Source organism: Crossiella sp. CA198 (genome assembly GCF_052078295.1).
Lineage (GTDB): Bacteria > Actinomycetota > Actinomycetes > Mycobacteriales > Pseudonocardiaceae > Crossiella.
In genome coordinates, this window is the sequence record NZ_JBQJIM010000020.1 from 113,993 (window position 1) to 171,122 (window position 57,130).

The window sequence follows — 57,130 nt, forward strand, 5'->3', positions numbered from 1 at the left end:
GCGTGGAACGGGCCAGTGCTGAGATTGCTGATGGTCACCGGGCCGCACAGCCCGGTGGCCAGCGCGTGCCAGTAGTCGAAGCGGTCCGCCGCGGGCAGGTCGGCGGTCCGGTACCAGGTCTCGATCATCGTTACACCCCCGGTGGTGGTCAGGTCAGGATCCGCTACGGCAGCCGGGCCAGCTTCCGGTACTCACCTGGCGGCAGGCCGAAGGCGGTGCGGAAGACGCGGTTGAAGTGCGCGCTGTCGGTGAAGCCCCAGCGCCGGGCCACCGCGTGCGCCGGCCGTTCGCGCAGCGCCGGATTGGCCAGGTCGCGGCGGCACTGCTCCAGCCGCTGGTCCCGGATCCAGCCTGCCACGGTCTGGCCCTCCTGCTGGAACAACCGCTGCAGGTAGCGCACGGAGATGTGGTGCGCGGCGGCGATCATCGCCCGGTCCAGCGCCGGATCGGCCAGGTGCTGCCGGATGAAGGCACGCACCTGGCCCAGCAGCACCGCCGGGGTGGTGTTGGCCGGGCGCAGCGTGCCCAGTTCCCGGTGGCAGAGCGCGGCGAGCAGGTCCAGGGTGATCGGGGCCAGCAGGGCCGCCTCCTCGTCGCGGTCGGAGTCCAGCCAGGCCAGCTCGCGCAGGCTGCCCGCGACCAGCGCGCCCAGACCGTCGCGGCCGGACAGCGCGGTCATCACCAACGCCTCAGCGCTGGTGGGCAGCAGGGCGCGGGGGAACCAGAAACCGAGACTGGCCGCCGGATTCGAGGCGCCGGCCAGCGGCGCTGAGGTGTGATAGAAGAACAGGTCACCCGGGATGAAGCTGGTCTGTCGCTCGCCTTGGGCGAAGTCGAAATCGCCGCGTTCGAGCAGGGTCAGCACCGCGACCTCGGGATCGTGGCGGCGGACATGGGTGCTGGTACGCCGCATCGAGAAGCCGGGCAGATCGTTCGCGCTCACCGACATACCGCCGAGTTCCAGGGTGCGCGAGACCGCGTGGATGTCCCCAGCGGTCGAGGTGTCGAGGTCCGCCGCACCCCAGAGTCCGGCGGCCGCCTCATGCCAGTAGTCGGACTGGTCCGCGTCGTCCACGTCCGAGGAACGGAACCAGTATTCGATCATGCTTTCCCCACCCAAGCTTGTTCGACTGGATCCCCGAGGTAATCATGCCGGGGCCGCACCGGGGAGTGAATGGCCTTCTCCTGCCGGTTAATCCGTTCGTCAGGGCGCTCGCGGCCAGGCACGATGCGCTGGTGACCGATCACGAGGTACAGGTGCTCGACGAGGCCGAGGTGCGCGCCGCGCACACCCTCTTCCGCGCCGCCATGCACCACCCGCCCGCGGGCGACGAGCAGTGGGAACACTCCCGGCGCGCCTACGTGCCGGGCCGCACGCTCGGGGTGCGCAGCGGCGGGTTGCTGGTGGGCACCACGACCTCGTTCCCGGCGCCGCTGACCGTGCCCGGCCGGGCCGCGGTGCCGCACACCGGGGTCACCAGGGTCGGCGTGCGCGCCGATCACACCCGGCGCGGCGTGGTCACCGAACTCATGCGCGCCCAGCTGCGGGACCTGGCCGAGCGCGGCGAGGTGCTGGCCAGTCTGCGTGCCAGCGAGGCCGCCATCTACGGGCGCTTCGGCTACGGCGTGGCCAGCCGCGGCAAGCAGGTCACCGTCGACCGGGCGCGGGCCCGGCTGCACCCCGGCGCTCCGGTGACCGGTGAGGTGCGATTGCTCGCGCCCGAGGAGCTGGACACGGTGGTGCCGGAGATCTACGCCCGGCTCGACCCGTCCCGCCCCGGCTGGCAGGAACGCTCGGCGCACTACTGGGCCCTGGCCCTGGCCCGGCACCACGGCGGGGACGAACACCTGGTGGCCGCCGTGCACACCGGACCGGCCGGACCGGACGGGTACGTGCTCTACACCTTCGTCCGGGAGGAACACGGCCGCGCGCTGGAGATCCGCGACCTGCACGTGGCCAACCCGGGCGCGCAGGCCGGGCTGTGGCGCTTCCTGCTCGGCGTGGACCTGGTCAGCCGCGTCACCACCGACGACCCGCTGCCCCTGGACCTGCCACTGGAACTGCTGCTGACCGACCGGGACGCGGTGCGCACCACCGCCGTGCAGGACGAGATCTGGCTCCGGCTGGTCGATGTGCCGCAGGCCCTGGCGGCGCGGAGTTACGGCGCGGCCGAGCCGGTGGTGCTGTCCGTGCGGGACCGGTTCCTGCCAGCCAACACCGGCCACTACCTGATCGGCCCGGACGGCGCGCGCCGCACCGAGGCCGCGGCGGACCTGGAACTCGACGTCGACACGCTCGCCGCGCTGTACCTGGGCGGCACCCGGCCGGGCGAACTGGCCGAGGCCGGCCGGCTGACCGTGCTCTCGTCCCCGGCCCTGGCCGAGGCGGACCGGTTGTTCGCCACCGGCAGGCCGCCGTGGTCGGGCACGTTCTTCTGAGGTGCCTCGCTGGGGCAGGCGTGATCGGGATACTGTGGCCTAATGGGGTTGTTCGGTTGGGGGAAGAGGTCGGCCGCCCGTAAGGAAGCGGCCCTGCCGAAGCCGGTGATGATCCAGCACCGCACCTACGACGACCCGGTGCTCGACGCCGCGGTGGCCGAGGTGAGCGAGGGCAGTCTGCAAGCGGGCCTGACCGTGCTGGCCGAATGCCGTGAGGACCCCGAGACCCGCACCCTGCGAGCGGCCGTGCTGGGCAAGACCGCGATCGGCCACAGCGACGAACTGACCACCATCGCCGAACAAGCCGAGGACCCCGACCTGTGGCTGCTGGTCGGCGAGGCCAGGATCCAGGAGGCGTGGGCGATCCGCGGTTCCGGCAGCGGCGCCAGCGTCGGCGCGGACCGCGCCAAACTGTTCCACAGCACCCTGCGCCGCGCGGTGGAACCCTTGCACCGCAGCGCCAAACTCCTGCCCAAGGACGCCGCGCCGTGGGTCAGCCTGATGCCGGTGGCCCGCGGCCTCAACGTCGACCGCGAACAACACGACGACCTCTGGCGCAAGATCATCGACCGCGCCCCGATGCTGTATCCCGCGCACTGGCAGCGATTGCAGTACCTGGCCGCGAAATGGGGCGGCTCCGAGGAGGAGATGCTCGCCTTCGCGCACGGCTGCGTGGACAAGTCCCCACCCGGCAACCCCCTGGTCGCGATGCTGCCCCTGGCCCACTTCGAGACCTACCTGCCGCGCTTCCGCAAACTCCTGGAAGAGCGCAGCCCGCTCAAGATCGCCACGTTGCAGGTCCGGCACTTCGCGAAGGTGGCCGAGGACCTGGCCGAGGCGGCGGACCGGTGGCAGACCGGACCCCAGCCCCACGTGCGCGACCACGAGGCGCACAACCTGTTCGCGGCGGCCTTCTGCATGGCGATGGACAAGGACCGGGCGAAGATCCACCTGGACGGGATGGGGGATCGGTTGCACGGGATCCCGTGGGCTTATCTGGGGGCGGATGTGCTGGACGAGTACCACCAGCGCTCGGCCAAGTACCGCTGAGGCGGCGAGTTGGCCCAACTGGTACGCCGGGTTGGCACAAGTGGGCGTGCGAGTTGGCCCAAGTGGGACCGGGGCGCGGATCACGCCGCTGAGGCGCTCTTGTCGGCCTCGCGTGCTCTCATGGAGCCGTGACTGCTCTGGATCTTGTGCGGGAGTTGCCCGACATCGAGGTGCTGCGGGCCCGGTGCCGGGCCATGGCCGCCCTGGAGATCGTGCTCAACGACGAGCCCGCCGCCCGCTACTTCGGCTATGACCCCGCCTGGACCCCGGAACGGGAACTCGCCTGGATGGCCAACGGTTCCGGCGATGAGTACTCGATCGTGTTCCAGGAAGCCGGGGTGTTCGTCCGGGGGTTCGACCACGAGTCCGCGATGAGCCCCTGTATCAACGACGACGGCGAACTCTGGCCCGGCCTGGTCGACGATCTGCCTACCGACTTCCACGACCTGGTCGAGGAACCCGCCTTCAGCGTGGACGATGTGCTGGCCGCGACCGTGGTGGTGTGGCGGCGGTGGAACGGGACCCGCTGGCAGACCGGGGAGCTGGTGTTCCCGGCCGGGGACGATCCGGATGGGGCGCGCTGGCTGTTCCAGGTTGTCGTGACCGACGGGCCCAACGGGTACCACGAGTTCGCGCAGGACTACTACCAGCGGAAACTGGACTATCGCGCGGTGCGTGAGGTGTGGCTGGGCGCGCCGGTCAGCGAGGCGCTGGCCCGGCGGCTGGCGCCCGAGGCGGACTGGGCGCGGGTGCGGGAGGAGGTGGCGGGCCTGGGTTACCCGCTCGGGTGAGGCCGAGCGGGCACCGGGTCAGGCCGCGTTGTGGTCAGGCCGCGTTGGCCTTGAGGGCCTTGAGCAGGCGGTCCAGGGAGCGGTCGATGCCCCAGCGGCGGCCCAGCGCGGCGAAGCGGGCCGGGTCGGCGGGGGTGGCGGGCAGCGCGTCCTCGCGGTACATCCGGACCGGGGCGTCCACCGCCACGTTGACCACCTTGGGCGCCACCGCCAGGTAGTCGGCGGCGGCGGTCAGGCTGGTGCGGGCGCGGGCGGTCAGCACCCGGTCCATCGGGTCGCCCACCGCCGCGATCAGCGCGTCCAGGGAACCGAACTGGGTGATCAGTTTGGCCGCGGTCTTCTCGCCGATGCCCGCCACGCCGGGCAGGCCGTCGCTGGGGTCGCCGCGCAGCACCGCCATGGCCGCGTAGGCCGCACCCGCCTCCTTCTCCGGCAGCGCGTACTTGGCGGCCAGTTCCAGGGGGCCGAAGGTCTCCGCCTTGGCGATGCCCTTGCCCACGTAGACCACCCGCACCGGCACCGGCTCGTCGCGCACCAGCTGGAACAGGTCGCGGTCGCCGGTGACCACCTCGACCGGGTCCTTGGACTCGGCGAAGGCCAGCGCGCCGATCACGTCGTCGGCCTCGTAGCCGTCGGCCTCCGCGGTGGCGATGCCGGCCGCGTCCAGCACGTCCAGGATCACCGGGACCTGCGGGGACAGCGTGTCCGGCACTTCTTCCTCGCTGCCGTCGGAGCCTTCGGCGACCCGGTGCGCCTTGTAGGAGGGCAGGGCCGCCACCCGGAAGGCCGGGCGCCAGTCCGCGTCCAGGCAGGCCACCAGACGGCCGGGCCGACGGTCGCCGATCAGCCGCGCGACCATGTCGGTGAAGCCGCGCACGGCGTTGACCGGGGTGCCGTCGGGGGCGGTCATCGACTCCGGCACGGCGTAGAAGGCCCGGAACCACAGGCTGGCCGCGTCGATCAGCACGAGGGGAGCGTTCACCCCGCACAGCCTGCCACGACCCACCGACAGAAATCGCCAAGAACCCTTTGCAAAGGATCCTTGGCGATTGTACGGTCGGCGGGTGAGCGAGGACGAACGCCCCCTGGAACGGGCCATCGAGCTGAACGCGCGCACCCTGCGCGGCCTGGCGCATCCGCTGCGCCTGGAGATCCTGGGCCTGCTGCGCGCCGACGGCCCGGCCACCGCTTCCGGACTGGCCGGGCGGCTCGGCGAGAGTTCCGGCACCACCAGCTGGCACCTGCGCCAGCTCGCCGAGTACGGCTTCATCGAGGAGGACCCGGACCGCGGCAACCGGCGGGATCGCTGGTGGCGGGCCCGGCACCAGTACACCGACTTCGAGTTCGGCGACTTCCTCAGCGATCCGGCCCACCGCGGCGCGATGGGCGCCTTCCTGCAGGAGATCGTCGACATCTACCACCGCAAGGCCACCGAGTTCGTGACGGGCGCGGCGAGCTGGCCGCGGGAGTGGATCGACGCGGCCGGGTTGTCCGACCGGCTGATGTGGCTGACCGCGGCGGAACTGACCGCGCTCAACGGCGAACTGGAACAGGTACTGGACCGCTACGAGCGACCACGCCGCGCGGGCGACACCTCCGTGGTCACCCAGTGGCAGTCCTTCCCGCGCAAGGGCCGGGAACCCAAGGGGGACAAGACATGAGCGTCCAGGAACTGACACCCGTGCGCCGCCGCCTGCCACTGGTGGCGTTGTTCGCGGCCAACGGGATCTCGGTGTGCGGCACCATGATGACCTTCCTGGCCATCCCGTGGTTCGTGCTGGAGACCACCGGCAGCTCGGCCCAGACCGGCCTGGTCGCCGCGGTCGAACTGATCGCGGTGGTGGCCTCCTCGGCGCTCGGCGGGCCCCTGATCGCCCGGTTCGGGATGCGCGGGGCCAGCGTGCTCTCCGACCTGCTCGCCGCCCTGGCCGTGCTGGCCATCCCGGTGCTGCACCTCACCGTCGGACTGGCGCTGTGGCAACTGGTGCTGCTGGTCGCGGTGCTCGGACTCAGCCGCGCGCCGGGGGAGACCGCGCGCGCCTCGGCAGTGCCCGACCTCGCCGAACTCGGCGGCACCCCTCTGGAACGCGCGGCCAGTGCCGCCGACGGGGCGTCCAGGGCGGCCAAGATGGTCGGGCCACTGCTCGCCGGGGTGCTGATCGCGGTCACCGGCGCGGCCGAGGTGCTCTTCGTGGACGCGGCCACCTTCGGCGTCTCCGCGCTGCTGATCGGCCTGTTCGTGCCCGGCGACCGCACCGGCGACACCCCGCGGACCCGGGGCGCGCGGGCCTACCTGGCCGATCTGCGCACCGGCATCGGCTACCTGCGCCGGGACCGGCTGATCGGCGCGATCACGCTGATGCTGATGGTCACCAACATGATGGACGCCGCCGTCTACTCGGTGCTCCTGCCCCGCTACGCCAAGGACGTGCTGGACAGCAGCGTCGCCCTCGGCGTGATCACCGGCGTGTTCGGCGGGGCCGCGCTGCTGGGCACCCTGCTCTACGGCTGGCTCGGACCGCGGCTGCCACGCTGGCCGATCTACACCCTGGCGTTCCTGGCCGTCGGCGCGCCCAAACAACTCCTGCTGCTGACCGAACCGGGGCTGCCCGCGCTGGTCGCGGGCATGGCGCTGATCGGCCTGCTCTGCGGGGCGATCAACCCGATCCTGTCCGTGGTCGAGTACGAACGGATCCCGGAGGAACAGCGGCCAGTCGTCTTCGGCGTGACCGCGGCCGGCTGCGCGGCAGGCATGCCGGTGGGCACCGTGCTCGCCGGAGTCTCCGTGGACGGCCTCGGACTGACCACCACCATGTGGCTGGCCGGTGGGCTGTACCTGGGCGCGACGCTGTGCCCGCTGGTATTCCGGGTGTGGCGGCAGATGGACCGCATAAAGTGAGCCCCATGTCGACGACGACCGGAGAGATTGACGTGCAGGCGCACACCGGCAGGCTGGCCAGGGCGGCGACCGCCGCGACCGCCGCCGGGGTGGACGCGCTGCTCGTCGCTGGGGGCTCGGACCTGCGGTACCTGCTCGGCGCGGGCGGGGACTCCTTCGAACGGCTCACCTGCCTGGTGCTGCCCGCCGAGGACGGCGCGCCGCCCGCGCTGGTGCTGCCCAAACTGGAAGCCCCCGGCTACGACGCGCTGCCGCTGGCACAGCTGGGCGTGGAACTGGTCACCTGGGTCGACGGCGAGGACCCGTACCGCCTGGTCGCCGACCTGCTCCAGTGCACCGGCCACGCGCCGAAGCGGGTCGCGGTGGCCGACGCGATGACCGCCCGGCACGTGCTGCCGCTGCGGGCCGCGCTGCCCGGCGCCGAGCAGGTCCTGGCCGGACCGGTGCTGCGCGAACTGCGGATGCGCAAGGACGCCAGTGAGATCGCCGGACTGCGCAAGGCCGGCGCGGCCATCGACCGGGTGCACGCGCGGATGGCCGAATGGCTCCAGGTCGGGCGCACCGAGGCCGAGGTGGGCGCGGACATCGCGGCCGCGATCGAGGCCGAAGGGCACACCCACGCCGAGTTCGTCATCGTCGGCTCCGGCCCCAACGGCGCCAGCCCGCACCACTCGCTGTCCGACCGGGTCATCCAGGCCGGGGACGTGGTGGTGGTCGACATCGGCGGCCCGGTCGCCGAGGGCTACAACTCCGACTGCACCCGCACCTACGTGCTGGGCACGCCCGCGCACGCCGACGTGGCCACCGGCTACGCCGCCCTGCTCGCCGCCCAGGAAGCCTCCGTGCAGGCCGTCCGCCCCGGTGTCACCGCGGAATCGGTGGACGCCGCGGGCCGCCAGGTGCTGGAACGGGCCGGGCTCGCCGAATACTTCGTGCACCGCACCGGCCACGGCATCGGCCTGGAGGTGCACGAGGAGCCCTACATCGTCGCGGGCAACGACCTGGTGCTGGAGCCGGGCATGGCCTTCAGCGTCGAACCGGGGGTGTACCTGCCGGGCCGGTGGGGCGCGCGGATCGAGGACATCGTGGTCGTTACGGAAACCGGTGTCGAGCGACTGAACAACCAGCCCCACGACCTGGTATCACTACCCGCGTGACGAATCTTGAGCCGATCGACCGCGCGATCCTGCGGGTGCTGTCCGAGGACGGCCGCTGCAGTTTCACCGATCTCGCGGAGAAGGTGGGGCTGAGCGTCTCGGCCGTGCACCAACGGGTGCGCAGGCTGGAGCAACGCGGGGTGCTCCGCGGCTACTCGGCAAGGCTCGACCACGAACAGGTCGGGCTGCCGCTGACCGCGTTCATCTCGCTCACCCCGATCGACCCGTCGGCTCCGGATGACTACCCGCAACGGCTGGCCGCCCTGCCCGAGGTGCAGTCCTGCTACTCGGTCGCCGGCGACGAGTCCTACATCCTGCTGGTCCGGGTGGCCAAGGCGACGGCCCTGGAGGATCTGCTGCGGCGGATCCGCGAGGTCGCCAACGTCTCCACCCGGACCACGGTGGTCCTCTCCACGCCATACGAGGACCGGCCACCAGCTGTCTAGGTAAGCGTGGTGCCTACACTCCGCTCACATGGGGAGTGACGAGCTGATCGCGGGCCGTTACCAGTTGCTGGCGAAATTGGGCAGTGGCGGCCAGGGCGAGGTCTGGCGGGCCCGCGACGTCGAGCTGAACCGCGTGGTGGCGATGAAGCGCTCCCGGGCGGACGACCGGGAGCAGGGCCAGCGGCAGACCCGCAGGGAAGCGGTCCAGGGCGCGGCGCTCACCCATCCGAACGTGATCATGGTGCTCACCTCGTTCACCGAGGGCCAGGACCACTGGGTGGTCACCGAGCACCTGGAATCCCGCGACCTGGCCAAGATCATCGACCAGGACGGAACGCTCTCCGCGGAGCGCGCGGCCCGGATCGGCGAGCAGGTGGCCGCCGCGCTGGCGGCCATCCACCGGGCCGGGATCGTGCACCTGGACGTCAAACCGGCCAATGTCCTGGTCACCGCGACCGGCCAGGCCAAGCTGACCGATCTGGGCATCGCCCGCTGGGCCGAGGAGACCGACCTGTCCGGCGACTCCCTGGACTTCACCCCCGGCTACGTCGCCCCCGAGGTCGCAGGCAACGCCGCCGCGACCAGCGCCGCCGACATCTTCGCCCTGGGCGCCACCGTCTACGCCGCGGTGGAGGGCCAGTCGCCGTGGGGCGGGGCTGGCGTGCGGCCGCAGGGCAAACTGGCCAGGGCCGCCGCCTGCCGGATGGACCCGCACCACCAGGACGGCCCACTGGGCAAGGTGCTGGATGTGTTGCTGCACAAGGATCCCTGGCGTCGGCCCACGGCCGAGGACGCGCGGGCCATGCTCGCCGAGGTAGCCGACGGGGCCGAGCTGACCCTGCGCGTCCCGTCGCCGCCGCCGCGCCGCCGCTGGCCGGTCTACACCGCGCTGGGCGCCGTGCTGGCGGTGGCGGCCGCCGCCGCGGTGTTCTGGCCGTGGGCCGACTCGCTGCCCGAGGACCGGCTGCGCCTGCTCGGCGACCCGCGCACCGTCGACCCGTGCGCGCTGACCGAGGTCGGCGCGCTGAGCCGGTTCGGCCAGGCCGTGCTGGACCAGGACTACGGCAACTTCAACCGCTGCCGGGTGCTGGTGCGGATGAAACCGGACGACCCGGCCGACGAGGTCAGCGTCCAGGTGCAGTTGCAGGGCTTCCCCGGCACCAGCACCCCCACGCCGACCGCCACCGTGATCGCCCCGATCCACCGTCCCGCGCAACGGGGCGATGAATGCGAACGCACCGTGCACCTGCCGGACGGCTACCGCATCCGCGTCCGGGCCGAGCACCTCCGCGACCGGCCCGCCCCGCTGTGCGATATGGCCGAGACCCTGACCACCGGCGTGCTCCAGGTGCTCACCCAGGGGCAGGTCAAGCGCCGCCCCACCGAGGCCCCGGAGAACTCCCTGGTCCGCCTGGACGCCTGCGCGCTGCTCACCCGCGCGGAGCTGTCCCCGGTCATCGGCGCGGCCGAGGCCGATCCCGGCTTCGCCGACTGGGACTGCGAGTGGGTGCGGGGCAGCCGCGAGATCCAGATCGAGTTCGACCGCAGGCCGCCGCTGGCCCAGCGCAAAGGCGGCCGGAGCGTCGATCTCGGCGCGGGTGTGGCGGGCCTGGTGAAGCCGGACAACGACGGTTGTGAGGTCGACATCCCGCACCGGCCGCTATCGGATGCCCTCGGCCGCCCCATGATCGAGGTGGTCCGGCTGCACCTGCGCGACAACACCGCGCCGGGGGAGCAGCTCTGCCGATCGCTGACCGAGCTGGCCAGGGCGGTGGCCGGGCGGTTGCCGCGGATCAGCTGAGGCCGGTGGCCTCGCGCAGGTCGGCGCCGGTGAGGTTGGCGCCGGTCAGCTGAGCCGAGGTGAGTTCCGCGCCCGCGAGGTCGGCGCCGGAGAGATCGGCCGAGGTGAGGTTCGCGCCGGTCAGGTTGGCCTGACGCAGCCGGGTGGTCCAGGCGGCGCCGGAGTTGTCCTCGCGGCGCAGGTCGGCGCCGGTGAAGTCGGTCTGCACCAGCACGCCGTCGCTCAGGTCGGCCGAGCGCAGGGTGGCGCGGGCCAGGTTGGCCCGGCTCAGGTCGGTGCCGGAGAGGTCGGCGCGATCCAGCTGGGCCTGGTGCAGGTCGGCCCCGGCCAGGCAGGCGCGGGTGAGGTTGAGCCGATCGCCCGCGGGGCTGCCGCGGCGGCCGATCACGGTGATCGCGGCCTGCACGTCCTCGGCCGGGCGTTGCAGGGCCTGGGCGGTGGCGCCGTCGCCGCAGTTCTCGATCGGGGCCCTGGTGCGCACGAACGCGGTCAGCACCTCGACCCCGCGCGGCGCGTCCTTGGCGGAGTCCCGGATCAGCCCGTCCAGGCCGTAGATCGCACCCAGCCGGACATCGAGCTTGTCCGAGCCGAGCTGGCCGACGGCCTCGGTGAACCGTTGCGCCACCTGGGTTCGCGTGCTCAGCGCGAGCTGCGCCTCGGTGGCGGCCAGCGAGCGCGAGGTGAACCACAGCGATCCCATCGCGGCCACCCCGACCACCAGCGCCGCCACCGGCAACACCCAGCCGCGCCGTCGTCCCGGCGGGGCCACGGGCGGTGCGCTCGGCGAGAAGTTGGGCGGGGCCAGGGGAACCGGCGCGGGCGGCGCGGCCGGGCGGACCCGGTTACGGCGGATGCGGCTGGCGGCGGTCAGCCGGGGACGTCGTCGGCGGGGACTGGACGGCATGCCACGGAATCTTGGCCGATCCGTCCAGCCCCGCCAACACCGGTAGGTAGGAGATTCAGGCTGGTTCCACCGGCACCCAGCCGTCCGGGTTGACCCCGCCGGGGATCGGCGCGGCCGGATCGTAGGGGGTGCGGGTGAAGATGAAGGTGTTGAGGTCCAGGTGGGTGGCGGTGCCGTCGGCGGCGCGCCCGATCCGCAGCAGCTCCCCGGCGTAGTAGCCGTCCAGGCCGGTCCAGGTGCCGTCCTCGTTGGCGCGGAAGCGGGAGGCGCGGCCCCGGCCGTTCCACGGGTTCAGGTCGAGCAGGCCGTCGGGCAGCAGCCGCAGCGCGTACGGGCTCGGTCCCCAGTACCACTGGCCGGTCAGCGCGAGCAGCGCCGGATCGGCGGCGGGCTGCGGCGTCCACTCGGCCGGGATGTGCGGCTCCAGCTCGTGCAGCAGGTCCAGCAGATCGGTGGCGACCGGGCCGGAGGGGCCGACGGTGCTGTTGGTCAGGTACAGCACCGCGGTGTCTTCCTTCGGGTCCACCCACACCGTGGAGACGAACCCCGGCATCGACCCGGTGTGCCCGGCCAGCCGCCTGCCCTTGTGCCGCACCAGTTGCAGCCCGAGGCCGTACCCGGCGCGCCACTCGTCGCCGTCGTCAACGGTGGCCGGTTCGCGCATCTCGGCCACGGTGTCCGGGTGCAGCACCTCGGCGGTGTCCCCGAGCAGGAACCGGGCCAGCCGGGACAGGTCGGGGATGGTGGACCAGAGCTGTCCGGCCGGGGCCATCGACCCGGCGTCGTGCGCGGGTTCGGCCAGCAGCACATCGGCCCACGGGTGCACCGCCCAGCCGTGCGCGTGCGGCGGCTTGGGCATGGTGGTGGTGCGCTGCATGCCCAGCGGCTCCAGGAGTTCGGCGCGCAGCGCGTCCTCCCAGGAGTGCCCGCGCAGCCGGGCGACGAGTTCGCCGAGCAGGCCGTAGCCGACGTTGGAGTAGTGGAACCGGCGGCCCGCCCGGTGCCGGACGTCCTCACCACGCAGGCCCTCGATCAGCTCGCTGGCCGGGTAGCCGGGGGCGCGCTCCCACCAGGGCCCGGGGGATTCGGCGGTGACGCCGGAGGTGTGCGAGAGCAGCTGGGCGATGCTCCGGTCACCCAGCGGGGTGCCGCTCAGGTGCTGGTCGAGCTGGTCGGACAGGTCGAGCTTGCCCGCGTCGCGCAGGCGCATGACCAGCAGTGCGATGAAGGTCTTGGTGATCGACCCGATGCGGTACTGGGTGTCGAGGGTGACCGGGGCCCCGTCGACCTGGCCGCGGGAGCCGCTCCAGATCAGCTCGCCGTCGCGGACCAGCCCCGCGGTGAGCGAGGGGAGCCGGCTGCCGGCCTGTTCAACGGCCACCCGCCGCACCAGCGCTCGTCGCGTGCCGGGCAGCAGCTCACTGGACGACATGGAAGGCTCTCCCTCGAACTGGCCGGACACTGGTGGTTTTCTTCCCGGCGGACGCTACCGCACTCGGTTGTGGCGGTACGCGGGAGGAAATACCGTGGTCGCCCGACCAGCGGCTGGGGGATGGGCATGAGCGTGCAGTGGCAGGCATGGCGGGACCGCCGCGGCGACCGGACCAGGGTGCTGTCCCGGCAACGGGCCCGGATCACCGAACTCATCGCCTACGCGCGCGAGCGCTCGCCCTACTTTCGATCCCACTACGCTGGCCTGACCAGGGATTTCCGCCTCACCGACCTGCCGCCGACCACCAAACCGGAGCTGATGGCCCGCTTCGACGAGTGGGTCACCGACCCCGAGGTCCGGCTGGCTGAGCTGAACGTGCACCTGGCTGACCCGGACCGCGTCGGCACTCTGTTCCGGGACCGGTACCTGGTGTCCACGAGTTCGGGCAGCAGCGGCGACCGCGCGGTGATCCTGCAGGACGAACCCATGCGCGCGGTCGCCAACACCCTGGGCGCCCTGCGCGCGATGCCCGCGCTGGGTGTGGGCCTGGTCCGCGAGATCGCCGCCGCGGGCGGCCGGATGGCCAGCCTGGTGGCCACTGACGGCCATTTCGGCGGCGTGGCCGCGGCCGAGTTCCAGCGCGCCCAGCGCAAGTCCAGGGCGCAGCGGCTGCGGGTGTTCTCGGTGCACGCGCCGATGGAGGAGACGGTGGCCGCGCTGAATGAGTACCAGCCGGCCATGCTCGGCGGCTACGCCACCGCCCAGGTCGGCCTGGCGCACGAACAGCTGGCCGGCCGCCTGCGCATCGCCCCGGTCCTGATCACCACCGGCGGCGAGGCCATTCCCGCCACCGACCGCGCACTGCTGGCCCAGGCCTTCGGTTCCGAGGTGCGCAACCAGTACGGCTGCTCGGAGTTCATGCTGCTGACCTTCGCCTGCGCCCTGGACCGCCTGCACATCAACGACGACTGGGCCATCCTGGAACCGGTGGACGACCGGGGACACCCGGTCAGCCCCGGCATCCCGTCCACCTCGGTTCTGCTGACCAACCTGGCCAACCGGGTCCAGCCCATCATCCGCTACAACCTGGGCGACTCCATCACCATCGACCCGGACATCTGCGGCTGCGGCCGCCAGTTCCCCACCGTGCGCGTCCAAGGCCGCACCAACGATCTCCTGGAACTACAAGCCCCCGACGGCAGCACAGTACGTCTGCTGCCCCTGGCCGTGACCACGGTCGTGGACGGCCTGCCCGGAGTCCGCCGCTTTCAGATAGTCCAAACCGCCCCGGCTCACCTGCACATCCGCCTGGACGCCACAAACAACGACGCCTGGCCCCACCTCCGCGACAAACTCGGCACCTACCTCGCCAGACAAGGCTTAGGCACCGTAGAAGTCACCCTGGACCACACCCCACCGCAACGCGATCCGGGCACCGGAAAATTCAAACTGGTCATAGTGCAGAAGTACTGACCGATTCCCCAGCGGACCCCCGCAACAACACCGAAGCCACCAATTCCGGGTCATCACTCATCGGCACATGCCCGCACCCAGGCAGTTCCACCAACCGGGCCTGCGGAGCCAGTTCCCGGGCCCGCAACCCCTGCCGCCGGGACAAGACCCGATCCCGGTCCCCCCAGGCAACGGTCACCGGCACGTCAGCCGGCACCACCCCGGAAAACCGAAACTCCCGCCCCACCCGCAATGCCACGTCAAACCCGGTGGCCTCCCGCAAAGCCCGCACCTCAGCCACCACAGCCGAAGCGGACCGAGCAGCAGGCCGCCCATAAATCATCCCCGTCAACAAAGTCCGGGCCACCCCAGACTCAGCCAACCGGGCCACCACCCCCGGCGGCGTAACCCGGGCCGCCCCCCGGCAAGTCCGCAAAACCCGAAAAGCCCAAGCCCGCTCCCGATCAGTCCACAACCCCGCGGGAGACAACGCGGTCACACTGCTGACCACTCCCCGCTGCCCCAGCAACAAGGCAACCAGTCCACCCATGGAATTCCCCGCGACATGCGGCCGCACCAACCCCAGCTCAGCGCAAAACTCCTGCACGACATCGGCGAGCAACCCCGGATGAACCCGAATCCCCTCCGCGAACATCGGCGAGGCCCCAAACCCGGGAAAGTCCAGCGCGAAAACATCCCGCTGCTCCGCCACCAGATCCAGCACGGGTTCCCAAGCCTGCCAGTGATGCCCAACCCCATGCAGCAACACCAACGGCGCCCCCGCACCGGCTCCGCGACGCTCGTAGACCAGCTCCATGGACCCACCATAGATCGAGAACCACCCAGTCCCGTATCCCCGGAAAGTGGGACCCCCAGCCCGCGCCCGCCGTCGACTTGGCCCAAGTGGTACGCCCAGTTTGGCCAACTATGCGTACGACTTGGGCCAACTCGACGTTCTCGCAGCCCTCACAGCATCCCCCGCCCGATCCCGGATATGTTGGCCCCATGGGGGAACGGCGATCCTGGGCCCGGTTAGGTGGCTTCATCCTGGTCGGCTGCCTGGCCACCATCTTCGGCTGCCTCCTACTCCTCCTCCTGACCGGCCACTTCAGCGTGCACTACACCGCCGACCACGACGGCACCCTCCCCCTCTGGCTGCTCACCGTCCCCGCCCTGCTGGCCATCGTCGTCACCCGCTTCATCCCACCGACCATCAAGTGGGAGAACCCCTTCCGCCTCGACCCACCCCGCACCCGCCTCGAAGCAGCCTGGCTCACCGCCCTCGCCGCCCTCTTCGCGATCATCATGGTCTTACCGGGCGCCCCACTCTGGTTCCTGATCGTCAAGCCAGTCCTGCTGATCGCGATCCCGCTCACCCTGTTCTGGTACCTGCGCCGCAACGGCGGCAAGCGCGAACGCTGGCGCCCCATGACCCCCACCCGCTGGATCGCGCCGCTCGCACCCGCCGCCGTTTTCCTCGGCCTCACCTATCTCCTGGGCGCCTACCCCGAATCCCGCCTCATCCCGGACGTCCAGACCATCCTCATCGTCTTCCTCTTCAACGCCGTCATCGAGGAACTGTTCTTCCGGCGCTGGCTGCAAACCCGCCTGGAGGCCGTGCTGGGACTGTGGCCCGGGATCGTGCTGGCCGCCGTGCTCTGGGCGGTGTGGCACATCGGGATCCAGTCCCACCACGGCGTCGGCCTCGGTGTGCTCACCGTGCTGGCGGGGCACGGTGTGCGCGGGATGTTCCTCGGCTATCTGTGGGCGCGGTACCGCAACTTCCCCGTCCTCCTGCTGGTGCACGGGATCATCAACGCGCCCTTCCTGCTCACCGGCCTGCGCTGACTCACCGGCCCACGCTGACCGCTCACACCACCGCCCCGGACTCCACCCGTCGCCGGGTCTGCGGCCGTGGCTTGGCCCGCCGACGCCCGGCCCCCGGTGACTTCCGGTCCAGCAGCACCGCCAGCGGCGAGGCCGTGGTCACCGTGGAGATCGTGCCCGCGACCACACCCACCAGCACCGCCAGCGCGAAGTCGGCCAGCGACCCGTCGCCCAGGAACAGCAGGCACAGCAACACCGCGAGCACACCGACACCCGTGTTCACCGTGCGCGGCAGGGTCTGCAGCACCGCGGTGCCCGCGATCTGGTGAAAATGTTCCTTGGGGCGCAACCCGCGTAGCTCGCGGACCCGGTCGAAGACCACCACCGAGTCGTTCACCGAGTAGCCGATCACCGTCAACAAGGCCGCCAGGAACACCGCGTCCATGGTGATCCCCAGCCAGGAGAACAAGCCCAGCAGGATCACGACGTCGGTGAGCAGCGCCGCCACCGTGGCCACACCCAGCCGCCAGTCGAACCGGATCGCCAGGTACGCCAGCTGCGCCGCGACCGCGATCGCCAGGGCCAGCAACGCCTTCGTGCGCAACTCCTCACCCAGGCTCGGCCCGATCAGCTCGCTGCGCACCTGTTCCGCGCCGCCGCCGAGCCCCGCCACGACCTGTTTCGCCTTGGCCGCCTGGGTTTCGTCCAGTGGCGCGGTCTTGATCGTCAGTTCCTTCTCGCCACTCGTGGACACCGTGGCCCGGTCGAAACCGGCCGCCTGCAACGCATCCCGGGCCGCGTCCGGGTTGACCTGCTGCTGGGTGGTGTACTCGATCAGCCTGCCGCCGGTGAACTCCACGCCCAGCTCCGGCCCCCGGATCACCAGCCCCAGCGCGATCAGCAGCGTGATCGCCCCGGTGGCCAGCAGCCAGCGCTTCGGGTTGGCGAACAAACCGCTGAACCGCCCGGTCAGCCAGGTCCGCACCCGGCCAAGGCTGCCCAGTCCGGTCAGCCACGGCCGTTTCGCCACGAACTCGTTGTCGCACACCGCGATCACCAGCACCCTGGTCAGCACCAGCGCGCTGAACAGCGAGGCCAGCACACCCACCGACAGGGTCACACCGAACCCGCGCACCGGCCCGGTGGCCAGGAAGAACAGCAATCCGGCTGCCAGCAGCGTGGTGACGTTGGAGTCCGCGATCGCCGACACCGCGCCCTTGAACCCGCCCTCCATGGCCCGGCTCAACCGCTGCCGTGGCGGCAGCCCGGATCTGCTGGCGAAGTCCTCCCTGGCCCGCTCGAACACCAGCACGTTCGCGTCCACCGCCATGCCCACCGCGAGCACCAGGCCCGCCAGCCCCGGCAAGGTCAGCGTCGCCCCGATCGCCAGCAGTGAGGAGTAGGACAGCGCCGCGTATCCGGCCAAGGCCAGCACCGCGAGGAAACCGACCAACCGGTAGACGAAGGTGAGGAACAACCCGGTGATGCCGATGCCGATCAGCGCGGCCCACGCGCTCGCCTCGATCGCCTGCGCGCCCAGGGTCGGGCCCACGGTCCGCTGTTCCAGGACCTCCACCGGCACCGGCAGCGCGCCGCCGCTGATCAACAGCGACAGCTCGTTCGCCTCGGCCTGGGTGAACTTGCCGGTGATCCGGGTGGTGCCGCCGCCCATCCCGGCCTGACAGCCCACCGACGGGTCCACCTGCGGCGAGGAGATCACCTTGTCGTCCAGCACGATCGCCACCCGGCGCTTCGGGTCACCCGGCGAGGAGCACGCCGCCTGACCGGTCAGCTTCCGCCAGCTCTCCCCGCCGGCCCCGGAGAAGTCGATCCCCACCTGCCAGCCGACCCCCTGCGGCACCGGCCCTGAACTCGCCCCGGACACGTTCTCGCCGGTCAGCGCGGCCGCGGCCAGCCGCAACGGCGCGCCGGACTCATCCGGCAGCACCTTCTCGCCCGGCCCCGGCGGCGTGCCCGGCGGCACCACGCCGAGCACCGGGTGCATGGTCAGCTGGGCGGTCCGGCCGAGCACCGCGACCGCTTCCTTCGGGTCCTGCACGCCGGGCAGTTCGACGATGATCCGGTTCTCCCCGGAGCGGACCAGCCCCGGTTCGGCCACGCCCAGGCTGTCCACCCGGCGGCGGATCACCTCCAGGGCGCGGTCGGTGGCATTGGCATCGGCGGTGACGGTCGGGGTGGACTTGGCCTCAAGCACGATCTGGGTGCCGCCGCGCAGGTCAAGGCCGAGGCGCGGGGCGGTGCTGAGCACGAGATAGGTGGCGGTGACGAGCACGGCGAGGGACAGCAGCCCGCGCACGAGAAGTCCCCGCCACGCCGAAGGGCGTGACATGGGTGAGGTTCCTCCAGGAGTGAGGTCCGTCCACAAAGGACGGTGTGAGGGTCAGCTTCCTGGAGTGGACGGCGGCCCTCTGGTGGGCGCCTGCCGCGGCCCGACACCGGCCGCGGCGTCGAGGGCGTTCTGATCGGTCGCGAAGTCGACGCTGGGCCGGGGGAACGCGGGCGCGGCCACCGGCAGTCCGGCGGGCAGCTCGGCGAAGTGCTGGTGCGCGTGCGGGTTGGCGATGGCCACCCGGTCGGCGTGGTTGAGCCGGGTGTCCCGATGGTCCGAAGAGGACCCACCGAGGTGGGTGGACACCGCGACCTCGTTGTCCGCCAACGTGATCGGCGCGGCCGTGGCCACCGGCGCGGCCACCAGCACCAGCAGCGCGGTGAGTAGCACGGCCTGGATCAGCCGGAGCAGCACAGCGTGCGGCGGGACCCGGTGCTCGCGCACGGTCCACCTCCTCAGCTCGGCTCCGACCCGGCCAGTCTAGAGGGTCAGTCCGGGATCAGCACCGTCATGGACTCGTCGGTATGCCGGAAGCCCGCCTTTTCGTACACCCGCCGCGCCGGATTCCCGTCCGTGACCGCCAGTCCGATCGCGGGCAGCCCGGCCCGCGCGCCCAGGGCAAGGGCCCGCCGCAGCAGCACCATGCCCAGCCCGCGGTAGCGCGGATCGGGGTCCCGGTAGACCTGCGAGATCCATGGCCCGAACATCGGCGGCTCGCCCTCGCGGTCGTTGACCACGATGACCCCGACCACCGCCTCGCCGTCCCACACCAGGCTGCTGCACGGCAGCACCGGCCCGAGCACCTCCCCGGCCAGCAGCCGGGCGAAATCCCGCCGCTCGGTCTCGGCGTCCAGCACATGGTCGACGTGGCCCGGTGGGAAGGCCAGCTGATAGGCGGGGTAGATCTCGTCCAGGGTCGCGGTGAACTCGCTGAACCGCAGTCCCGCGGGCAACGGTCCGGCCGTCCAGCCCGGGTCGACCGGCTGGGTGCGCAGGTCATAGCTGTAGCCGTGCCCGTGCCGGACGATCGTGCCGCCCTCGGCCTTGGCCGCGTGGCAGAGGTCCGGGGTGGAGCTGAACACCCAGCCCGCGCGCTCGGCGAAGAGCAGCTTGACCAGCGCCGCGGGCTCGATGCCCACCGGCTCCAGTTCGGCGGCGTAGGGCCGCTCCATCCGGGTGCGGCGGTCGTAGACGGCCACCACCCGGCCGCCGCCGTCGAGCAGTTCCTCACGCACTCGCCACTCCGTTCCCCCGCAGTGCGGGCGGCCACACCGAGATGTCCAGCACTCCGGTCGCATATGCCCTGGCCACCAGCGCGGTGCGGTTGGCCGCCTCGAACCGCTGGCAGAGCCGGGTGACGTGGTAGGTCACCCCGTCCGGGGTCAGGCCGAGCGCCGCCGCGATGGCCGCGGTGGTGTCCCCGGCGGCGACCCTAGTGATGATCTCCGCTTCCCGGGAACTGATTTCCGGCGGCGGGTCCGCGGGCGGCGGCTGCTCCGGATCGGCGGCCAGGGTCAGCAGCAACCCGGTCTCCACGTCCTTGACCAGCTGGATGGTCAGCTCCCCGGTGCGCTCGGTGCTCGCGCGACGCGGTTTCCAGCGCACCGCCAGCCGGCGCCGACCGCGCGCCCCGGAGGCGAACTCCCGCATCAGCCGATCGTGTTTCTCCTGGTCCCTGGCCTGCATCAGGGTGGTCAGCACGGTGCCGTGCAACCGGCCAGGGCTGCTGCCCAGCAGGGCGGCGAACTCCGGGTTGAGCATGCTCAGCGTGCCGTCGGGCAGGCAGATCGCGGCGGGCACCGAGATCCGGTCCAGCAGCGCCAGGAACCGGTTGCGCCACAACGCCGCGTCCCGCTGTGCGGTGCGGAACTCGGTGACGTCGAACAGGATCGTGCCCACGTGCGGCGGGCCCTGCGGCTGCGGCAACGGGAACCGGTACCCGGACCACTCGATCTCCCGCCCGTCCTGCTCGGTGCGCAGCCGCACCTGCCGGGCCGCCCCGGACAGCAGCACCGCCGCGTTCTGCTCCACCGACTGCTCGGCCAGATCCGGCGGCAGCACCTCCGGCACGGTCCGCCCGACCACCTCGCCGACCGGCCGGTCGAGCAGCCGGTGGCCGGCGTCGCCGAACCAGACATAGCGGTGCTGGGCGTCGGTGATCATGGCCAGCACCGGCACGTGCGCGACGAACTGGGCCAGCCGCTGCTCGGCCGCGGCCAGCGCCGCCCGGTCGGCCAGCCAGTCCCCGACGTCCACCGCGACCATGCCCAGCAACGGTTCCCCGTCCGCCGGGTGCAGCAGCAGCTTGTGCCCGGCCAGCCACACCTGCCTGCCCGAGCGCCCCGGCAGCGCGGTCGGCACCGGATCGCTCGGCCGCCAGCGCACCGGCTGTCCGGTCCGCCACACCCGCGCGTCCTCGGCGTCCACCGGCGCGGCCAGTTCCGGCCCCAGCCAGTCGGCCAGGGTGCTGCCCGCGATCTCGGCCGCACCTGCCCCGATCAGCTCGCGGTAGCTCGGCGAGGCCCAGGTGAACCGGCCGGTCCGGTCCCGCAGCGAGGCCAGCGCGCCCGAGGCGGCCAGCAGTTCGGCCAGACCGATCCGGGACAGCGATTCGCGCACAAGGAGGAAACCTAGCCGAGGACTACAAGATTGTGTAGTGCGATGGTCGGAGACGCCGGATCGGCGCTGGCACTGTTGATCTCGACAGGACAAGCGCGCACAGCGAAATCGGGGATTCGAGATGGGCATCGCACACACAACCGACCGGGCCGGACTGCCGCACCCGGCCAACCGTCTGCCGGTGATCGGCGATGTGCTCGGCGCGCCGTCGGACCGCCTGGTGCAGAGCGCGATGGACGACGCCAGGGCGCTGGGCCCGATCTTCACCCGCAAGTTCTTCGGCACCGAGGTCGTCTTCGTCTCCGGCGCCGACCTGGTCGCCGAACTCGCCGACGAGGACCGTTTCGCCAAGCACGTGGGCAACTCCCTGGTCACCATCCGCGGCCTCACCGGCGACGGCCTGTTCACCGCCTTCAACGACGAGCCCAACTGGGCCAAGGCGCACGACATCCTGCTGCCCGCCTTCGCCATGTCCTCGATGCGCACCTACCACCCGACCATGCTCGACGTCGCCCGCAAGCTCATCGGCTCCTGGGATCAGCACGCCGGAAAGTCCACTGTGGACATTTCGAGGGACATGACCAAGCTGACCCTGGACACCATCGGCCTGGCCGGTTTCGGCTACGACTTCGGCTCCTTCGCGAGCGCGGACACGCACCCGTTCATCACCGCCCTGGTCCGCGGCCTGGCCTTCGCCCAGGCCAAGAACCGGCACATCCCGGGGATGGACTTCCTCTACCGCAAGGGCAATGAGCAGTTCGCCGCGGACGTGGCCTTCCTTAACGGCGTGGTGGACGAGGTGATCAAGGAGCGCATCGCCAGCGGGGACACCAGCACCGACGACCTGCTGGGCCTGATGCTCAACGCCCCGCACCCCAAGTCTGGGGAGACCCTGGACGAGGTCAACATCCGCAACCAGGTGGTCACCTTCCTGATCGCCGGGCACGAGACCACCTCCGGCACGCTGTCCTTCGCGCTGCACTTCCTGACCAAGAACCCGGCCGTGCTGGCCCGCGCCCAGGCCGAGGTGGACGCGCTCTGGGGCGATGCCGAGGACCCGGACCCGAGTTTCGAGGACATCGGCAAACTGCGCTACGTCCGGCAGATCCTCAACGAGACGCTGCGACTGTGGCCGACCGCGGCCGTCTTCGCCCGCCAGGCCTTGCGGGACACCGAGATCGGCGGCAAGTACCCGGTGGCCAAGGGCGAGGCGATGCTGGTGCTGACCCCGATGCTGCACCGGGATCCGGTGTGGGGCGACAACGTGGAGGCCTTCGACCCGGAGCGCTTCACCCCCGAACGCGAGCGGGACCGCCCGGTGCACGCGTTCAAGCCCTTCGGCACCGGCGAGCGGGCCTGCATCGGCCGCCAGTTCGCCCTGCACGAGGCGACTTTGTTGCTGGGCCTGCTGATCCACCGCTTCCGCTTCCTGGACCAGGACAACTATCAGCTCAAGGTCAAGGAAACGCTGACCCTCAAACCCGAGGGCCTGCACCTGGGCCTGGCCAGGCGCACCAGCGCGGACCGGCGTCAGCCCGCGGTCGCCGAGATCGCGCACGCCACCGCGAAGACGGCTGGCCGGATGCGGCAGGGCACCAGGCTGACCGTGTTGCACGGTTCCAACCTGGGCACCTGCCGCACCCTGGCCAAGGAAATCGCCGAGGCAGGGGAGCAGCACGGCTGCGACGTTTCCGTTGACCCGTTGGACGTCGCCACTCGGTCGTTGCCGGCCGGCTCCCCAGTGGTGATCGTCGCGGCATCCTACAACGGCCGTCCGACCGACGACGCGACCGAGTTCTGGAACTGGCTCAACCAGGCCGAACCCGGCTCCCTGGACGGCGTCCGGTACGCGCTGCTCGGCGTCGGCGACCGCAACTGGGCCGCCACCTACATGCACGTGCCCACCGCCCTGGACGCCCGGCTCACCGAACTCGGCGCCACCCGGCTGCTCGACCGCGGCGAGGCCGACGCCTCCGGCGACCTGGCAGGCGCGGTCACCGACTGGAGCGAACAGCTCTGGACCGCGCTGCTGGCCGAGTACGGCGACCCGGACGCGGTGTCCACAGTGGACACCAGCGAGGGTCCGAGGTACGCGGTGCGCAGGCTGTCCGGCCCGGTCACCGCGGCCCGCGACGCCCGGCACGAGGTGCAGCCGATGACCGTCCTCGACACCGCCGACCTGGCCGAGCTGGAGCACCCGCTGGGCCGGTCCAAGCGGTTCCTGCGGATCGCGCTGCCCGAGGGCGTGACCTACCGCACCGCCGACCACCTCACCGTGCTGCCAGCCAACGATCCGGCCCAGGTCGAGCGCGCCGCCCGGCTGCTGCGGCTGGACCTGGACGACGTCCTGGAGATCGCCGACCGCCGCCCCGGCCGTGGCGCGCTGGGCATCGACCGCCCGGTCACCGCCCGCGCCCTGCTCACCCACTTCGTCGAGTTGCAGGACCCGGCCACCCCCGCCCAGCTCAGCACCCTGGCCGCGATCAACCCGTGCCCGCCGGAGCGCAAGGCCCTGGAAGCCCTTGCCGCGCAACCGGATGGCCGCGGCGTTCTGGACCTCCTGGAGGTCAACCCGGCCTGCCAACTCACCCTGGACATCGCCCTCGAACTGCTGCCGCCGCTGCGCCCCCGGCACTACTCGATCTCCTCCTCGGCCGCGAGCCAGCCGGGCGCGGTCGACCTGATGGTGTCGTTGCTGGCAGCCCCATCCCGTTGCGCCGACGGCACCTTCCGCGGCATCGGCTCGGCCTACCTGACCGGCCTGCGCCCCGGTGACACCGTCCTGGCCAAGGTGCAGCCCTGCCGGGAGGCGTTCCGGCTCGACCCCGCCGCCGACCACCCGGTGATCATGATCAGCGCGGGCACCGGCCTGGCCCCCTTCCGCGGCGCCATCGCCGACCGCCTCGCCGCCGGCAACACCGGCCCGGCGCTGTGCTACTTCGGCTGCGACCACCCCGAGGTCGACTACCTGCACCGCGCCGAGCTGGAAGCCGCCGAGGCCGCGGGCGTGATCTCGATGCGGCCCGCGTTCTCCCAGGCGCCGGTGCGGGACGTGCGGTTCGTGCAGCACCGCATCGCCGCCGAGGGCGAGCAGGTGTGGCAGCTTCTGGACAGCGGCGCGGCGGTCTACGTCTGCGGCGACGGCGCCCGGATGGCCCCCGGCGTGCGCGCCGCCTTCCTCGACCTGCACCGCAAGCACACCGGCGGCGACCAGAGCGCCGCCGAAGCCTGGCTCGCGGACCTCATCGCGCAGGACCGTTACATCGAAGACGTCTACTCAGGATGACGTACCCCCGGCTCAAGCGCACAATGGCTGTCCACAGTGGAATGATGAAGGAGCAGTTCTGATGGGTGTCGTGGCGGGGATCCTGGTCGGGTTGGTCGCGCTGATCCACGTGTACATCCTGGTGTTGGAGATGTTCCTGTGGACCACCCCACGGGGCCAGAAGGCGTTCGGGCTCACCCCCGAGTTCGCCGAGGCGACCAAGACCCTGGGCGCGAACCAGGGGCTGTACAACGGATTCCTGGCCGCAGGCCTGATCTGGTCGCTGATCGCGGCCGACCCGGTCGGCTACCAGGCGAAGATCTTCTTCCTGGCGTGCGTGTTCGTCGCCGGGGTCTACGGCGCGGCCACGGCCAGCAAGAAGATCCTCTACGTCCAGGTGGTGCCCTCGGTGCTGGCCCTGGTCGCGGTCTTCGTGGCCGGCTGAGTCACCAGGTGGGATAGCAGTGCAGGAACCCGCTTGAGGTGGGCGGGTTCGCGCTGAACTCCGCGACGGCGTCCCGGCTCAACAACTCGGTCGCCGCGCGGAGTTCCAGTTTGTCCAGCCAGTCCTTGGGCAGCGCGGACATCCCATGCGCCGCGCCGAAGAGGTTCCCGGCGATCGCGCCGGTGGAATCGCTGTCCCCGGTGTGGTTGACCGCCACCCGCATGGTCTCCCGGAACTCGCCGCCGCCGTGCAGGAACGCGTACAACCCGATCGCCAGGGCCTCCTCGCCGACCCAGCCGCCGCCCAGTTCGCGTTCGATCCGCTCCGGCGTGGTCGAGTCGATCGGACCGCCCAGCCGCACCGCGCCCTCGATCGCTGCCAGGGTTTCCTCGTGCTGGTCATAGCCGCGCAGGATCTGCTCGGCCTTGTCGACGGCCACGTTGATGTGCGCGCCGTGGAAGAGCGCCCACACCATCACCGCCAGGCAGCCCGCGGACAGGTAGCCGCTGGGATGGGTGTGAGTGAGCGCGGCGCCGGCCGCGGCGATCCGGAACACCTCGGCCGGATCGTTGCCCCACAAGGCGACCGGGGCCGCGCGCATCACGCCGCCGCAGCCCTTGGAGTTGTTGATTTTGTGGGTGAACGAGCCCGGCGCCTGGCCGCGGCCGATGTCCTCCAGCGCGCGGATGCAGGTCTTGCCGGGGGCGCGGCGGTCGAACAGGTCAGGCTCGCGAATCAGCCAGCCGTCCGGCCGCGGATGCGCCTCGGCGAGTGCGCCCAGCGCGTCGGCCCACGGATAGCCCTGGGTGTGCAGCCAGCGCTGGTAGGCCGAGAGCAGGAACGGCACCGGATCGGTGGCCCCGTGCTGCCGCTGATGCACGTGCGCCCGGACCATCCCCTCCAGGGTGAACAGGGTCATCTGGGTGTCGTCGGTGATCGCGCCGACCTTGCCGTAGGCGGCGACCAGGTCGGTCAGACCGTCCGCGCCGTGCCGCCGCCGGATCGAGGTGATCGACTCGAATTCGACGTCCGCGCCCAGCGCATCGCCGATGGCGCCGCCCAGCATGCAGCCCAGCACACGGTCTTCCCAGGTCACCCGCAGCCTCCCCGATCGGTGTTCGTCCCGGCCGGCCGGCACACCGGTCAAGCCGAGGCCAGATCTTGCCAGGGTAGCCCGATCGCCGGGCACGCGGTGCGCCCTTCGGCGTAATCACCCCCGGCGGTCCGGTACCGCTCCGGTGGCGTGGATCGGTTGCGCGGCAACGTCATCGGGCCCGGATCTTGGTCAGGTCGTTGTACAGGGTGGCCCGGGAGACACCCAGGTGCTCGGCGACCCTGGCGGCCGAGCGCTGCACCGCGAACACCCCGCGCCGGTCCAGCGCGGCGATGATCCGGCGGCGGTCGGCCCGGTCGGTGCGGTCGCAGCCGCCCTCCTCGGCGATCACCGCGTCCACCACCTGGTCCACATCGTCGGAGAACACGGTGACCGGCGCGGGTTCCAGGGGCCCGGCGAGTCCGGCGAGGGTGTCGGCGGCCTGGCGCAGCGCGGTGACGTCCAGGTTGACGCACAACGCGCCGATCACCTTGCCGCGCAGGCGAAGCAGCATGGTGGAGGAGCGCAGCAGGCGGCCGTCCGGGGTGCGGGTCAGGTAGTTGAGCCGGTCCTCGGCCTCAGCGCCAGCGGCGAGCAGTCCGAGCCCGATCGCACTCATCGCGCCACCGACATGCCGTTCGGTCACCGAGCCGCTGATCGCGACCACGCTCGCCTCGGGCCTGCGGTAGTCGTGCAGGACGATCTCGGCGGTGGGGCCGAAGGTGGCGGCCAGGCCGTCGACCAGCGGGCGCACCGAGTCGAACAGGTCGTCGGCGGCGCGGTCCATCGTGTCGCTCACCACCTCAGCCTAGACCGGACTTGACAATCTGTCCAAGTTTTCTAGACGATCAGTCCAGTCAAGTCGTGTGGAGGAGAAACCGTGGCCCACCAGTTGCCGCCGCTGCGCTGTTCCCGCTGTGCCACCGAGTTCCCGGTGGACAGCCTGGTCTGGCTCTGCCCGTGCGGCGGTGTCCTGGACGTCGCCGACTTCGGCGCCAAGCTGCCCAGCCGGGCCGAACTGGCCACCCGCCCCGCCACCCTGTGGCGCTACGCCGAATCCCTGCCGGTCCCGGAGCTGGCCGAGGTGAGCCTGGGCGAGGGCATGACCCCGGTGGTCCCGGCGGTCGGCCTGCCCGAGGCCAGGGTGAAGCTGGAATACCTGTCCCCAACCCTGTCCTTCAAGGACCGCGGTGCGGTCATGCTCGCCACCCTGGCCCACCTGCTCGGCGTCCGCCGCCTGATCGCCGACAGCAGCGGCAACGCGGGCACGGCGTTGTCCGCCTACGCTGCCCGCATCGGCGTCCCGTGCGAGATCTACGTGCCCGCGAGCACCTCACCCGGCAAACTCGGCCAGATGCGCGCCCACGGCGCCAACGTCCACCTGATCGAGGGTAACCGCGAGGACGCCGCCCGCGCCGCCAAACTCGCCGCCGAGGCCCCCGACGCCAGCTACGCGAGTCACATGTTCCACCCGTACTTCCTGCACGGCACCAAGACCTTCGCCTTCGAGCTGTGGGAACAAGGAATGCCGGACACCGTCGTCCTCCCAGTAGGCCACGGCACCCTCCTGCTGGGCGCCTACCTCGGCTTCCGCGAACTCCTCGCCCAGGGCCTGATCCCCAAGCTCCCCACCATCATCGGCGTCCAGTCCGCCAACTGCGCCCCCCTGGCCACCGCGGCCGACGCGGGCACCCCCGGCCCCGCCACCATCACCCCGGTCCCCACCAAGGCCGAGGGCATCGCCATCGCCGAACCCGCCCGCGGCGAAGCCATCCTGGCCGCGGTGGCCGACACCGGCGGCACCATCCTGGGCGTCACCGACGACCAGGTCCTCAAGGCCCGCACCGAACTGGCCGCAGCCGGCTTCTACGTCGAACCCACCTCAGCCGTCTGCTGGGCCGCCATCACCGCCGCCCGCGCCGCAACCGCCCCCACCACCCCATCCTGGACCACCGCAACCCCCCACCTGACCACCCCAAACCTCACCCTCGCCCTCTCCGGCGCAGGCCTAAAATCCCCCAACTAACCCCACCCCACCCCGCCCCCAACCCCGCCCGCAACGGCCAACACACCGTCCACAACGGCCAACACGCCGGGGAAGTCCTTCTCCCGGCGTGTTGGCCGTTGTCGTACCGAGTGTTGGCCGTTGTTGTACGGGGTGTTGGCCGTTGTGGGGCGGGGTCAGGGGGTCAGTTGGGGCAGGATCGCGGTTTCGGGGGCTGGGTCGTAGGTGAAGTCGTGGGCTTTGGCGACCTCGCGGGCCAGTTCGGCGAAAAGCACCCCGGTCGCATGGGCGGCCCGCCGCGCGTCCGCCGCGGCAAACCCGCCGAAGGTCGCGGGCAACCGGTCCCACACCCCGGGTGCGGCCCAGTCCCGCATCCGGGTGCCGCCGTGCCACACGTCCAGGTCCGCCCCGCGCACCGCCTGGGCATGCCACTCGACCAGGGTCTGCAGCAGTTCCTTGGTCGTCCAGTCCCGGGACTTCACCACCCACAGCTCCCCGCGAGCCAGGTACCGCGGCAGGTGCGCGATCTCGAACCAGAACTCCGCGCACAGTTCCTGGAAGTCCGGCTCGGTCACGGCTTCCGGCCGCGGCCGGCCAGTGGGCGCGGGCAACCGCGCGGCCAGTCCGTCCGGGTCGTAGAGCACCTCGTACCCGCGTTCGTGCAGCTCGTCGAGTCCCCCGGCCAACTCATCCAGCAGCGACAACGGCACCACCTGGAAGTCGGCCTTGACGCCGTCGGCGAACAGCACCAACCGGGCCGGGTTGTCCCACGGTCCGTCGAGGCCGACACTGACCAGCACCGGCCCGAGTTCGGCCGGCCAGTCCGCGGCGTCGGCGTAGGACTCGGGATCGGTGCTGAACAGCTCGATGTCGTGGTCGGAGAAGGCATCCGCGGTGCCGTCCCGTCGCGCCCGTGAGCCGGTGCGCAGCACCAGCCGGATATCCGCCCTGCCCGCCGCCCACCCGGCGAGCCCCGCTTCGGTGATCACAAAGCCACGCTACCCGCGCCCCGGTGACAGCGACCTTCGCGTCTCTACCGACCGGTCGGTAGAGACGCGGTAACCCGGAATGGTGACATTGCCCAGGCCCGCGGATTCGACCCACCGGCTACGGGGTAGTCGCGCCGAAACCACGGGGAGGTGCCGATCATGGGGCGACACCGGTTGAACGAGCACGATGACCAGCAGTGGAGCGCCGCCACGCTCACCAACGGACGAGAGGAGGCGGCGGTGCCCGAGCCGGTGGAGAGCCAGGCCGCGGGGCAGGACTGAGACGGGCGGAGCAGGCAGACTGTCCCGGTGGACATTCTTGCCGGGGTTGTCGCAGCGGTGCCCAGCCTCACCGGGGTGCTGTCGGGGGTGCGGCCCGACGGGCGTCGCGAGGAGCGCGCCTTCACCCAGGCGATCCGGGCCGAGCTGGTCAGCGGGTCCCGGCGATGACCGGGGTGGTGGTGGCCGGGGGCGGTCCCGGCGGCATGGTGCTCGCCTATCTGCTGGGCCGCGCCGGAGTGCCGGTGACCCTGCTGGAGGCCCAGCCCGACTTCGACCGCGACTTCCGCGGTGACTCCCTGCACCCTTACACCCTGGAACTCCTGGACACCCTCGGCCTGGCCGAGGACCTGCTCCGCCTGCCGCACCACCCGGCCCGCAGCTTCCGCTTCCACACCCCGCACGGCACCATCACCGCCGCCGACTACCGCGGCCTGGACTCCCCATTCCCTTACGTGGCACTGATGCCGCAGGTCCGCTTCCTGGATTTCCTCGCCGGCAAGGCACAATCCCTGCCTAGCTGCCAGATCCGGATGGCCGCCAAGGTGATCGGCCTGCTCCGCGAGGGCGAGACGGTCACCGGCGTTCGCTACCGGGACGAGCACGGCGAACACGACCTGCCAGCCACCGTGGTCATCGGCGCCGACGGCCGCTTCTCCCGCCTGCGCCGCCTGGCCGAGTTGCCGGTGGAATCCCTGGGCGCCAGCAGCGATTTGCTCTGGTTCCGCCTGCCCCGGCACCCGGCGGATCCACCGGAGGCCGACGTCGACCTGTACTTCGGCCGCGACCACTACGTCGCGCTGCTCGGCGGCGTCGCTGACTGGCAGATCGGCTACACCCTGCCCAAAGGCGGCTTCCCGGCGGCGAAACAGGCAGGCGTGACCCCCATCCAGGACTTCATCCACCGGCACGTCCCCTGGCTGTCCGACCGCGTCACCCGGCTGACCGGCTTCGATCAGATCACCCTGCTGTCCCTGGACATCGCCCGCGCCCCGCGCTGGCATCGCCCGGGTGTGGTGCTGCTCGGCGACGCCGCCCACGTCATCTCCCCGGTGGGCGGCAACGGAATCCTGATGGCCGTCCAAGACGCGGTCGAAGCCGCCAACCAGCTGATCCCCGCACTGCGCGCCGGTGATCTCACCGAGTCCACCCTCGCCGCGATCCAAGCCGCCAGAGAACCCGCCATCGTCCAGGTGCAGGCGGACCAGACCCGCATCGAACGCCGGGTGGCCACCGCCCGTGAACAGGGCAAGAACCTCGCACCGCCCTCGTTCCTGCGCCTGCTCACCGCCCTGCCCTGGATCCGCACCCGCTCCGCCCGCCGCAACGCCTACGGTCCATGTCCACCCCGGCTGGACACCACCCTGCTGGACCGCTGACCTATTTGCCGCCGACCCCGGCAGCGCGAGGACGAAAGACTGACCCTTCGGGCAGCCATGGCCGGACTTTGGTACCAGAACCGTTGCCAGCACACGATTACCGGCCATACTCGGTTCCACACGGACCACCATTCCGCCGGGCGACGCGACGACCTCACCCCGACGAATTCGTCGCTGTCGAGACCCACCCGGCACGCAAGCGGGGTCGGCGGCACCACCCCCCAACCGCCGACCCCGCCCAGCTTCGCCCGGAGCAACCGGATCAACGCCGCCGCCGACCGGCCGTTCGGTTGGCGCGCAGGACAAACCGGTCACCGCGCGGCCTGCCCGCCCGCCGCGCCGCTGCTCCGGCACGCGGAATGTCCTCACTCGGGCCGCTACCGCCGCTCGCGCAATGCCTTCGCCTGCGCCACCAGCACCGGCATCCCCAACGCAGTCGCCTCCACCTCAGCCAGCCGCGCCTGCTCCAGTCCAGCGGAATCCCCACCCGCCGACAACATCGCCGCGTAATCCACTCGCGCCCTGGCCAGCCATGGCCGCGCGCCCATCCGCCGAGCCTGGTCCACAGTGGACTGGAAGTGCGACTCGGCTTCCTCCGGCCGATCCGTCAGTACCGCCAGGTTCGCCAGCGCGTGCGACACCAGGCCCAGCGGACACCCCGCGGAAGTGGCGACCAGACCCGCGTACGGACGCAGGGTCTCGGCGAGGGTGGGGGCGTGTTCGGCCGCGCCGGTGAGGTGGGCCACCTCGGCCAGGAGCAGGGTCACCGGCATGCCGACGGTGGTGTCGATCAGGGGTTTGGCGCCGTCGGCGAGCAGGCGGTCGAGCAGGGCCCTGGCCTCCACGTGATGGCCGAGGTGGGCGCGCAGCCACACCGTGACGCAGCGCAGCGCCGGGGACAGCATGGGCACCGCACTCACCAGGGTGACGTAGGCGTCGGTGGCGGTGTGTGCCGTGGCCTGGTCGCCGCGGTCCAGGGCCAGGCGGGCCAGGTGGTGCTGGAAGGAGGCTTCGGCCAGGGGGTGGCCGGCCTGGCGGCCGTGTACCAGGGCCTGGCGGGTCAGCGCCTCGGCTTCGGCGAAGTCGCCGTCGGCGTGCCGGATCGTGGCCGCGCACAGCCGCTGGTAGTACAGCCACAGCGGATGCCGCAGCCGTTCGGCCAGCGCGCCGGTGACCGCCAGCCCGGACTCCATGGCGTTGCGCTCGCCGAGGTCCAGATTGGCCAGCAGGCACCACAGATGCGCCTCCATGGCGACCAGGTCGGCGCCGGCCCGCTCGGCCGCGGCCGCCGCCTCGGTGGCGATCACCAGCCGCTCCCGCGCGTTGTGCGGCGACCACATGGCCTGGTGGTACACGGCGAGCACCTCGGCCAGGGTGGCCTGACCGCTCAGCCCGTCGGGCGAGCCTGGACTCGGCGGAGTGCCTGAGCTCGCGGTGCGGCCCAGGGGAGCCCGATTGCCCGTGCTGGCCGACCTGTCCAGTCCGGCGGGATTGCCCGTGCTGGTCGAACTGCTCAGCCCGGCGGGATTGCCCGAACCGGTCGAACTGCTCAGCCCGGCCGGAGTGCCCGAACCGGTTGACTCGCTCAGCCCGGCCGGATTGCCCGAGCTGGTGGTGCTCAGCCCAGCCGGTCCGCCCGGTCCGCCCGAGCCACCCTGTCCAGCCGCCTCGCCCTGCCTGGCTGCGCGGCCGCGCCCGCCAGGGCTGCCGCTGTCCTGGCTGGCCGAGCCACCCCACCGGCCAGGGTTATCCTGCCTGGCGGAGCTGTCCAGCCCGCCGGGGCTGGCCCGTCCGCCGGAGCTGCCCCGCTCACCTGCGTTGCGCTGCCCTCCTCCGTTGTCCAGCTCGCCCTGCCTGCCCGGTCCGCCCAGCCTGCCCTGCCCACCCGGGTCGCCCAGCGGCGCGGGATCGCACAGCCTGCGGGCCATGGCCAGTGCCTGCCCGGCCACCACCCCCCGGCGTTCCCAGCTGGTCTCCGCCGGGTCCAGCTCCTTGGCCAGCCGCGCCAGTACCCGGGCGCGCAGCTCGCCGTCGCCTGGCGGCAGCCCGTCCAGGGCCAGCTCCAGGCGCCGGACCAGGCGGGGTTCGTGCAGCGCGAGCTGGTTGCCCACGCAGCAGCCCAGCGCGGCCCGAGCCGCGGTCTCGCCGTCCTGGACCGTGCGAGCCAGCTCGAACGCCTGCTCGTATCCGGCCACCGCTGCGGTGAGCGTGCCCGAGTACGAGCGTGCCTCCGCGAGCGCCAGCAGGATCCGGGCGCGCCGGACCCGGTCGCGGTCGTCCTCGCCCAACAGGTCCAGGGCCCGTTGGAAACTGACGGCCGCGTCCTCGTAGGCCAGCGCCCGGAGTGCGGCGCGGCCCGCGCGGACCCGGTGCACGGCGGCCTCGTCCGGCCGGTCGCCCAGGGTGAGGTGCTCGGCGAGCCGGCTGGACGCCTCATCGGCGCGGGCGCACGCGGCGATCGCCGTGGCGGCCCGGCGATGCAACGCGGCTCGCTCCGGTGCGGGGATCCGGTCGGCCACCGCTTCCCGTAGCAGGCTGTGCGGAAAGCGTAGCACCTGCTCCTCTTGAGTGCCAATCAGGCCGCGGCGGAGGGGTTCGGCCAGGCGGGACCACACCTGCGGTGGGTCGATCCCGGCCAGTTCGGCCAGCTCGGCGACCTCCACCGACAGTCCCAGCACCGCCGCCTGGCACAGCAGTTCCACCGTCTCCCTCGGCAGTTCGGCCAGCCGCAACGCGGTCACCTGCCGCACCCCCGAGGGCACCGCGGTCAGCGCCACCGGGGCCGCGGTGTGCCGCAGCAACCGGGCCACCTCGGTGGCCAGGAACGGATTCCCGCCGCAGCGCTCATGCACCGCGGCCACCAGCGCGGGCTCCGGCTCCGCCCCGGTGACCTGCCCCAGCAGCGACCCGGTCGCGCCCACGTCCAGCCCGCCCAGCTCGATCCGGGTGCCCAGCCGGGCCAGTTCGCCCTCGGGCGCCTCCCGGCAGGTCCCGATCACCAGCAGTGAGGCCGAACGCAACTGCGGCGCCAGGAACTCCAGACAGCGCACCGTGCCCTCATCGGCCCAGTGCAGGTCGTCGAGCACCACCAGCGTCGGCACCCCATCGGCGGTCAGCAGTCCGGTCAGATCGTCGAAGAGCCGGTACCGCGCGTACTCATCCGGCCGCGCCGAGGCGGGCAGCGGCCGCAGCCACGGGTGCTCCCCGCCGGTGCCCAGCTCGCCGTGGTGCTGGCGCAACACCTGGATCCACGGCCAGAACGCCGGTCCGCCACTGGCGCCCCAGCGGGTCCGGAACCCACGCGCGGACGCGCTCGCGCTGACCTGTTCGGCCAGCGCGGTCTTGCCGATCCCCGCCTCACCGGTGAGCAAGGCCAGTCCGCCCCGCCCGGCCGCGGCCTGGTCCAGCGCGGCGGCCAGCTCGGCCTCGGGCAGCTCCCGGCCGAGAAGTGTCCGCATCCCGCCCCCTTGATCCAACTCCAGCATCCCCGGTGTCACGGTGGCACCGCAACGCGCCGGAACGCAGGGCGGCCCCCAGGTCCGCCCACCCGGTCGTTGACACCGCCCGGCCCTCGGCCCAGGTCGGCCGGGGTACCGGGCTCGACTCGGTCGGGTGGTCACCGTGGCCGCTGCGCAAACCCCTGGTCACGCGCGCCTACCGACCGTTCGGTAGTTGCCAGTATTCCGCATCAGGCCGTGGCGGCCCTGCTCGGCGTGACCTTGCTGAGCCCACCCGGCACGCGGCGCCCCTCCCCACCGTTCGGAGGGGCGCCGCGCTGTGCGGAGCTAGTTCATGTTGGCCCGGTACAACCGTTCCGCGGTCGCGCCGAAGACCACGCCGATCGCGGTCGCCCCGGCCCCGGCCGAGTGGTTGGCCCACAGGTACCCCAGCCCGGTCGGCGTGCTCGACCCGGTGATGTACCCGCCACCGCTGCTGCCGCCCTCGGTGTCACAGGCGGTGCGCACGCTGGACCCGCTGAGCTGGGTCGGCTGGTTGCAGTAGGTCAGGTCCCGTCCGGTCCAGATCCGCGCCGCCGGGTAACCCCACACCGTGGTGCGCCCGCCGACCGGCCCGGTGAACCGGATCCCGTTGGCGCCCACCACATCCTCCAGGTTCTGCCCGCCGACCTGGCCGACCACCGCCAGCGCGTGGTCGTTGCCGCTGGTGGCCACCTTGCGCGCGGGCCAGCGCCCGTACGGCGCGTCCCCGCTGCCCGCGGAGTTGTAGGCGGGCACGAACATCACGTTGGTGGTGCCGGACAGGCAGTGCGCGGCCGACCACACCACGCTCTTGTTCGGCGCGGTGACCACGCTCGCCGAACACCAGCTGTTCCGGCCGCTCTTGGTCCAGAACACCTTGCCGTGCACCCGAACGCCGGGCGCGGTGTAGGGCCGGGGGGCCTTGGTCAGTTCGGCCAGGACCCCGGCGGCCGGGTCGCCGAGGGCCGGTTCGCCGGTGTCCGGCGAGGTGGCGGTGGCCATCCGGTCCGGCGTCCAGTAGCCGAGGATGTCCGACGGCGTGCCGTTCGCGGCGGGGCCGGGCGCGAGCAGCGCCGCCGCGAGCAGTGCGCCGAGCAGGGTTGTCGATCGTGTGACCATGACGAACTCCTTACTGGGCAAGGGCGAGTTCGCCTCGGTGGTATCAGCGCGGATCCGCCGCGGCCGGGCCGTTGGCGGCTATCCGGCACGGCGGTGGCGCAAAGTTCCGGACCGGCAGGACTTCTAACATTCGGCTGACACCGGGTCGAACCGGCACGCCGTCGTCGTTATGGTGACGCCCCATGTCACGCTCTCGGGCCGCCGCGGCTCTGAGGATCACGAGACCTGGGTGAGTTCGCCCGCGCGTTGCCGCCTGCGGTCCCGCCGGTCCCAGAAGCTGAGCATCGGCGTGGCCATCATCGTGGTCACCAGTGCGACCACCACCAGCGCGCTGAACAGTTCCTTGGTGACGATTCCGGCGGCCAGCCCCACGTTGATCGCGATGAGCTGCATCAGTCCGCGCGCGTTCATCAGCGTGCCGACCCGCACCGCCACCGCCGGTTCCTCTCCGGTGAGCCGGGCGGCCAGCCAGCAGGCGCCGAACTTGCCCGCCACCGCGGCCAGCACGCAGGCCAGGGTGAACAGCAGCAGATCAGTGTGGAAGAGCAGGCCGAAGTCGGTGTTGAGGCCGGAGTAGGTGAAGAACAGCGGCAGCAGCACCGCGCCGACCGGGCGCAGGGTGTGCACGGCCTGGTCCACCGCCTCGGATCTGGGGAAGACCACACCGAGGCTGAACGCGCCGAAGACCGCGTACAGGCCGATCACATCGGTGTACCAGGCGGCCAGGAACAGCGCGATCACCAATACCAGCACCAGATTCTCCGCTGTGACCCGGCCGGCCAGCGCGGCCACCCGGTTGCTGCCGCGGGCCAGCAGGGTCAGGATCAGCACCAGGCCGAGGGTGCCGCCGATGGCCACCGCGAACGGTCCGGCGCTGCCCCCGGCGATGCTGAGCACCCCGGCCAGCAGCACCCAGGCCACCGCGTCGTCCAGCGCGCCGGAGGCCATCGCGATGGAGCCGAACCGGGAGCCGGTCAGGCCGCGTTCGGTGATGATGCGGGCCAGCATGGGAAAGGCGGTGATGGACAGCGCAACGCCGACGAACAACGCGGACACCGTCAGCGACACGTTGTCCGGGAACACATCCACCAGTCCGTCGGCCACCACGGTCAGTCCGATGCCCAGCAGCAGCGGCGCGAGCACCCCGGCCAGCGAGATGGCCGTGGCCGAGCGGGCCACCGCGCGCAGCCGGTCCACCCGGAACTCATAGCCTGCCTGGAACATGAACACCACCAGGCCGATCTGCCCCACCACGTAGAGCACCGGCCGTAGCTGCTGCGGGAACAGCGCGGCCTCGGCGGCGGGCGCGATCAGGCCCAGCACCGACGGGCCCAGCACGACACCGGCGACCATCTCGCCGACCACCGGCGGCTGGCCGAGCGCGCGCAGCGCCCAGCCGACCAGCCGGCAGGTCACCAGGATGACCACCACCGCGAGGAAGAACGCCGGGGCTAACTCGGTGTTGGACATGGGTTTCCGTCCTTCGCTGAGAGAAACCTAGTGGTGTGCCGGGCAACCCTGCTCGGTGTGGGTGTCGAAGTACCTGCCCGCCAGGCGTTGCCGCCGGGCGTCCAGGACCATCACGGTGCCCAGCACGAGCTGGACCAGGCTGCGGGACACGTCCTCGCAGCGGTCCCGCACTCGCAGGAAGATCCGGACGGCTGGCAGGTTCCGGGGCCGGGCGCCGTGCCGGATCAGCAGACAGGGTGCGCGGTTGGGCAGCGGTCGGGTGTGGCTGACCGGGGAGTCCAGACTGAAGCGCCGCAACACTTCCCGGCTCACCGCGCGCATGACCAACGGGGAGAGTCGCCAGGCAGGGCAGGGCCGGTTCGCCGCGATGCCGAACGGGATGTGGTGCTGCGGGCGGGTGGTGCGGTCGGTCCAGCGCTCCGGGTCGAAGACCTCCGGACGTGGGCAGCCGGTGGCCTGGTAGTCGGGATAACTGAAGCACAGCACGCTGCCGCGCGGGTAGGTCGGACCGTTGTCGAGTTCGAGGTCCGCGGTGGTGATCCGGTGTGCGATGCCGAACAGCGGGTACAGCCGGAAGGTCTCGTCCAGCACCTGGTTGAAGTAGCGGCCGTCCGCTGGCTGCTCGGTCAGTCGTTGGCGCACCGGCGGATGCTGGGCCAGGGCGAGGAGTAGATGCGCCATGGCTTCGGAGGTTTGCACCACCGCGGTGTTGAAGAAGGTGCCCTGCAGGTAGTGTGCGGTGTCCAGTGTAGACAGTCCACTCGGGAGTTCGTGCGCGATGTCGCCGTCGCGGACCCGGCGGTGCAGGTAGCGGGTGAGCCGGGCGCGGCGTTCCGGGTGACGCAATCCAGTGCATTTCAACGCGGTCACCACGTCGTCGGCGTGCCCGATGATCAGGTCGCGGGCCGCGCGCGGGCAGGGTTCGCGGAAAACCAGTTCGTAGAAGAACTCCGCCCACACCGGCATCATCAGGTCCCGCAACCGGACCAGGGTGATCTCGCCGGGCGCCAGTTCGTCGAGCACCTTTCCGGCGCAGCGGGCGGCCAGCGCGGTCAGCTCCTCGCTGGTGCCTGCCAGGATCCGCGCGGTGGCGGCGGCGACCTCGTCGTAGCGGGGGCCGGGTTCCAGGTGTTCCTGGTGGATTTCCGGGCCGGGCGCGAGCCAGTACCAGAACAGGTCGGACAAGCCGGCGCCCTTGCTGCGGCCGGTCGCAGCCGGGTGCGCGTAGACCTCCTGGAACCGTTCCGGGCCGACCTCGGCGTTCGGGAAGGTCACCGCGGCATCGCCGTTGACCAGGGTGAAGACCTTGCCGCGTAACGCGGTCACTCGCTTGGGCAGCCAGTGCGGCGCGGTCAGCACCGCCGCCACGGCCAGCCAGCGCAACGGTTTCAGCACCGGCACCCCCTCGGCACCACCAGGTCCGCGGACAGCTCGGCCGGGCGGCTCGCCCCGCACAGGGCAAGCACGTGATCCAGTTCGGTCCGGATCAGATCGAGTACCTGGCGCACACCGGATTCCCCGGCCGCGGCCAGCCCCCACAGCACCGGGCGGCCCAGGCCGACCGCGGTCGCGCCCAGGGCCAGGGCGATCACCGCGTCGCTGCCGCGGCGCACCCCGCCGTCCAGCAGCACCGGGATCTCGCCGTCCACAGTGGACACAATGGGGGGCAGGGCCTCGATGGTGGCCTGGGCGGCGTCGAGCTGGCGGCCGCCGTGGTTGGACACGATGATCCCGTCCAGCCCGGCCTCCACGGCCAGCCGGGCGTCCGCCGGGTGCAGGATTCCCTTGAGCAGCAACGGCAACCGGGTCAGCGCGCGCAACCTGGCCAGATGCGCCCAGGAGAAGTCGGCGGACATGTCGATGTCCCGCGGACCGCCCGGCAGGTCCTGCATGTTCGCCGTGGTCAACCCGGCGGGCAGCTCATGGAAACCGTTGCGCTGATCGCGTTCCCGCCGCCCGAACACCGGCGAGTCCACGGTGATCACCAGCGCCGTGCAGCCCGCCGCCTCCGCGCGCCGCACCAGGTGCTCGGTGACCGCCGGATCCCGTTGCAGGTACAGCTGGAACCACACCGCGGCGGCCGGATCCACCGTCCTGGCCGCCGCCACCACCTCGCCGATGGCCACCGTGGCGGCCATGCTGGAGATCAGCACCGCCCCGGCCGCGGCGGTGGCCCGCGCGGTGGCCAGTTCGCCGTCAGGGTGGGCGAGGCGGTGGAAGGCGGTCGGCGCCACGAACACCGGCAGCGCCGCCCGTGCCCCGGGCAGCACGCTGCGCAGATCGCGGATGTCGTTGCCGCGCAACACCCTGGGCCGTAGGGCGAGGCGGGCGAAGGCGCGTTCGTTCTCCGCGAGCGCGACCTCCGCGCCCGCCCCACCGGCGAAGAAGTCGTAGTGCACCGGGTCCAGGCGCTGGCGTGCCCGCTCGTGCAGTCCGGCCAGCGACTCGATCACGGCATGCCCACCTGGGCCGGGGCGAGCTGACGGCGCAGGAACTCACGCAGCGGGGCCCGGTGCACCGCCTCGCTGTCCCACTCGTTCTCCAGGTTCTCCGTGATGTGGTGCTCGGCGAGCAGTTCCCCGGCCCGGAAATGGCGCACGACCGGGTGCAGGTAGCGCGCGTCCAGACCGCTGGTGTCCTGCTGCGACATCCGGTCGATCTTGATGTCGAACGGGTCCACCTGATCGTGGTCCAGCCCGTATTCCAGGGTCACGCTCAGGTAGGAGTCGACCGGGCCGAACTCGCCGCCGGCCACCGCGGTGTGCAGGTGCGCCACCGGCACCTCCTCGGCGAAGCGCAACCTACCGTCCGGTCGGATGAGCACCGCGTCCCCGAGGAAACCGAAGAGCTGCCACAGCGCCGAGGTGCGGTTGACCCGCTCGATGATCGCGTCGGTGGCCGCCTCGGTGGTGGGGGAGAGGTCGTGACTGGGCCAGGGCCGCTCGTGGTGACGCTGCTCCAGGATGCGGTGCAGGGCGCGCACGCCGTAGCGGAAGCCGTGGATGAACCCGCTGGTGGACTTCTTGAAGTCGCGGACCTGGGTGATCGTGCCCGCGAAGTGCAGGCCGGGCACGTTCACCGACTCCCAGGCGTCGGTCTGCGCCGGGAAACGATCGGAAATGGTCAGTTCTGGCCGGCATTCCTGATCAAAAATCGAGGCGTCGAACCGGAAGCCGGTCGCCAGGATCACCCGGTCATAGGAAATTTCCTTGACCACCTCGTTCACCCTGACAAAGCCCACCCGTACCAGGAACTTCTCCCCGTCGCGCCGAATGCTGACAATGCGGCCGTCCAGCAGCGCGTTCTGGGATTTGAGCTGGTAGGTGTCCAGGAAGTTGTTGTTCACCGCCCGCAGGTGCCCGACGAAGTGGGTCTGCCAGGCGAACCGCAGTGGCCGCGGCCCGGCCAGGTGGATCACCGCGGCGGTCTCGATCAGGCTGTCCGCGGTCTCGAACGCGGAGTTCCCGCGACCGATGATCAGCACCTTCTGGCCCACGAAATCCGCCGGATCGGTGGACACCTCGCCGTAGGGCTCGGCCAGTTCGACCCCGTCGATGTCGGCCGGGATGTGCGGGCGGGACACCCCGGTGGCCATGATGATCCGCTCGGCCCGATAGGTGTTGCCGTCACTGTCGGTGGCGACGAAGCCGTCAGGCCGGCTGATCCGGGTGATCCGGGTGTTGTGCCTGATCCGGAGCTTGTGCTCGGTGGCGAAGTCGGCCAGGTAGCGGACCATGTCCTCGGCGTCGGGGAAGTAGCGCGGGGTGTAGCCGGTGAACAGCGGGGAGAACTCGGTGGTGAGCAGCGAGTTCCAGTCGGTGCGTAGCCGAAGCTCCGGGTCGTCCCAGCCGGTGTGCACCTTGTTGATGGAGATCAGCTTCCGGTGCCGGGGGAAGCGGGCGAAGAACGCGCCGGGCGCCGCGCCGCCCTCGACGATCAGGTAGTCGCGTCCCGCCTGCTCCAGGAAATACCCCATCTGGAGCCCGGCCGGGCCGCCGCCCACCACCAGGTATTCCACCGAACGCTCTTCGGTCATCTGATTTCTCCACATCCGTGAACAAGATGACGTGCCGATCCTTTAATAGTCAACAACACCACCATATCGGCACCAGGTGATCTGGTTCACAGTCTAAAGTAGGTGGCGAAATAAATGGGATCAAGTTACGGAGTGGGCCGATTGGCCCTAATTTCCTGTCGACATTCTGTCGGCTATCGGTAGGTGCGGCCCGCGGTGGTAGGTGTCGGCTCATGCGCAGCGGTGTGTACCCCCAGTCCCTGCTGGACGCGCTGGCCGGCGCGCCCGGCGCGCCCGCGTTCGAGCACGGCTCCCGGGTGCTTACCCGCGCCGAACTGCTCGACCTGGTCGGCCGGTTCCGCGGTGGCCTGCGGGCCGCCGGTCTCGGCCGGGGCAGCGGGCTCGGGGTGTCCACCGCCGTCACTCCCGATGCCTTCGCCCTGCACCTGGCCGCGCTGACCCTCGGTTGCCGGGTGCTGGGTCTGCGCCCCGGCCTGAGTGCGGGCCAGCTTCCGGCCGCGCTGGCCGGTCTGGACGCGCTGGTCCTCGACCACACCACCGACACGCCAGACCTACGGACCGCTGCCGGTGCCACCCAGTTCCTGTGCCTGGGACCGGACCTGCTCGGCGGCTACGAGGAACCGGTGGCCACCGGCGATCCGGCGGAGGTCGCGCTGCTCATCCTCACCAGCGGCAGCACCGGCACACCCAAGCGCGCCGCCCTGACCTACGGCGCGCTGACCACCCAGTGGTCGTGGAATCCCGAGACCTGGACGGCCCCCGCGATCCGGCTGGCCGAGGCATTCCGCAGGTTCCTGCTGTTCGGCACGCTGAGCAGCGCGGTCATGCAGGAGTTCCTCGGGCTGTGCCTGTGCTCTGGTGGCACCGCGGTGATCCCGCAGGGGCTGCCTGACTTCCCCGCTGTGATCGAGGACCTGCGGATCACCGCCAGCATGCTCACCGTCCCGCGCCTGCACCACGTCCTGGACACCTTGCGCAGCAAGGACGTCGACCTCAGCACGCTGCGCGCGCTGATCATCTCCGGGTCACCGCTGGCCCCGCACCGGCTGACCGAGGCATACCAACGCATCGGGCCCGCGATCCACCAGGCCTACGGCCAGACCGAGATCGGCCTGCTGACCTTGCTGACTCCCACCGACGTCGCCGCCCACCCGGATACCATCCGATCGGTAGGCAGGCCCTACCCGGCAGTCACCCTGGAGATCCGCGACCCCGAGCACAACCCGGTCCCGGCCGGCACCTCCGGCGAGATCTGGGTCAAGGCCGCCTACCAGACGGTCGGCTACTGGAACGACTCCGCGCAAAGCAGGGAGATCCTCCAGGACGGCTGGCTCCGCACCCGTGATCTGGGCCGCCTGGATGAGAACGGCTACCTGTACCTGACCGGCCGGGCCCGGGATGTGGTGATCGTCAACGCGATCATCCACTACGCGGGCGCGATCGAGCAGGCACTGGCGAGCCATCCGGACGTGGATCAGGCATATGTGGTGGGGGCGCCGGACGAGCGGACGGGGGAGGCTGCGCACGCGTTCGTGGTGCCGGTGCGGGGGCGGGTGCCGGACCTGGCCTCGTTGCGGGCGCGGGTGGCGGCGGAGCTGGGGGCGGCCGCGGTGCCGGCGACCATCTCGGTGCGGGAGTCGGTGCCGGTGGCGGCCAGTGGCAAGCCGGACAAGCGGGCATTGCTGACGGAGTTGCCCAGGCACTGAGCGGCGACGGATCGCGTCCCTACCGCCCGGTCGGGCGGTGTGCGGAAACCGGCTGTGCGGGCATGAAGCCGCCCGGCATGATCCCGGGGTGCAGCGAATCGAGCGGCCGCTGGCCCAGGCAGTGGTCCGCTGGCTGACCGCCGAAGAGGGTGGCCGCCGGAGCGGGCCGCCGACCGCGACCGTCTACCGGTCCACCGCGTCCTTCCAGCCGGGCCGCGACCCGCTGGACCAGCTCCGGCCGCCGACCGAGGCGCACACGGTGTTGCTGCGGGAGACCGAGTGCCTACCGGATGGTCGGCGCCGCTGCCTGGTCGGCTTCATCGCCCCGGACCTCCTGCAGCCGCACCTGCACGCGGGGGTCCGGATGCTGGTGCTGGAAGGCCCGCGGACCGTGGCCATCGCGGACATCGAGATCGTCCTGGACTAGCGGTTCCGTTGTGCCGCAGGCTGTCTAGCCGGGGTGGACACGGATGATCCCACCTGGCGACGCAGGTGGGATCCAGTGACGTGCGATGGCCGGGTCAGTCGATCAGGGCTCGGAGTTCTTCCAGGCTCATGGTCAGGGTGTCCTCCATGGGCGTAGGCGCCGGGGCGGAGGGGTTGGACTGGGGGTCGGAAACAGGCTGTGACATGGCGAGCACTTTATGACGTTCGCGGCGTCGGCGGAACCGGCTGCCCGGATGGTGTGACAGACGAGATCATCACCGTTTCCAAACAGGTTCCACATACCGGTCGGCGAGCATCCCCCGACATGACGAACTTCGAGTTCCGGGGGCGGTCGCGGACCGTGGCCATCGCCCTGCTTGCCTTGGGCGCGAGCCTGATCAGCCCGGTCGCCACCGCCGCGCCGGGGGACGTGCTGGTGCGGGATCTCGCCCAGTCCGCCGCCGAACAACAGGCCGTGCGCGACTACTGGACGCCGGAGCGGATCGCCCGCCTGGAAGTCGGTGATCCGGGGCCGGGCGGGCCGCCGGAGAACGGGCCGGACGGGGCGAGCGTCGCCCCTGGCACCGCCCTCGACCGAACGGTCGGTCGGCTCTTCTTCGTCGGGCGTGGCGAGGACTCCAGCTGCACCGCCACCCTGGTGCGTTCGGCCAACCGCGGCACCCTGGTCACCGGCGGGCACTGCGTGCACTCCGCGGACCTGCTCGGCCGGGACCCGCAGTGGCACGAGAAGGTGTTGTGGGCGCCCGGATTCCGGGACAACACCATGCCCAACGGCGCGTTCGTGGCCCGGAGTCTCCTCGTCCACCGCACCTGGCGCGAGGACGACCAGCAAAGCAACTTCGACCAGGCCTTCGTGGTGCTCGGGCCGGATGCCCAGGGGCGCAAGGCCGAGGACGGGGTGATCGCGCAGAACCTGGCGATCGGGCTGCCGGGCGGGCTGTCCGCGACCGAGTTCGGGTACCCGCGGGCCGCGCGCAAGCCGGGGCACCAGGGACGGCCGGAGTTCACCGGGATGCGCCTGGCCCGGTGCTGGGGCACACCGCGACGCGATCTCGGTAGCGCCGAATGGCCCTCCTCGCCGGACATGTGGGGCGTTGGCTGCGATATGGGCGGCGGGGCCAGTGGCGGGCCGCGGATCGCCCTGCTCAACGACAAGCTCGGGCTGGGCGCCGTGGTCGGCGTCAACACCCAGGGCGGCTACCTCGACGGCAAGGGCAACAGGTGTGAGTCGCCGAAGCCGGGGCAACAGCCAGCGCCCGGGTGCGCGCGGTTCCTGACCGGGCCGCAGTTCACCCCGGAGATCACCGGCAAGCTCTACGCCAGTGCGTCCCAGCGCTGATCAAGGCGGGTTTCCGCCGCCCTGGTAACGCGTGCCGTGTCCCGTGTCCCGCGAGGCACGGTTTCGCGCCGGGTGTTGACAGCGAGGCCGCCCGCTCCCAAGAATGCGTTTTCCGCGATCCTATACGATCCATGGAGAACGGCGGGAGCTGCGAGTGGCGACGGTGTGCAGGGCGGCGGCGTTCCTGGTCGAGCTTGAGGTGGAGCGGGTGCGCACCGACGCGGTGCAGGCGTTCCGGGCCCAGGAGACCGTGTTCGTGGAGATCACCACCGAGGACGGCGCGGTCGGGCTGGGTTACAGCTACACCATCGGCACCGGCGGCTCCGCGGTGCTCGCCCTGTTGCGCGATCACCTGTTGCCGCAGCTGGAAGGCGTGGACACCCGGCTGATCGAGTCGTTGTGGCAGCAGCTGTTCGCCTCCACCCGGGCCACCACGGTCGGCGCGATCACCTCGCTCGCCCTGGCCGCGGTGGACACCGCGCTGTGGGACCTGCGCTGCCTGCGGGCCGGAGAACCGTTGTGGCGCTTGGCCGGTGGCTTCCGCTCCCGGGTGCCCGCCTACGACACCGAGGGCGGCTGGCTGCACCTGAGTCCGGACGAGCTGGTCGCCGGAGCGGTCGCGGCGGTCGCGGCCGGGTGGCGCGGGGTCAAGGTCAAGGTGGGCAAGCCCAACGCGGCCGAGGACCTGGCGAGGTTGCGGGCGGTGCGGGCCGCGGTCGGGCCGGAGTTCGCGCTGATGGTGGACGCCAACCAGTCGATGACCGCGGCCGAGGCGATCCGGCGGGCCCGGCTCTTCGAGCAGGTGGACCTGAGCTGGCTGGAGGAACCGCTCCCCGCCGACGACCTGGCCGGGCATGAGCGACTGGCCGCCGCGACCAGCATCCCGATCGCGGTGGGCGAATCGCTGTACTCGATCGCCCAGTTCCGCGAGTACCTGCAGCGCGGCGCGGCCGGGATCGTGCAGGTGGACGTGGCCCGGATCGGCGGGATCACCCCGTGGCTCAAGGTGGCGCACCTGGCCGAGGCGTTCAACGTGGCCGTGTGCCCGCACTTCCTGATGGAACTGCACGTGAGCCTGGCCGCGGCGGTGCCCAATGGCCGCTACGTCGAGCACATCCCGCAGCTGCGGGCGATCACCACGGCGGAGCTGACCATTGTGGACGGTCACGCGGTCGCGCCGGAGACCCCCGGCCTGGGCATCGCCTGGGACCGGGATGCCATGGACGATCTGCGGATCGCCTGACCTAGCGCGGCGAAAGGGCTAGGACATGGGAGTCGGTCGGTTACGGGCCGCGGCGATGCTCACCACGGGCACGCTGACCCTGGCGCTGCTCCAGCCGGTCACCGCAACGCGGCGCCTGCGGAGTCCACAGTGGACACTTCGGCGGGCAAGGTCGCGCAGAAGCCGTACCTGGGTTGGAGCAGCTGGAGTTTGCAGGCCACCAAGTATCCCGGGGTCAACCCGACCGGTCCGGCGAGCTGGCTCACCGAGCAGAACGTGCTGGCCCAGGCCGATGTTGTGGCCGCGAAGCTGCGCAAGCACGGCTATGAGTACGTGAACGTGGACGCCGGGTGGGCCGGCGGGTTCGACGAGTACCGTCGGCCTCTGGCCCATCCGAAGACCTTCCCGCGCGGCATCAAGTTCCTCGGGGATTACCTGCACCGCAAGGGTCTCACGATGGGCTCCTACCTAGCGGTCGGCCTCGATCCGGCGGCCTACCGGCCGATGGAGTTCCTCATCTCCTGGGCGCTGACCCACACCAAAGCCGCCGAGTGGAAGCGATACACCACTGGCTGGCGGATCGACACCGATGTCGAGTGCTACTGCGAGACCCTGGTGAAGTGGGACCAGTCGGTGCGGCAGCGCTGGACCGATGTGGTGCAGTGGATCGACGACGCCGGGCCAGAGCACTCCAAACTGGACAGTTACGGTCTCTCGCTGATCACCAACGACGAGGTGATCGCGGTCAACCAGGCCGGGAAACCGGCTCGCCCGGTGAGTCAGGCCAGTGATCAGCAGGTCTGGTCCGCGCGCAACGACGACGGCAGTCACACGGTCGCGCTGTTCAACCTCGGCTCGGTCCCGGCCACCGTGCGCGCGGACTGGCGAGATCTCGGTTTCACCGGCGAGGCAAGGGTGCGCGACCTTTGGAGCCACCGGGAACTCGGCCGCGCCGCCGGGTTCCCGGCCTTGCTGCCCGCACACGGTTCCCGGCTGCTGCGGGTCACGCCGCCAGACCGTGGTGATCGCCCGACGATCCCCACGATCATCCGCGGCACCGGGAATGCCAGACCACCGCCGGCGCCAGTGGCAGCTTCTTCCCGTCGATTCCGGCCGCCATGGACGCCAGCGCCAAGACCATGGCCTCCCAAGGAGTGGACCTGTCGGTGTTCACCGAGGCGATGAAGACCGGCGTGCTCTACCCCTCGGTCGTCTACGGCAACGGCGCGGCCATCCAGGCCGCTGTGGAACCCTTGTTCGAGGCGTACTTCTCCGGCACCCGTGATGACGATGTGTTCGCGGAAATGGCGCGGAAGAGCAAGGATCTGCTGGCGAAGAAGTGATCGAGCTGCGGAGGAAGGGGCCCGATGCCCAGGTGTGACGGGGAGATCGTCCAGTTGCGTGCTGCCGGGGTCGGCGTGCTGCTGGACCTGCGCGGTGACCTGCCGGTGCTGCTGCACTGGGGCGCCGACCTCGGCGAGCTGAGCGCGACCGGACTGGCCGCGCTGGCGAGCACCGCGACGCCCGCCGTGCTCAACAACGCGCCGGACCTGCCGCGCACGCTCACCGTGTGGCCCACCGAGGCCGACGGCTGGTCCGGCACCCCCGGGCACCAGGGCCACCGGGCCGGTCGCCGCACCACCCCGCGGTTACGGCTCACCGAGGCCGACCTGGACGGAACCGCGCTGGTCATGCGGCTGACCGACCAGGTCTCCGAACTTGACGTCGAGCTGCATTACCACCTCGACGCCGCCGGGGTGCTGTCCGTGCGCAGCGTCCTTACCGACCGTTCGGTAGGGGAGCCGTACGACCTGGCCGGGGTCAGCACGCTGCTGCCGCTGCCCCGGCGGGCCGGTGAGCTGCTCGACTTCACCGGCAAGTGGTGCCGCGAGCGCTCCCCGCAGCGCACCCCGTTCAACTACGGCAGCCACCTGCGCGAGGTCCGGCGCGGCAAGCCCGGGCTTGACTCGCCGCACCTGCTGCTGGCCGGGACCCCGGGCTTCGACTTCGGCACCGGCGAGGTGTGGGGCGTGCACGTGGCCTGGAGCGGCAACCAGCGCTACCTCGCCGAGCAGCTGCCCGAGGGCGCCGGGGCACACGCCGCGGTGCTCGGCGGCGGCGAGCTGCTGACCCCCGGCGAGGTCCGGCTGGCCTCCGGTGAGGTGTACGAAAGTCCAGAATGCCTGTTCATTTTCTCGAATGCGGGCCTGGACGGGATCGCGGAGCGTGTCCACACCCGGCTGCGGGCCAGGGCAACGCACCCGGCGAACCCGCGCCCGCTGGTGCTCAACACCTGGGAGGCCGTCTACTTCGACCACGAACTGGACCGGCTGCGCGGCCTGGCCGACGCCGCGGCCAAGGTCGGGGTCGAGCGCCTGGTCCTGGACGACGGCTGGTTCGGCAGTCGCCGCGACGACACCCGCGGCCTCGGCGACTGGTACGTCTCGGAGGACATGTGGCCGCAGGGTCTCGGCCCGCTGGTCGAGCACGTGCGCGGCCTCGGCCTGCAGTTCGGGCTGTGGGTCGAACCCGAGATGATCAACCTGGACTCCGACCTGGCCCGCGCGCACCCGGACTGGCTGCTCGGCCCCAGCGTCGGCCTCGGCGCGCCCTCCCGGCACCAGTACGTGCTCAACATCGCCCACCCCGAGGCCTACCGGCACATCCTGGGCAGGCTGATCGCGCTGGTCGGGGAGTACCGGATCGACTACCTCAAGTGGGACCACAACCGGGAACTGCACGAGGCCGTGCACCGCGATCCGGCAGGCGACCGACCGGCCGGTAGGGCGCAGACGCTGGCGCTGTACCGGATGCTGGACGAGCTGAAGGCCCGCTTCCCCGCACTGGAGATCGAGAGCTGCGCGGGCGGCGGCGGCCGGGTGGACCTGGGCATCCTGGCCCGCACCGACCGGGTGTGGGGCTCGGACTGCAACGACCCGGTGGAACGTCAGCAGATCCAGCGCTGGACCGCCCAGCTCATCCCGCCGGAGCTGATCGGCGCGCACGTCGGCGACCGGCACAGCCACACCACTGGCCGGGACACCGACGACTCCTTCCGCTTCGCCACCGCGTTGTTCGGGCACGCCGGCATCGAAGCCGACCTGACCAAGCTGTCCGCCGATCAGCTCGCCAAGTTCACCGCCTGGGCCGGGCTGTACCGCGAGTTCCGCCCGCTGCTGCACAGTGGCCGGGTCGTGCGCGCGGACCTGGAGGGCGAGGTCACCCTGCTGCACGGCGTGGTCGGCCCGGACTCGGCGCTGTTCTGCTGGGCCCGCCTGGCCAGCTCGGTGGAAGGTCAGTCCGGGCGGGTGCGCTTCCCCGGACTCGACGCCACGGCCGACTACCGGGTGCGGATCCGGACCGAGCTGGGCCTACCGACCGGTCGGCAGGTAGCCGCGCCGGGGTGGATCACCGACGCGCAGCGGGACTGGGTGCGGCTGCCCGGTGCGATCCTGACCACCGCCGGTGTGCCGTTGCCGACTTTGGACCCGCAACAGGCCATGCTGATCGAATTCCGGCGGGAGTGAAAACGTTCTAGGGGAGGGTGTTGTGTCGGACGGGGGCAGGCGGATGGTGGCCTTGCCGGGGCGCCAGGTGCTCGCGGACGGGGTGTACGAGCAGATCCGCGCGCTGATCATGAACCACGGCATCGAGCCGGGTGCGCGGGTCAACATCGACGAGGTGGCCCGCGAACTGGACGTCTCGGGCACCCCGGTGCGCGAGGCGCTGGCCCGGCTGGAGTCGGAGGGCCTGGTCAGCAGGCTGCCACTGCGCGGCTACCGCACCACCCCGCTGCTGACCCGCAAGGAGGTCGAGGACATGTACGGCCTCCGCCTGCTGCTGGAACCGCCCAGCGCGGCCACCGCGGCGAAGGCCATGACCAAGGCTTTCGCCGCGGAGCTGGCGGCCGAACTGGCCAGCTGCCCGAGCGCGCCCAGCGGGGACGGCTATGACGGGTACAAGCTGCTGTCCGCGCACGACACCCGGCTGCACCAGCTGATCCTGCGCGTGGCAGGCAACGCCGCGGTCGAGCAGGCGTTCAGCCGCACCCACTGTCACCTGCACTTCTTCCGGCTGTCCTACCAGCAACCGGCGGGGGAGCAGACCATCGAGGAGCACCGGCTGATCGTGGCCGCGCTGATCGAGGGCAAGGCGGTGGCCGCGCGCAAGGCGATGACCGAGCACCTGGAGATCGCCAGGGACCGGTTGCTGGCCCGGTTCTGACAGCCGGTCGGCCGCACTGTCCATAATGGGCCCGTGTGCGCCTACATCGTCGTGGCCGAGGACGACCCCAGGCAGGCCGAGCTGCTGACCTTCCAGCTCAGCCGGGAGGGCCACACCGTGCAGGTGGCCGAGGACGGCCACGCCGCGTTGCGCCTGGTCCGCGCCCGGCGGCCGGACCTGCTGGTGCTGGACCTGATGCTGCCCGAGGTGGAGGGCGTCGAGGTGTGCCGGTCGCTGCGGGCGGAGTTCGACCTGCCGGTGCTCATGCTCACCGCACGGTCCACAGAGGACGATCTGCTGCGCGGGTTCGCCGCGGGCGCCGACGACTACCTCACCAAGCCGTACAGCCCGCGTGAGCTGATGGCCAGGGTGCGCGCGTTGCTGTGGCGGGGCAGGCACACCGCGGCCGCGCCCGAACCGCGGTACCGGGTGGGGGAACTGGTGGTGGATCCGGTGCGGCACGAGGTGACCATGCGCGGACAGCGGGTGGACTGCGCGGCCGCGGAGTTCCGGTTGCTGGCCGCGCTGGCCGCCGCGCCGGGCCGGGTGTTCGAGCGGCGGCAGCTGATCGAGCAGGTGTTCGGGCACGAGTTCGTCACCGAACGGGCCATCGACGTGCACATCATGAACCTGCGCAAGAAGATCGAGCGTTCGCCGCGCAACCCGGAGTACCTGCTCACCGTGTACGGCGTCGGCTACAAACTCGCCGAGCAGCCCGCCGATGCCTGAGTCGACCCGCTCGGTCCCGTTGCGGCACCGCATGTTCGTCCGGCTGCTGGCCGCCACCGTGCTGGTCGGCGCGTGCACGGTCGCGGTCACCGCCTGGCTGGCCGCGAACAGCACCAGCAGGGCCATCCGGGCCGAACAGGGCCAGACCCTGGCCGAGGACACCACCATCTACCAGTCCCTGCTGGGCTACGCGGCCACCCACCCGCGCTGGGACGAGGTCGGCTCGCTGGCCACCGGACTGGCCAATGGCACCGGCAGGCGGATCGCGCTGACCACCAGGGACCGCACGGTCATCGTGGACTCCGCGCCCGGCACCCCCTTGCCCGCCAAGGCAGCGTCCACAGTGGACCCGATGGAACTCAACCCGGCGCTGACCAGTGAGGGGGCCCTGGACGGCATCGACCCACGCGCGGTGGGGCCGTTCCGGCTGAGCGCGGCCGAGCGGGAGCGATCCGCGAACCGGGCCCGTGAGGTGGTGGACTGCCTGCGGCGCAACGGTTCGCGGTCCGCGGTGGAGGTGCTCAACAACGACCGGTCGGTGGCCGCCAACTACTACACCGACACCGAGAACCCTTGCCGCGCGGGCGAACTGCGCGTACCCAGTGCCACCGAGAAGGCGGCGCTGGCCGAGCTGTCCGGCCGGGTGGAGGGCTGCCTGCGTGAGCGCGGGGCGCTGCCGGTGCGGCTGGAACTGGGTGAGGAAGGCGAGATCGTCGTCCCGGAGGACCGCGATGACGAGGATGAGCTGCTGACCTGCCTGGCCGAGAGCCGCAGGCACCAGCTGGTCACCTTCATCGCCCCCTCCGCGCTGCTGTTCGTGGCCGATCCGCCAGGGGTGGCCGGGCTGACCGCGGCCGGGGCCTGGCCGCTGGTGCTGGCCGGTGGCCTGGTGCTGCTGGTGATGGTCGGGGTCAGCGCCTACCTGGCCACCCGGTTGCTGCGCCCGGTGCACGCGCTGGCCGCCACCGCCGAACGCATGCGCGACGGCGACACCTCGGCCAGGGTGGCGGTCAAGGACGCCGGTGAGATCGGACGGCTCTCCGCGGTGTTCAACGAGCTGTCCGCACACCTGGAACAGGCCGAGCGGCAACGCCGGGACATGATCGGCGACATCTCGCACGAGCTGCGCAGCCCGCTCACCACGCTGCGCGGCTGGCTGGAGGCCGCCGCCGACGGGCAGCGTCCGATGGAACCCGACCTGGTGAACGTGCTGCTCACGGAAACCCTGACCCTGCAACAACTCATCGACGATCTGCAGGACCTGGCGCTGGCCGAATCGGGTCAGCTCCGGCTGCACCCGCAGCGGCTGCCGGTGGCCGAGACCCTGCTCAGCGTGGCCATGGCCAACCAGGCCCAGGCCGCCGAACTCGGGCTGACGGTGGCCGTGGACGCACCGGAAACCCTTGTCGTGCAGGCGGATCCGGTGCGGCTGCGGCAGGCGGTGGCCAACCTGGTGAGCAACGCGTTGCGGCACACCGCGCGCGGCGGCCGGATCACCCTCTCCGCCCGCGCGGACGGTCCGGACGTGCTGATCACGGTGGCGGACAACGGATCCGGCATCGACCCCGAGGAACTGCCGCTGGTCTTCGACCGGTTCTGGCGGGCGGAGAAATCGCGCAGCCGGCGCACCGGGGGCAGTGGGCTCGGCCTGGTCATCGTGCGCAGACTGACCGAGGCGCAGGGTGGCGCGGTCACCGCGACCAGCACGCTGGGTCAGGGCTCGGCGTTCACGTTGCGGCTACCCGCCGCGGCCAGCGGGTCAGGTACTTCTGCCGCTCCGCCAGCGACACCGTGATCTGGCCCAGCAGCGGGTGGAAGAACGCGTCCCGGTACTTGCCGTCGCTGAAGACCGCGGTGACGAAGTACAGGGCGGAGAACACCGCCAGGAACATCGAGGCCTGCACCAGTTCCTGGGACACCGGCAGCAGCACGTTGAACAGCTTGCCGGTGGACGGATCCTTGGTGATCCACATCTTGATCACCTCCGGCCGGATCGACATCGACCCCAGCAACAGGAAGAAACCGAACACCAGCAACCCGAACACCGCAGCCTGCAACGCCTGGGCCACCGCGAGCACCGCGACCAGGTTCGCGTTCTCCCTGCGCCGCAACGGAATCCGCTCCGGACCGAGTTCCTTGGCCAGATCCCGCAGCTCGTCCTGGGCCACCGCGAACAGGAACAGCAGGCCCACCGCGGCGAACAGGCTCAGCACACCCCACAGCATCGGCCGCGGCAGGTGCGAGGTGATCTGCCAGACCTCGGCGTTGTAGAAGAAGAACGTGACGAACAACAGCAGCAGCGGCAACGCCCTGGTGGCCAGCAAACCCAGCACCCGCAACTGCCGCAACGCAACCCGCAACGCCCACACGAACACCGCGCCCGCCCCGGCCGCGGCCAGCGCGATGATCGCCAGGTCCCAGATCAGCCCTTCCAGCGCGTAGGACCAGTGCCAGTCGGCGACCCCGGCCAGGTGATCGACCACCGGAACGCCGATGACCTCGCCGAGGCACAGGGCGAGCACCGCGACGGTGGAGAGCGCGCTGGCGTCGCGATCCTGGGACCAGCGCAGCACCTGCCAGGCGAGCACCGCGGGCACCGCGTAGACCAGCGCGAAGTTGGCGAAGTAGAGCAGCAGGTACAGCGGATCGTCCAGGAAGGCGTCGAACTGCTCGTCACTGTCGGGCACCAGCAACTCGAACTCGGTGGTCATCAGGTCGTAGCACAGCAGCGCCGTCAACGCGGGCGCGGCGCGCAACAGGGTCTCGCCGAAGGTGTTGCGCCCGTGCACCAGCCACGGCAGCCCCTGCGCCCGGAACCACCGTTCCGACTGCCGCCGCTGTTGATCCGACATCGACCGCGCTCCGTTCTGCTGATCTCCGGCTCATCGTGAGTCAACTGATCGGATCCCGCAGAACTTGTTCGACTCCTGTGCGGAACTCGTGACAGATCCCCGCACAACCTGGCTGGCAGCCCGCGACCTGCACAGACTGGGTTTGTGAACACCAGCACCATCGAACACGCCGTCGCCGCCTGGAGCCGCTACACCGTCGAGTCCAGCACCGATCCGGCGCTGCCCGCCGCCCTGCACGCCGAGCTGCGCCGCACCGCGGGCCTGGACCCGCTCGAAGCCGAGCCGGTGCACGGCCTGCTGGCCACCCTGGTCGCCAAGGACGAGGACGAGGTGGTGGGCTGGGCCGTGCTCGTGGACGAGGCGCCTGCGGCCACCGTGCACTGGACCCTGGCCGAACGCGAGGCCGACCAGCTCGCCAACGGTTTCCCGCTCTTCCTCGGCCTCACCGACCAGGAACTGGCCCTGCTGGCCACCCTGGTCGACGCCGCCGCGACCCTGGCCAGGGACCGCGACCGCACCGCCCTGCTGTGGTCCAGCACCGACGACGAGATCGACTACCAGCTGGCCCAGGCCCTGGGCGCCGCCGAACACCGCGAACTGTCCCGCCGCTGGCTCATCCCCAGCCTCCAGTTCTGGCAGCCCCCGGCCGACATCCCCACCGCCCGCACCCGCTGCACCACCGTCGCACCGGTAGCCGAGGAACTCCACCGCTACGCCGAACTGCACACCGCCAGCACCGGCCACCCGCACACCCCGGAGGACATCCGCCTGGACCTGACCGCCCTGGACCCCGACCTGCGCGCCGACCTGCGCACCGGCACCGGCGAGGTACTGGCCCAGCTCAACGTGGTCTGCGACGGCGTCAAGGCGGTGATCGCCCGGGTACACCACCACGGCGCCTTCCCACTGGAGCTGGCCGCGCTGATCAGCCACGCGGTGCGGGAACTGCGGCAGGGTCACCCGGAGGTGCTCCTGGTGGAGCTGACCGAAACCCGGGACCGCGTGCTGTGGCAGGCGTTGGTCGCCCTCGGCCTCCGCGTCTCCGCCCGCCGAGTCGCCTACCGCCTCCCCCTCCGAGCCTTCCCCTGACCCTCTGCCCGCGTGTTGGCCGTTGTCGTACGCCACGTTGGCTGAACTCGTACCCCACGTTGGCCGTTCCGGACCGCCGCCCGCCGACTTGGCCCAACTCGTACGCCCATTAGGCCCAACTCGGCGTACCACTTTGGCCAACTCGGCGTACGACAACGGCCAACACGCGCGCGCGAGGTCAGAGCTGGCGGGCGTAGGTGCTGAGGGCTCGTTGGTAGCAGGGGATGTGCGGGGACAGGGTTTCCATCGCCACCGCGAGAGCTTCGCGGTCGCGGCCGCAGTCGGCCAGGGCGAGGGCCAGGAAGGCGCGGACCGCGTCGTCCAGCTCGTCGGAGGTGCGTTCACGTTCCGCGGTGAGCAGCCGGACGCTCTCCTCCGCCTCGCCCAGGTTCCGCAACGAACTGGCCAGCTGGATCACCGCCCGCCGCCGCCGATGCTCGTCCAGACCACGCTCCAGCGCCTCGCGATACAGCGGAACAGCGCGGTCACTGTGCCCGGAGGCATCCCAGGAACACGCGCGCTCGAACGCGGCCACCGGGTTGCACGGCGGGAGTTCGGCGGCCAGGTCCTCGACCCGCAGCACCAGCTCGTGTCCGTCCACTGTGTACCGCTGGGCCCAGGTCGCGGCGAGGCGGCCCTCCCATTCCGGGTCGGTCATGACGGGCTCCCGAAGTGGTAGGTCAGGCCCCGGCCGAGTCGTTTGAACGGGGAGGCGAACAGCGCCCGCAACACCTGGCGCTGGAACCACGGGTAGTGCGCGCGCAGATCCGCCGGACCGGGGAACCACCACTCCTGGTCGAACACCAGGCCGGGCACCTCCCGCACCAGGTCCCCGGGGGCGTCGATGGCCCACTCCAGGCGGGAACCCGAGGCCTTGACCACGCCGGTGCGCTGCTGCACCCAGATCCCGGCCGAGCTGTAGCCGTCGAAGATCAGCGTGCCCGCGGGGAAGTGCTCGACAACGCGCCGGAAGGTGGCCAGACCCTCGGCGGTGCGCAGGTACAGGGTCACGCCCTCGGCGATCACCAGCACCGGGCGGTCACCCGGGATGTCGGCCAGCAGACCCGGGTCGGTGACCGAGGAGCCGATCATCCGCAGGCCGGGGCGCTCGGGGTAGAGGCGGCGGCGCAGCGCGATGACCTCGGGGTAGTCGATGTCGTACCAGGCCACCGTGGGCGGCGGGGCCAGGCGGTAGACCCGGGTGTCCAGGCCGCAGCCCAGGTGCAGCACGGTCAGTTCGGCGTGCCGGTCCAGCACGGCCTGGGCGCGGCGGTCGAACTCCTTGGAGCGCAGCACCGCCGAGATCCCGTCGCGTTCGCGCAGGCCGGTGCGGGCGAAGTCGTACTCGATCCGGTCCACCGCCCGCGCCGCGGTCTCGTCGTGCAGCACCGAATCGGGCGCGCGGGAGTCCATCGCCTTGCTGTAGAGGGTGGCCAGCATGGTCGCCGGAGCGCCGGTGAGGTCGACCTTCTCGCGGTCCATGCGGTCAGTATCGGCCCGGTTGCCGTCGCCGGGCCACCGCTGCGGACAATGACGGCATGGCGAAATCCTGTCCCTGCGGCCTGCCCACGTCCTACCCGGACTGCTGCGGTGCGCTGCACCGCGGCGAACGCGCCGCCGCCACCGCCGAACTGCTGATGCGCTCCCGGTTCAGCGCGTACGCGCTCCGGGACGAGGCGTACCTGCTGCGCAGCTGGCACCCGCGGACCCGCCCGGCCGAGGTCGACTTCGACACCGACCTGCGCTGGACCCACCTGGAGATCCTCGGCGCCACCGGCGGCGGGCTGTTCCACCAGGAGGGCACGGTCGAGTTCAACGCGCACTACCGCTACCAGGACAAGGACGACCGGCTGCACGAGAACAGCCGGTTCGAGCGCGTCGACGGGGCATGGGTGTACCTGGCGCCGATCGGCTGAGCGGGACCGGCCTCAACGCACTCCATCTGATGATGTTTCTGCCGGTCTCCCGGTTCCGCGGTCGGCATCGTCATCCCGGTGAGCTGCGGAAACCCGCCGGGGTGAGCGGATGGGCGCACCGGTCGTAGCCGCGTTATGGATCTTTCGGCGGCAGCCGAGTTTGGCGAATCGGAGCAATGGTTAACCCGTCGGAGTGACGCCAAAAGTCAACGGAGGGTCGCCACGTGGTCAACACGCGTCCGTGCTCCGGGTGGCCAACCAGGCTCTAGGGGTGATGTTGTGGGCCGAACTCTCCGGGCGTGACCGGTTCGAGCCGCTGCTGCCCGCGGCCGAACGCAGCGCGCCGAGCACCCTGCAGGAACTGGCCGCCGCCCAGGCGTACAAGGCCGACCAGCTCGCCGACCGGATCGAGTCGGTGCTGGACAGGGAGAGCGGCGGACTGTCCACCGACAGCGCGGTCGGCCCGGCCCGGTTCGTGGTGCACCAGACCCGGCTCTTCGCCCGCCGTGCCCGCCACGGACCGCTGCGTTTCGCCGTGTTCAACCACGAGGTGGCCAGGCTGAACCGGGTCCTGGACCTGGTCGCGCACCACCTGTCCCTGGGCGCGGGCGCGGTCAGCAGCCACTGACCGCGCGGATCAGCTCACCACAGCACCTTGGCCAGGGCCCGGTAGCCCGGCATCGGATCGCCGGCGTCCCTGGTCACCACCTGGATGCCGACGTGGTCCGCACCCGCCTTGACCTGCTCGGCGAGCCGTTCCGCCAGCTGCTCGGGGCTGCCGGAGGGGACCACCAGGTCGATCATCCGGTCACTGCCCGGCCGGGCCACCTCCTGCTCGGTCAGCCCGTGCTTGACCAGGGTGCCCATGTAGTTGCGCAGG

The 57,130-nt window shown here is 71.3% G+C and carries 53 protein-coding genes (2 of these 53 cut by a window edge); 30 read left to right on the forward strand and 23 right to left on the reverse strand.

From position 1 onward, the window contains the following. Both ACTOWY_RS31005 and ACTOWY_RS31010 read right to left on the reverse strand, forming a co-directional pair. Window positions 1–128, reverse strand: the start of a protein-coding gene (locus ACTOWY_RS31005) for a helix-turn-helix domain-containing protein (protein ID WP_441313150.1). 841 nt of this gene lie to the left of the window's left edge; 128 of the gene's 969 nt are visible here — the first part of the coding sequence; the start codon lies at window positions 126–128; its stop codon lies off the left edge, out of view. Between the two features lie 35 nt (window positions 129–163). Further along, window positions 164–1,105, reverse strand: coding sequence for a helix-turn-helix domain-containing protein (locus ACTOWY_RS31010; protein ID WP_441313151.1), 942 nt, complete (start codon window positions 1,103–1,105; stop codon window positions 164–166). A 131-nt stretch (window positions 1,106–1,236) separates the two neighbouring features. On the opposite strand from ACTOWY_RS31010, the gene ACTOWY_RS31015 reads away from it, so the two are divergent. The 3 genes from ACTOWY_RS31015 to ACTOWY_RS31025 all read left to right on the forward strand — a co-directional run bounded on the left by ACTOWY_RS31015 (window position 1,237) and on the right by ACTOWY_RS31025 (window position 4,280). Continuing rightward, complete coding sequence (locus ACTOWY_RS31015) at window positions 1,237–2,439, forward strand: GNAT family N-acetyltransferase (protein ID WP_441313152.1); 1,203 nt, start codon at window positions 1,237–1,239, stop codon at window positions 2,437–2,439. Between the two features lie 42 nt (window positions 2,440–2,481). Then, on the forward strand, window positions 2,482–3,489 hold the full coding sequence (locus ACTOWY_RS31020) for a hypothetical protein (protein ID WP_441313153.1): 1,008 nt from the start codon (window positions 2,482–2,484) through the stop codon (window positions 3,487–3,489). 128 nt (window positions 3,490–3,617) lie between these two features. Continuing rightward, window positions 3,618–4,280 (forward strand): hypothetical protein, encoded by a 663-nt coding sequence (locus ACTOWY_RS31025; protein ID WP_441313154.1) that lies wholly within the window; start codon window positions 3,618–3,620, stop codon window positions 4,278–4,280. 34 nt (window positions 4,281–4,314) lie between these two features. Here ACTOWY_RS31025 and ACTOWY_RS31030 read toward each other — a convergent pair whose 3' ends face one another. Continuing rightward, on the reverse strand, window positions 4,315–5,262 hold the full coding sequence (locus ACTOWY_RS31030) for a 5'-3' exonuclease (RefSeq protein WP_441313155.1): 948 nt from the start codon (window positions 5,260–5,262) through the stop codon (window positions 4,315–4,317). 82 nt (window positions 5,263–5,344) lie between these two features. Between ACTOWY_RS31030 and ACTOWY_RS31035 the strand changes: the two genes are divergently transcribed. Genes ACTOWY_RS31035 through ACTOWY_RS31055 form a run of 5 tightly spaced genes read left to right on the forward strand, consistent with a single transcriptional unit; the run spans window position 5,345 to window position 10,583 of the window. Next, window positions 5,345–5,941: a helix-turn-helix domain-containing protein gene (locus ACTOWY_RS31035; RefSeq protein ID WP_441313156.1), complete on the forward strand. Its 597-nt coding sequence runs from the start codon at window positions 5,345–5,347 to the stop codon at window positions 5,939–5,941. Beyond that, complete coding sequence (locus ACTOWY_RS31040) at window positions 5,938–7,179, forward strand: MFS transporter (protein WP_441313157.1); 1,242 nt, start codon at window positions 5,938–5,940, stop codon at window positions 7,177–7,179. The genes ACTOWY_RS31035 and ACTOWY_RS31040 overlap by 4 nt, the downstream gene beginning before the upstream one ends. Before the next feature lie 5 nt (window positions 7,180–7,184). Continuing rightward, on the forward strand, window positions 7,185–8,336 hold the full coding sequence (locus tag ACTOWY_RS31045; RefSeq protein WP_441313158.1) for a M24 family metallopeptidase: 1,152 nt from the start codon (window positions 7,185–7,187) through the stop codon (window positions 8,334–8,336). Continuing rightward, a complete protein-coding gene (locus ACTOWY_RS31050; protein WP_247763698.1) occupies window positions 8,333–8,782 on the forward strand; it encodes an Lrp/AsnC family transcriptional regulator in 450 nt (149 codons plus the stop codon). The genes ACTOWY_RS31045 and ACTOWY_RS31050 overlap by 4 nt, the downstream gene beginning before the upstream one ends. Window positions 8,783–8,810: 28 nt before the next feature. Next, window positions 8,811–10,583, forward strand: a complete 1,773-nt coding sequence (locus ACTOWY_RS31055) for a serine/threonine-protein kinase (RefSeq protein ID WP_441313159.1) — start codon at window positions 8,811–8,813, stop codon at window positions 10,581–10,583. Here the strand turns inward: ACTOWY_RS31055 and ACTOWY_RS31060 are convergent. Together ACTOWY_RS31060 and ACTOWY_RS31065 are read right to left on the reverse strand one after the other, a co-directional pair. Beyond that, window positions 10,576–11,487, reverse strand: a complete 912-nt coding sequence (locus tag ACTOWY_RS31060) for a pentapeptide repeat-containing protein (protein WP_441313160.1) — start codon at window positions 11,485–11,487, stop codon at window positions 10,576–10,578. The two genes, ACTOWY_RS31055 and ACTOWY_RS31060, sit on opposite strands and share 8 nt — an antisense overlap. 55 nt (window positions 11,488–11,542) lie before the next feature. After that, window positions 11,543–12,919: a serine hydrolase domain-containing protein gene (locus tag ACTOWY_RS31065; RefSeq protein ID WP_441313161.1), complete on the reverse strand. Its 1,377-nt coding sequence runs from the start codon at window positions 12,917–12,919 to the stop codon at window positions 11,543–11,545. A gap of 126 nt (window positions 12,920–13,045) precedes the next feature. Between ACTOWY_RS31065 and ACTOWY_RS31070 the strand changes: the two genes are divergently transcribed. After that, window positions 13,046–14,392, forward strand: a complete 1,347-nt coding sequence (locus ACTOWY_RS31070; RefSeq protein WP_441313162.1) for a phenylacetate--CoA ligase family protein — start codon at window positions 13,046–13,048, stop codon at window positions 14,390–14,392. Here ACTOWY_RS31070 and ACTOWY_RS31075 read toward each other — a convergent pair. Then, a complete protein-coding gene (locus ACTOWY_RS31075) occupies window positions 14,373–15,188 on the reverse strand; it encodes an alpha/beta fold hydrolase (RefSeq protein ID WP_441313163.1) in 816 nt (271 codons plus the stop codon). The two genes, ACTOWY_RS31070 and ACTOWY_RS31075, sit on opposite strands and share 20 nt — an antisense overlap. 188 nt (window positions 15,189–15,376) lie before the next feature. Here ACTOWY_RS31075 and ACTOWY_RS31080 point away from each other — a divergent pair, with 188 nt between their 5' ends. Next, window positions 15,377–16,219: a CPBP family intramembrane glutamic endopeptidase gene (locus ACTOWY_RS31080; RefSeq protein WP_441313164.1), complete on the forward strand. Its 843-nt coding sequence runs from the start codon at window positions 15,377–15,379 to the stop codon at window positions 16,217–16,219. 22 nt (window positions 16,220–16,241) lie between these two features. Here the strand turns inward: ACTOWY_RS31080 and secD are convergent, their stop codons facing one another. From secD to ACTOWY_RS31100, 4 genes are all read right to left on the reverse strand, one after another. After that, window positions 16,242–18,515: a protein translocase subunit SecD gene (gene secD / locus ACTOWY_RS31085; RefSeq protein WP_441313165.1), complete on the reverse strand. Its 2,274-nt coding sequence runs from the start codon at window positions 18,513–18,515 to the stop codon at window positions 16,242–16,244. 84 nt (window positions 18,516–18,599) lie between these two features. Beyond that, a complete protein-coding gene (locus ACTOWY_RS31090) occupies window positions 18,600–18,992 on the reverse strand; it encodes a hypothetical protein (protein WP_441313166.1) in 393 nt (130 codons plus the stop codon). 44 nt (window positions 18,993–19,036) lie between these two features. Continuing rightward, the gene (locus ACTOWY_RS31095) at window positions 19,037–19,783 is read right to left on the reverse strand and encodes a GNAT family N-acetyltransferase (RefSeq protein ID WP_441313167.1); all 747 of its coding nucleotides are present in this window, start codon (window positions 19,781–19,783) and stop codon (window positions 19,037–19,039) included. Further along, complete coding sequence (locus tag ACTOWY_RS31100) at window positions 19,776–21,167, reverse strand: PAS domain-containing protein (RefSeq protein WP_441313168.1); 1,392 nt, start codon at window positions 21,165–21,167, stop codon at window positions 19,776–19,778. The genes ACTOWY_RS31095 and ACTOWY_RS31100 overlap by 8 nt, the downstream gene beginning before the upstream one ends. A 121-nt stretch (window positions 21,168–21,288) precedes the next feature. Between ACTOWY_RS31100 and ACTOWY_RS31105 the strand changes: the two genes are divergently transcribed. After that, a complete protein-coding gene (locus ACTOWY_RS31105; protein WP_441313169.1) occupies window positions 21,289–24,453 on the forward strand; it encodes a bifunctional cytochrome P450/NADPH--P450 reductase in 3,165 nt (1,054 codons plus the stop codon). Between the two features lie 61 nt (window positions 24,454–24,514). Next, window positions 24,515–24,877, forward strand: a complete 363-nt coding sequence (locus ACTOWY_RS31110) for a DUF1304 domain-containing protein (RefSeq protein WP_441313170.1) — start codon at window positions 24,515–24,517, stop codon at window positions 24,875–24,877. A gap of 1 nt (window position 24,878) precedes the next feature. Here the strand turns inward: ACTOWY_RS31110 and ACTOWY_RS31115 are convergent, their stop codons facing one another. Beyond that, the gene (locus ACTOWY_RS31115) at window positions 24,879–25,973 is read right to left on the reverse strand and encodes an ADP-ribosylglycohydrolase family protein (protein WP_441313171.1); all 1,095 of its coding nucleotides are present in this window, start codon (window positions 25,971–25,973) and stop codon (window positions 24,879–24,881) included. A 169-nt stretch (window positions 25,974–26,142) separates the two neighbouring features. Further along, entirely contained in the window at window positions 26,143–26,769 is a 627-nt protein-coding gene (locus tag ACTOWY_RS31120; protein WP_441313172.1) for a helix-turn-helix transcriptional regulator, read from the reverse strand. Between the two features lie 81 nt (window positions 26,770–26,850). Between ACTOWY_RS31120 and ACTOWY_RS31125 the strand changes: the two genes are divergently transcribed. Continuing rightward, the gene (locus ACTOWY_RS31125) at window positions 26,851–27,996 is read left to right on the forward strand and encodes a threonine synthase (RefSeq protein WP_441313173.1); all 1,146 of its coding nucleotides are present in this window, start codon (window positions 26,851–26,853) and stop codon (window positions 27,994–27,996) included. Window positions 27,997–28,151: 155 nt separating this feature from the next. On the opposite strand, the gene ACTOWY_RS31130 is transcribed toward ACTOWY_RS31125, so the two are convergent. Continuing rightward, window positions 28,152–28,964 carry an aminoglycoside 6-adenylyltransferase gene (locus tag ACTOWY_RS31130; protein WP_441313174.1) on the reverse strand — a complete coding sequence of 271 codons (813 nt, stop codon included), beginning with the start codon at window positions 28,962–28,964 and terminating at the stop codon, window positions 28,152–28,154. 159 nt (window positions 28,965–29,123) lie between these two features. On the opposite strand from ACTOWY_RS31130, the gene ACTOWY_RS31135 reads away from it, so the two are divergent. Genes ACTOWY_RS31135 through ACTOWY_RS31145 form a run of 3 tightly spaced genes read left to right on the forward strand, consistent with a single transcriptional unit; the run spans window position 29,124 to window position 30,622 of the window. Next, a complete protein-coding gene (locus ACTOWY_RS31135; protein WP_441313175.1) occupies window positions 29,124–29,246 on the forward strand; it encodes a hypothetical protein in 123 nt (40 codons plus the stop codon). A 27-nt stretch (window positions 29,247–29,273) separates the two neighbouring features. Next, complete coding sequence (locus tag ACTOWY_RS31140) at window positions 29,274–29,414, forward strand: hypothetical protein (RefSeq protein WP_441313176.1); 141 nt, start codon at window positions 29,274–29,276, stop codon at window positions 29,412–29,414. Beyond that, window positions 29,411–30,622, forward strand: coding sequence for an FAD-dependent oxidoreductase (locus tag ACTOWY_RS31145; RefSeq protein WP_441313177.1), 1,212 nt, complete (start codon window positions 29,411–29,413; stop codon window positions 30,620–30,622). Before ACTOWY_RS31140 ends, ACTOWY_RS31145 begins: the two co-directional genes overlap by 4 nt. A gap of 377 nt (window positions 30,623–30,999) precedes the next feature. On the opposite strand, the gene ACTOWY_RS31150 is transcribed toward ACTOWY_RS31145, so the two are convergent. Continuing rightward, complete coding sequence (locus tag ACTOWY_RS31150) at window positions 31,000–34,080, reverse strand: ATP-binding protein (protein ID WP_441313178.1); 3,081 nt, start codon at window positions 34,078–34,080, stop codon at window positions 31,000–31,002. 327 nt (window positions 34,081–34,407) lie between these two features. After that, complete coding sequence (locus ACTOWY_RS31155; protein WP_441313179.1) at window positions 34,408–35,220, reverse strand: trypsin-like serine peptidase; 813 nt, start codon at window positions 35,218–35,220, stop codon at window positions 34,408–34,410. Here ACTOWY_RS31155 and ACTOWY_RS31160 point away from each other — a divergent pair. After that, on the forward strand, window positions 35,219–35,347 hold the full coding sequence (locus ACTOWY_RS31160) for a hypothetical protein (protein WP_441313180.1): 129 nt from the start codon (window positions 35,219–35,221) through the stop codon (window positions 35,345–35,347). The two genes, ACTOWY_RS31155 and ACTOWY_RS31160, sit on opposite strands and share 2 nt — an antisense overlap. Window positions 35,348–35,436: 89 nt before the next feature. Here the strand turns inward: ACTOWY_RS31160 and ACTOWY_RS31165 are convergent, their stop codons facing one another. Genes ACTOWY_RS31165 through ACTOWY_RS31180 form a run of 4 tightly spaced genes read right to left on the reverse strand, consistent with a single transcriptional unit; the run spans window position 35,437 to window position 40,726 of the window. Then, on the reverse strand, window positions 35,437–36,690 hold the full coding sequence (locus ACTOWY_RS31165; RefSeq protein WP_441313181.1) for a cation:proton antiporter: 1,254 nt from the start codon (window positions 36,688–36,690) through the stop codon (window positions 35,437–35,439). A 27-nt stretch (window positions 36,691–36,717) separates the two neighbouring features. Continuing rightward, a complete protein-coding gene (locus tag ACTOWY_RS31170; RefSeq protein ID WP_441313182.1) occupies window positions 36,718–38,085 on the reverse strand; it encodes a cytochrome P450 in 1,368 nt (455 codons plus the stop codon). Then, the gene (locus ACTOWY_RS31175) at window positions 38,079–39,143 is read right to left on the reverse strand and encodes an alpha-hydroxy acid oxidase (protein ID WP_441313183.1); all 1,065 of its coding nucleotides are present in this window, start codon (window positions 39,141–39,143) and stop codon (window positions 38,079–38,081) included. Before ACTOWY_RS31175 ends, ACTOWY_RS31170 begins: the two co-directional genes overlap by 7 nt. Next, window positions 39,140–40,726: an NAD(P)-binding domain-containing protein gene (locus ACTOWY_RS31180; RefSeq protein WP_441313184.1), complete on the reverse strand. Its 1,587-nt coding sequence runs from the start codon at window positions 40,724–40,726 to the stop codon at window positions 39,140–39,142. The genes ACTOWY_RS31175 and ACTOWY_RS31180 overlap by 4 nt, the downstream gene beginning before the upstream one ends. Window positions 40,727–40,938: 212 nt before the next feature. On the opposite strand from ACTOWY_RS31180, the gene ACTOWY_RS31185 reads away from it, so the two are divergent. The 10 genes from ACTOWY_RS31185 to ACTOWY_RS31230 all read left to right on the forward strand — a co-directional run bounded on the left by ACTOWY_RS31185 (window position 40,939) and on the right by ACTOWY_RS31230 (window position 52,188). After that, window positions 40,939–42,432: a class I adenylate-forming enzyme family protein gene (locus tag ACTOWY_RS31185; RefSeq protein ID WP_441313185.1), complete on the forward strand. Its 1,494-nt coding sequence runs from the start codon at window positions 40,939–40,941 to the stop codon at window positions 42,430–42,432. Window positions 42,433–42,520: 88 nt separating this feature from the next. Next, window positions 42,521–42,859, forward strand: a complete 339-nt coding sequence (locus ACTOWY_RS31190) for a hypothetical protein (RefSeq protein ID WP_441313186.1) — start codon at window positions 42,521–42,523, stop codon at window positions 42,857–42,859. A 324-nt stretch (window positions 42,860–43,183) separates the two neighbouring features. Beyond that, window positions 43,184–44,218, forward strand: a complete 1,035-nt coding sequence (locus tag ACTOWY_RS31195) for a trypsin-like serine peptidase (protein ID WP_441313187.1) — start codon at window positions 43,184–43,186, stop codon at window positions 44,216–44,218. 154 nt (window positions 44,219–44,372) lie between these two features. Beyond that, the gene (locus ACTOWY_RS31200; protein ID WP_441313188.1) at window positions 44,373–45,461 is read left to right on the forward strand and encodes a mandelate racemase/muconate lactonizing enzyme family protein; all 1,089 of its coding nucleotides are present in this window, start codon (window positions 44,373–44,375) and stop codon (window positions 45,459–45,461) included. A gap of 129 nt (window positions 45,462–45,590) precedes the next feature. Next, a complete protein-coding gene (locus ACTOWY_RS31205) occupies window positions 45,591–46,625 on the forward strand; it encodes an alpha-galactosidase (RefSeq protein WP_441313189.1) in 1,035 nt (344 codons plus the stop codon). Further along, entirely contained in the window at window positions 46,607–46,783 is a 177-nt protein-coding gene (locus ACTOWY_RS31210) for a hypothetical protein (protein WP_441313190.1), read from the forward strand. Before ACTOWY_RS31205 ends, ACTOWY_RS31210 begins: the two co-directional genes overlap by 19 nt. 24 nt (window positions 46,784–46,807) lie before the next feature. Next, window positions 46,808–48,967: an alpha-galactosidase gene (locus tag ACTOWY_RS31215; RefSeq protein ID WP_441313191.1), complete on the forward strand. Its 2,160-nt coding sequence runs from the start codon at window positions 46,808–46,810 to the stop codon at window positions 48,965–48,967. A 22-nt stretch (window positions 48,968–48,989) separates the two neighbouring features. Then, window positions 48,990–49,664: a GntR family transcriptional regulator gene (locus tag ACTOWY_RS31220; RefSeq protein ID WP_441313192.1), complete on the forward strand. Its 675-nt coding sequence runs from the start codon at window positions 48,990–48,992 to the stop codon at window positions 49,662–49,664. A 33-nt stretch (window positions 49,665–49,697) separates the two neighbouring features. Continuing rightward, window positions 49,698–50,393, forward strand: a complete 696-nt coding sequence (locus ACTOWY_RS31225; protein ID WP_441313193.1) for a response regulator transcription factor — start codon at window positions 49,698–49,700, stop codon at window positions 50,391–50,393. Further along, complete coding sequence (locus ACTOWY_RS31230) at window positions 50,386–52,188, forward strand: sensor histidine kinase (RefSeq protein WP_441313194.1); 1,803 nt, start codon at window positions 50,386–50,388, stop codon at window positions 52,186–52,188. Before ACTOWY_RS31225 ends, ACTOWY_RS31230 begins: the two co-directional genes overlap by 8 nt. Here the strand turns inward: ACTOWY_RS31230 and ACTOWY_RS31235 are convergent. Next, a complete protein-coding gene (locus tag ACTOWY_RS31235; protein ID WP_441313195.1) occupies window positions 52,121–53,245 on the reverse strand; it encodes a hypothetical protein in 1,125 nt (374 codons plus the stop codon). The genes ACTOWY_RS31230 and ACTOWY_RS31235 overlap by 68 nt on opposite strands. A gap of 144 nt (window positions 53,246–53,389) precedes the next feature. On the opposite strand from ACTOWY_RS31235, the gene ACTOWY_RS31240 reads away from it, so the two are divergent. Next, window positions 53,390–54,334: a hypothetical protein gene (locus tag ACTOWY_RS31240; RefSeq protein WP_441313196.1), complete on the forward strand. Its 945-nt coding sequence runs from the start codon at window positions 53,390–53,392 to the stop codon at window positions 54,332–54,334. A 178-nt stretch (window positions 54,335–54,512) separates the two neighbouring features. On the opposite strand, the gene ACTOWY_RS31245 is transcribed toward ACTOWY_RS31240, so the two are convergent. Then, entirely contained in the window at window positions 54,513–54,992 is a 480-nt protein-coding gene (locus ACTOWY_RS31245; protein WP_441313197.1) for a tetratricopeptide repeat protein, read from the reverse strand. Next, window positions 54,989–55,816: a class I SAM-dependent methyltransferase gene (locus ACTOWY_RS31250; RefSeq protein WP_441313198.1), complete on the reverse strand. Its 828-nt coding sequence runs from the start codon at window positions 55,814–55,816 to the stop codon at window positions 54,989–54,991. Before ACTOWY_RS31250 ends, ACTOWY_RS31245 begins: the two co-directional genes overlap by 4 nt. Before the next feature lie 56 nt (window positions 55,817–55,872). Here ACTOWY_RS31250 and ACTOWY_RS31255 point away from each other — a divergent pair, with 56 nt between their 5' ends. After that, window positions 55,873–56,250, forward strand: a complete 378-nt coding sequence (locus tag ACTOWY_RS31255; RefSeq protein WP_441313199.1) for a YchJ family protein — start codon at window positions 55,873–55,875, stop codon at window positions 56,248–56,250. 271 nt (window positions 56,251–56,521) lie between these two features. Continuing rightward, on the forward strand, window positions 56,522–56,878 hold the full coding sequence (locus tag ACTOWY_RS31260) for a hypothetical protein (protein WP_441313200.1): 357 nt from the start codon (window positions 56,522–56,524) through the stop codon (window positions 56,876–56,878). Between the two features lie 14 nt (window positions 56,879–56,892). Here ACTOWY_RS31260 and ACTOWY_RS31265 read toward each other — a convergent pair whose 3' ends face one another. Continuing rightward, window positions 56,893–57,130, reverse strand: partial view of a TIGR03620 family F420-dependent LLM class oxidoreductase gene (locus ACTOWY_RS31265; RefSeq protein WP_441313201.1) — the end only. 602 nt of this gene lie beyond the right edge of the window; the window shows 238 of its 840 coding nt (coding positions 603–840); the start codon falls outside the window, past its right edge; the stop codon is at window positions 56,893–56,895.

Coding starts and splice junctions, on each gene's coding strand:
- ACTOWY_RS31145 (WP_441313177.1), top strand. CDS start 29,411: ATGACCGGGGTGGTGGTGGCCGGGGGCGGTCCCGGCGGCATGGTGCTC.
- ACTOWY_RS31105 (WP_441313169.1), top strand. CDS start 21,289: ATGGGCATCGCACACACAACCGACCGGGCCGGACTGCCGCACCCGGCC.
- ACTOWY_RS31215 (WP_441313191.1), top strand. CDS start 46,808: ATGCCCAGGTGTGACGGGGAGATCGTCCAGTTGCGTGCTGCCGGGGTC.
- ACTOWY_RS31135 (WP_441313175.1), top strand. CDS start 29,124: ATGGGGCGACACCGGTTGAACGAGCACGATGACCAGCAGTGGAGCGCC.
- ACTOWY_RS31055 (WP_441313159.1), top strand. CDS start 8,811: ATGGGGAGTGACGAGCTGATCGCGGGCCGTTACCAGTTGCTGGCGAAA.
- ACTOWY_RS31075 (WP_441313163.1), bottom strand. CDS start 15,188: ATGGAGCTGGTCTACGAGCGTCGCGGAGCCGGTGCGGGGGCGCCGTTG.
- ACTOWY_RS31020 (WP_441313153.1), top strand. CDS start 2,482: ATGGGGTTGTTCGGTTGGGGGAAGAGGTCGGCCGCCCGTAAGGAAGCG.
- ACTOWY_RS31010 (WP_441313151.1), bottom strand. CDS start 1,105: ATGATCGAATACTGGTTCCGTTCCTCGGACGTGGACGACGCGGACCAG.
- ACTOWY_RS31255 (WP_441313199.1), top strand. CDS start 55,873: ATGGCGAAATCCTGTCCCTGCGGCCTGCCCACGTCCTACCCGGACTGC.
- ACTOWY_RS31230 (WP_441313194.1), top strand. CDS start 50,386: ATGCCTGAGTCGACCCGCTCGGTCCCGTTGCGGCACCGCATGTTCGTC.
- ACTOWY_RS31040 (WP_441313157.1), top strand. CDS start 5,938: ATGAGCGTCCAGGAACTGACACCCGTGCGCCGCCGCCTGCCACTGGTG.
- ACTOWY_RS31195 (WP_441313187.1), top strand. CDS start 43,184: ATGACGAACTTCGAGTTCCGGGGGCGGTCGCGGACCGTGGCCATCGCC.
- ACTOWY_RS31080 (WP_441313164.1), top strand. CDS start 15,377: ATGGGGGAACGGCGATCCTGGGCCCGGTTAGGTGGCTTCATCCTGGTC.
- ACTOWY_RS31185 (WP_441313185.1), top strand. CDS start 40,939: ATGCGCAGCGGTGTGTACCCCCAGTCCCTGCTGGACGCGCTGGCCGGC.
- ACTOWY_RS31180 (WP_441313184.1), bottom strand. CDS start 40,726: ATGACCGAAGAGCGTTCGGTGGAATACCTGGTGGTGGGCGGCGGCCCG.
- ACTOWY_RS31110 (WP_441313170.1), top strand. CDS start 24,515: ATGGGTGTCGTGGCGGGGATCCTGGTCGGGTTGGTCGCGCTGATCCAC.
- ACTOWY_RS31065 (WP_441313161.1), bottom strand. CDS start 12,919: ATGTCGTCCAGTGAGCTGCTGCCCGGCACGCGACGAGCGCTGGTGCGG.
- ACTOWY_RS31155 (WP_441313179.1), bottom strand. CDS start 35,220: ATGGTCACACGATCGACAACCCTGCTCGGCGCACTGCTCGCGGCGGCG.
- ACTOWY_RS31045 (WP_441313158.1), top strand. CDS start 7,185: ATGTCGACGACGACCGGAGAGATTGACGTGCAGGCGCACACCGGCAGG.
- ACTOWY_RS31070 (WP_441313162.1), top strand. CDS start 13,046: ATGAGCGTGCAGTGGCAGGCATGGCGGGACCGCCGCGGCGACCGGACC.
- ACTOWY_RS31245 (WP_441313197.1), bottom strand. CDS start 54,992: ATGACCGACCCGGAATGGGAGGGCCGCCTCGCCGCGACCTGGGCCCAG.
- ACTOWY_RS31235 (WP_441313195.1), bottom strand. CDS start 53,245: ATGTCGGATCAACAGCGGCGGCAGTCGGAACGGTGGTTCCGGGCGCAG.
- ACTOWY_RS31060 (WP_441313160.1), bottom strand. CDS start 11,487: ATGCCGTCCAGTCCCCGCCGACGACGTCCCCGGCTGACCGCCGCCAGC.
- ACTOWY_RS31150 (WP_441313178.1), bottom strand. CDS start 34,080: ATGCGGACACTTCTCGGCCGGGAGCTGCCCGAGGCCGAGCTGGCCGCC.
- ACTOWY_RS31250 (WP_441313198.1), bottom strand. CDS start 55,816: ATGGACCGCGAGAAGGTCGACCTCACCGGCGCTCCGGCGACCATGCTG.
- ACTOWY_RS31165 (WP_441313181.1), bottom strand. CDS start 36,690: ATGTCCAACACCGAGTTAGCCCCGGCGTTCTTCCTCGCGGTGGTGGTC.
- ACTOWY_RS31160 (WP_441313180.1), top strand. CDS start 35,219: ATGACGAACTCCTTACTGGGCAAGGGCGAGTTCGCCTCGGTGGTATCA.